This window comes from Pseudochrobactrum kiredjianiae, assembly GCF_030362795.1.
Lineage (GTDB): Bacteria > Pseudomonadota > Alphaproteobacteria > Rhizobiales > Rhizobiaceae > Pseudochrobactrum > Pseudochrobactrum kiredjianiae.
This window is the reverse complement of record NZ_JAUCBM010000007.1, coordinates 115,146-156,107: the sequence shown is the minus strand read 5'-3', so window position 1 is coordinate 156,107 and position 40,962 is coordinate 115,146. Positions and strand designations below refer to the sequence as shown.

Here is a 40,962-nt window from a genome sequence, read left to right as displayed (position 1 = left end):
GGCAGCACATCATCGCTGGCACTGGTGATCTCAGGCTTGAACTTCGCATCCGGAGGTGTGATGTCAACCTCGATAGTCCAAGGCATGGAAGCAGAGCTTTCATTGCCTGCCGCATCGGTTGCCGTCACGGTGAAGGCGTGAACACCTTCCGCCAGATCTGTGGTTGGTGTGAAGCTCCATGTACCATTGGCATTGGCATTGGTCTGACCAATCAAGACGCCATTATCATAGATCTTAACAACGGAACCGGCTTCTGCGCCATTACCCGACAGAGTTGGTTTGGTATCATCGGTGGTTTTGCCAGAAGCAATCGCACCGGTGACTGTGCCCACATCATCGAGAACCTGCGTGATCGCAGGCGTATTTGGTGCCAGCGTATCAACAGTGATCTTGAACTCGGCAGATTTAACAGAAGTATTACCGGCGGCATCAACACCGGTCACGGTGAAGGTATGCAGGCCGTTGCCCAGTGCATTGACCGGTGTGTATTCCCAGTTACCGTCTGTATCGGCTTTGACTTCGCCAAGCAGGGTTGCACCATCATAGATACGGACTGTGCCATTGGCTTCGGCACCGGAACCCTTCAGGGTTGGTGTGGTGTCATTGGTAAAGCCGTTCTTGGCAATGTCACCGGTAATTGGTTCCTGATCATCTGTAATGCTGTCGATCTTCGGTGCATCCGGTGCAACCGTATCCACAGTGATAGTGAAGGCGTCAGAGGCCGCACTCACATTACCGGCCGTATCTTCTACTGTGGCGGTAAAGCTGTATGAACCGTCCGCCAGAGCGGTCGGGCTCTTCCAGTTCCACTGGCCACCGGCATCGGCAGTGATGGTCGCAACCAGTGTACCATCCTGATAGATGTGAACCTTGGAGTTTGCTTCTGCACCGGCACCCGACAGGCGAGGGCGGTTATCGTTGATGAAGGAGCCATCGGTGAACTCACCGGTGATCGGACCAACAGCATCATAACCAGACGTAAAGCGTGGCGCATCAGGCGCTGTCGTGTCGACGGTAATCGCGAAAGCTTTGGAGGATGTGCTGATATTACCGGCAGCGTCAGTTGCAGTCACTGTAAAGCTGTGCGCGCCATCTTCCAGATCGGTATCCGGTGTAAAGCTCCACACGCCGTTGACATCAGCAGTTACAGTGCCAATTTCTTCGCCCTGATCGTAGATGGTTACCTTGGATCCGGCCTCAGCCTTGCCGCTCAGAACAGGGCGGGCATCATCGGTAATACCATTGGCTTTTACCAGACCGGTAATAGAGCCGACATCGTCCATAACAGAGGAAATTTCAGGGCGATCAGGGGCAATTGTATCAACTGTCAGTGTGAATACATCAGATGCTGCACTTTCGTTACCGGCAGCATCGGTTGCTTTGACTGTAAACTTATGTTCGCCCTGTGCAAGGTTAGTTTTAGGTTCAAAGCTCCATGTGCCATTGTCTTCCGCAACGACAGTGCCGATTTTACGACCATTATCATAAATGGTGACAGTCGTACCTGCTTCTGCTTCACCAGTCAGGGTCGGGCGACGTTCACCGGTGATGATATCAAGTGACAGCTCTTGTCCTGCGGTATCCAAAACCTCGCTAATGGTTGGTTTTTCGGGCGCTGTAACATCGACGTGGATCGTCCAGCTTGCTGACGGAACGCCTTCATTGCCGGCTTTATCTGTTGAGGTAACGGTAAAGACATGCTCGCCCTCAACCAAATCCGCAGTTGGGGTGAAACTCCATGTGCCGTTCGCATTGGCTGTGGTTTCGCCAATTAGAACGCCCTTGTCATAGACTTTAACAACAGAACCTGCCTCTGCACCGGAGCCGGAAATGACGGGCCTGGTATCATCTGTGGTTTTGCCGCTGGCTACGTTACCCTGAATTGTCCCGACATCATCCGTGACTTGTGTAATCGACGGTGCATTCGGGGCGATGGTATCAATCGTGACATTATAGGCATCTGAACGAGGGGAGACATTGCCTGCTTTATCCACGGCTACAACCGTGAATGCGTGCAGGCCGTTGCCTAATGCATCTGCCGGTGTGAAGCTCCAAATGCCCGAGGCATCTGCGGTCACTTCACCCAGCAGATTTGTGCCGTCATAGATACGCACAGTTCCGTTGGCTTCAGCACCGCTGCCGCTCAAAGTTGGAGTGGTGTCATTGGTATAGCCGCCTTTGACAACGGCACCTTCAACGGGGGCTACATTGTCTGTAATTTCGTCAATGACGGGCGTGGCTGGCGGAACGGTGTCAATAGTCACGCTAAAGGTGCTTGAGGTCGCACTCACATTTCCGGCTGTATCGGTAACAGTGGCGGTAAATTCATAAGTTGCGTCGCTCAGAGCCGTGGCGCTCTTCCAGCTCCACTGACCGGTTACATCGGCGCGCACTGTGCCAACTAAAGTCCCGTCCTGATAAATTTTAACCAGTGCATTCGCTTCAGCGCCGGAACCGGACAATTTTGGACGGTTATCATTGATGATTGCACCGCTCGCGAACTCACCAACAACCGGACCAACGGCATCGTAGCCGATAGTAAATTGCGGTGCTTCCGGTGCGATTGTGTCGACTGTGATTGTGAAGGCTTTGGAGGATGTGCTTACATTGCCTGCAATATCGGCTGCAGTAACAGTAAAGCAGTGTATGCCTTCTGACAGATTATTGTCAGGCTTATATGTCCAAAGACCATTGGCGTCGGCAGTTATAGTACCGATTTCTTCGCCCTGATCGTAGATTGTAATCTTTGATCCGGCTTCTGCCTTGCCGCTCAATGTCGGACGGGCATCATCGGTCATGGCATTGGCTGCCAGATTGCCAGTAATGTCGCCGACGGCATCCGTAATGGATGAAATTTCAGGGCGGTTAGGAGCAATGCTGTCTACTGTGATCGTGAAAGGATCTGTGCCCGCAGTCTCATTACCCGCGGCATCTGTCGCTTTGATTGTGAATTTATGCTCACCCTGTGCAAGATTGCTCGCGAGTTCGAAACTCCATGTGCCGTCAGCAGCCGCTGTGACAGTGCCGATCAGGCGGCCGTTGTCATAGATGGTAACGGTTGCCCCTTTTTCAGCTTCCCCTGTCAGGGTCGGACGGCGTTCACTGGTTACAACATCAAGTGCCAGTTCTTCACCTGCAGTATCGACAAGTTTAGCGATGGTTGGTACATCTGGTGCTGTGACGTCGACATTGATTGTCCAGCTTGCAGAAGAAATGCCTTCGTTGCCCGCTTTGTCTGTAGCGGTTACCGTGAAGATATGTTCACCTTCAGTCAGATCGGCCGTTGGTGTGAAACTCCATGTCCCATTGGCGTTCGCTGTGGTTTCACCTAGCAGAATGCCTTTGTCGTAAATTTTAACGACGGAACCTGCTTCGGCGCCGGAACCGGAAAGCACAGGCTTGGTTTCATCCGTGGTTTTGCCATTGGTGATGTTGCCGGTGAATTGACCGGTCTTATCAAGAATTTCTGTGATGGACGGTGCTGTCGGAGGTGTCGTGTCGACTTCGAACTGGAATGTCGCGGATTTCTCGCTTTTATTACCTGCTGTATCTTGCGCCTGCATTGTAATGCGATGGACGCCCTGCTGCAGGCCGATTTCCGGTGTAAAGCTCCATGTGCCGTCGGCTGCTACAACGGTCGAGCCGATTTCAGAGCCATTGTCAAAGAAGCGGATTGTTGTACCGGCTTCTGCGTTTTCACCTTTAAATTCCGGACGGGTATCGTCTGTTACACCGGAGGCGGCGATAGCACCTTTAATGGAGCCTACGTCATCCAGCACTTCCTTCAATACAGGCACCGGTGGCGCAACGGTATCTACTTTAAAGACCCGTGCTTCCGTTGCCGGACTTGTATTGCCTGCCTTATCGGTCGCAGTGAAGGTGATTTTATGTTCACCTTCAGCAAGGGCTGTTTCCGGACGGAAAGTCCAGTTGCCAGCGGAATCTGTGATGGCTGTGCCGAGCTTGGTTGTGCCGTCATAAATTGTAACAACCGAAGCGGGCTCAGCTTTACCGCTCATCACCGGACGGGCGTCGTCGGTCAGATCATTCGCTTTAATCTTGCCGGTTACTGCACCGACTTCATCCATAATGCTGATAGCTTCAGGGCTCTTCGGCGCTACATCATCGAGATAATCTTTAACTGCGGGAACACTGGTCTTGCCATTACTATCAGTAACGACAGCATTGACCTGGCCGGAGTTTTGAGAGGTTGCTGATGTGGCAGTATATTTGCCATCCGCACCTGTCGTGACGATTTTGCTGGTGCCATCAGGGAATGTAACCGTGACACGCGAACCCGCAGGTGCTGCGCCAGTGGCGGTAACAGTTCCGTCCGGATTGGATTTTGTATCAAGGCTAGGAGCTGCCGGAGGAGGGGCTTCTTTACCGCCGCCGCCATTGCCACCGCCGCCACCGGAAGCGGCGGCTGCGATGCCGCCGGCTGCAAGAGCTGCGAGCAGAAGCGGGTTGACTTCACTGTTTGAACCACCGCCCGGAACAAATTCAACTTCGTTGCCTGTTGCTGCATCATCAACAGGAATCGTGGCTTTAACAGCTTTTACCGGCCATTCCTGCCCATCGTGCCGATAGACCAGTTCAAGCTTTTGCGTGTTGTCCGCAGTGAAGAAACCACTGATACGAATGGTTTTGCCATTATTCTGGTGGATAACCAGATCATTTCCTGCGCGGACATATTTAATAACGCTGGCAGGATCGATAGAAACATAGGCAGTATTACCGTGCTTCGTTACGAGATTCTGAGAATTCTTTGCGGATGATGCTTTAATTTGCTTGGCCATAAACGGGCACTCCGGTTCCTAATCCATCCAAGAGTTGATGGATAATCTTGCCCGTTAATATATGGCGATAAATCTACTTCACTGTTTTAGATATGTATGATCCTTTGTATTAGAGGGTATATATTACAGTTAATGCTCATATTATTGAAAAAGAACTGTTAAGAATAATTAATAAAGTATTAATGTAAAAGGTTACTTGGTGATTTGGCCGTTAACTGATTCTATTTACTATGTATTTTTACGTGGGCTTACCGGAGCCGATATAGCTTCTTTTATAAGTATCCTGAGGTCGATATAATTTTCCTCTAAAGAGCGTTGCTTTTTTGATGAGTGGAGATAAAGCCGGAGGGATGAGCTTGATGTTCTGTATGTCGGACGTTAGGTGAGGCGAATGTCGCGCATTATTAGGTTGAATATCAATAATTTCTCGAGGGCTATTCAAAATCCGCAAAGCGCTGATGGCCTTGGAGTGATTTATTTCTCCGCGACATGGTGCCAGCCGTGCAAAAATATGATGCCGGTGTTTCAGCAGCTTGTCCAAGAAATGCATCAAACTGATATTTTATTTGGTGAAGTCGATGTCGCTGAAGCCCCGACAATTGTGCAAAGTTACGGCCTCCGATCAGTTCCTTCTATCGCAGTGTTTAAATACGGACAGCTGATAAAGATTATTGCTGGAGAAATGTCGCTCAATAAATTGAGAGCTCAGCTACAGCGAAATTTTCCGCTTTAAAATTTACGAGTAATTTCGATGATTTATATCGTATTGAAATGGCTGAAATGTAGAGTTTTAAAAAGAAGAAATGGTTCTGGCGGAGAGAGCGGGATTCGAACCCGCGATACGGTTCCCCGTATACACACTTTCCAGGCGTGCGCCTTCAACCACTCGGCCACCTCTCCACTCAAGACTGATATTTGTAAATGATATCAATCAAAACACCGTGTCTGCAAACAGTGGTTAGCTGTTAAACGTCTGTTTCGGCGCGGAATATAGCTATAATGAGCGCATGATCAATAGTTATTTCTCATTTCTGTGAATTCTGTTGATTTTCTTGGTCTTTTTTAACGTTATTTAATGTGAAAAAGGATAGAAAATTCTATTTATCTATTTGATTTTTAATCATTTTATTATCCTGTGGATGGTGATGAGCGCCAGGTCGAAATGAGTTTATAAAACCGTCTTCAGAAGCATTTTGGGACAAGTTTTAGCGGGCGCATTATGGTTTGTCGCGAATCTTGAGTGGAATCTTACAGTGCAAAACTCTGATTTTGCCTTTGGATTCTGTGCTAAGAGCAATGCATGGTCGTGATTCAAAAAGAGCAGTGCTGCCATGGATTTGATCGTAGTATGAGTATATTCTTACAAAAGCGGCATATTCGGGTGTGGCGTTTCCCATAAACGGAACATGAGTGACGATGCGTGTGTCTTTGAATTTTCTGGCCATCTGGTCACTTGGTATCGCTCTTTTATTCGGCGTATTCGATATTGCGCGCTCTGTTGCCCAAAGCCGACCGCTATTCATGCCTTTCCTGCAAAATTTACAGGATTATCTGCCTGAATATCTGGCGGCTTTTTCAGCCTTTATAAAACGCAATTTGAGTGTTTCTGTCTGGGAGCATTGGTTTGTGCCTGTGCTGAATATGCCCGGATGGTTATTGTTTTTGGTTTTGAGTATATTATTTTTTATAATGGGTAATATCGGCCGCAAATCTTACGCCAAGTAAGGTTTTTCAGATGGCCGGTGTCCAGAGAAATACCGGATTGGAATGATGATGTTCAGACAATATCCCGAACATAAGCTACGTTTGCCAACGAGTGAAGAAGCGCTTGCCGGCCGTGAACAACCGATTGCGACTTCCGAGGCGCATTTTGTTTCCGGTCATGCGCTGCACGGACCATGGCCGCAGAATTTGCAGAAAGTCCTGTTTGGCATGGGGTGTTTCTGGGGGGTAGAGCGGCTGTTCTGGCAAGTGCCGGGTGTTTATGTCACTGCTGCCGGTTATAGCGGCGGTTTGACGCCAAACCCGACCTATGAGGAAACCTGCACAGGTCTGACAGGGCATAATGAAGTGGTGCTGGTGGTTTATGATCCCGCGGAAGTATCACTGGAGCGCTTGTTACAGATTTTCTGGGAGGAGCATGACCCGACACAAGGTATGCGTCAGGGTAATGATATAGGAACGACCTATCGCTCGGGAATCTATGTCTATTCTGATGAGGACATGAAGACTGCTGAGGCCAGTAAGCAGGTCTATCAGCAGGCTTTAACTTGGCGGGGGCTCGGTGCAATTACGACCGAGATTTTACCGGCCGGTGAGCTCTTCTATGCCGAAGGCTACCATCAGCAATATCTTGCTAAGAACCCGCAGGGTTATTGCGGTTTACGTGGTACGGGTGTGTCCTGCGTAATTTAAACATGCGCAGGCTACATTTTCTCGTCGAAATTTGTGTAAGCGCATAAATTTAAGATGAAAAAAAATCCGGCACATGCCAGATTGCTCTGGATTAAAATTTGAACGGGCGGTCAAAGCGGAAGATTTTTTCGCATAGCCGGCGGGTATTGTTACGCGCAGATTTACTGCGCTTTCGGAGGGTGAGTGGTAATGAAGCGTATCGTTATGGGCCTGTTGGCCGCAACTTTAAGTGTTTCAGCGGCCTATGCAGCAGAGCTGAAGCCTGCCGTTGTCTATGACTTCGGTGGTAAATTCGATAAGTCTTTCAATGAAGCCGCCTATAATGGCGCAGCGAAATATAAAGCTGATCACGGCACCAATTATCGTGAATTTGAAATTCAGAATGATGCACAGCGCGAACAGGCTCTGCGTAAATTTGCGCAGGACGGCAATTCGCCGGTTGTGATTGCCGGTTTCTCGGCAGTGTCCGCGATTGAGAAAGTCTCGAAAGAGTTTCCGGATACAAAATTCGTCATCATCGACGCGATTGTTGAAGGTCCGAATGTGCGTTCCGTTGTCTTTAAAGAAGAAGAAGGCGGTTATCTCGTTGGTTTGCTGGCAGCTATGGCGTCAAAAACAGGCACCGTCAGCTTTGTCGGTGGTATGGATGTGCCGCTGATCCGTCGTTTCTATTGCGGTTATGCAATCGGTGCGATTGAAGGCAAAAAAGGCACGAAAGTTCTGAACAACTGGACTGGCGATACACCAGCTGCATGGAACGATCCGGCTAAAGGCAGTGAAATTGCCAAGGCGCAGATGGATCAGGGTTCTGACGTAATCTATCATGCTGCCGGTGGTACTGGTATTGGTGTGCTGCAGGCAGCCGCTGATGCAGGCAAGCTCGGTATCGGCGTTGACTCCAACCAGAATGGTCTGCATCCGGGCCATGTTCTGACTTCGATGGTCAAAGGCGTAGATACTGCTGTTTACAAAGCCTTCGCGGATGTTGCTGCTGATAAGTTTACAGCCGGTATTGTTCAGATGGGTCTGAAAGATGATGGCGTGAGCTATGCGATGGACGAAAACAACGCCAAGCTGATTACACCTGAAATGAAAGCTGCAGTTGAGGCTGCAAAGGCTGATATTATTTCCGGTAAAATCAAAGTTCACGATTATACCACAGACAATAAATGCCCTTACTAATAGTGAAGGCTGAATAATGAAAAAGGGCAGTGGTGACACTGCCCTTTTCTTATGAAGTTATATGAAGTGTTTTCTGAATTTACCAGTGCGGCGGCTTGGTCACTGCAACTTCCGGCGCGGTCTGTTCTTCCAATTCCAGAAAACGATCAGTCAGAGAGCTGAGCTTTTTATTTAATGCGGTAATCAGTTTCCATTGCTCGGCAATCTCACCGGAAAGTTCTTCAATGGTCTTTTCCTGTTCAGCATGACGAATTTCCAACTCAGTGAGGCGGTCAGACAGATTTTCTGACATAGGTGGTTTCCTGCTGTTCAGAGGGGAGTGAATATTGGAGCATCATACCTGAAACTTGAATCAGTTTAAGGGTAAATTATGCCTCATTTTAAAGTGATAGCGCGATCTTTGTGCGCTCGATGGAGCGTCTAGCGCTCTCATATAATATAGGAAAATGATATTTCACGCTATTATGTGGGATGAAATGCGGCTTAATGGTGGTTTACACACAGCTTTGTGCAATAGCATATATTGATAACTGGGCAGCGGAATCAGTTAAAGAAATTTTTTAAATCAAATGTTTCCGTTTGATATTTTGTAATGATGCATTTGATATAAGCGCTTCGGCAACCTGCCGTAGCTGATTAACGGATGGGATGATGGCGCAGCCTGCACTTGAATTGACCGGAATTGATAAGCGTTTCGGCGCTGTGCACGCCAATCGTGCGATTGATCTGCGGATCGAAAAAGGAACCATCCACGGGATTATCGGTGAAAATGGTGCCGGTAAATCGACATTGATGTCGATTATCTACGGATTTTATCAGCCGGATAAAGGGACTATCAAGGTCAATGACCGGATCGTGCAGATCAGCAATCCGGATACAGCTATTGCTGCCGGCATCGGCATGGTGCACCAGCATTTTATGCTGGTGGATAATTTTACTGTGCTGGAAAATGTCATGCTTGGTGCGGAAGGTGCGCCTTTACTGTCGGCCGGTATTACCAAGGCGCGCGAGCAGCTGAAAGCGCTGGAAAAAGAATATGCGCTGGATGTTGATCCGGATGCTGTTGTTGGCGATTTGGCTGTCGGCATTCAGCAGCGCGTGGAAATTCTGAAAGCGCTGTATCGCGGCGCAGAAATTCTGATCCTTGATGAGCCGACCGGTGTGCTGACGCCATCGGAAGCGGATCATCTGTTCCGCATTTTGCGGCAGCTGAAAGATCAGGGCAAAACCGTTGTACTGATTACGCATAAGCTGCGCGAGATTATGGCGGTGACGGATAATGTCTCGGTTATGCGCCAAGGCACAATGGTTGCCACCCGCAAAACCGCTGATGCAACTGTTGAAGAGCTGGCCGAACTGATGGTTGGCCGGCGCGTTTTGCTGCGCGTGAACAAACAAGCAGCTAATCCGGGCGCGCCGCTGTTGCAGGTTAAAAATCTGGTGGTACGCAACGCGCAGAAAACCACAGTGGTGGACACCGTATCCTTTGATGTGCGTGCCGGTGAGATTGTTGGTATCGCCGGTGTGGCAGGCAATGGCCAGTCAGAGTTGATCGAAGTGATTTCCGGTATCCGCAAGGCGGAGAGCGGTGTGGTGATGCTCAATAATTTACCGGTCAATGTTACCGGTAATGCGCATCCGGCAGAGTTGCGGCGTCGTGGCCTCGCGCATGTGCCGGAAGACCGTCACCATATGGGGCTGGTGCTGGCCTATGAAGAATATGAAAACTCTATTCTCGGCTATCATGATGATCCGCGCTATCTCAAAGGCCCGTTTCTGAATATTGAAGCGATTATGCAGGATGCTAAGGGTAAGATTGCCCAATATGATATCCGCCCTGCCGATCCGCGTTTGAAAACTGCGAATTTCTCCGGCGGCAACCAGCAGAAAATTGTGCTGGCGCGTGAGATGGAGCGCAATCCTGACGTGCTGATTGTGGCACAGCCAACGCGCGGCGTGGATGTTGGCGCGATTGAATTTATTCACAAACGTATTATTGAAATGCGCGATGCCGGTAAGGCCGTGCTGCTGATTTCTGTTGAGCTGGATGAAATCCGCTCGCTGTCCGACCGTATTCTGGTGATGTTTGCCGGACGTGTGGTCGGCGAATGTAATCCTGAGGCCGGAGAAGGCGAAATCGGTCTGCTGATGGCCGGTGTTCAAGTCGGTGTTCAAGCCAGTATTCAGGATGATAAACAGACAAACAAAAAGACAAGCGAAAAGGGCCTGCATTCATGATTAGCTCAACTCCGGCATTGCTCATCATAGATATGCAAAAGGCTATTGATGATCCGAAATGGGGTCGTCGCGGACAGCCGCAAACCGAAGCCAATCTGCAGCGCTTGCTGGAGGCATGGCGCGAGCGCCGTTTGCCTGTGGTGCATATCCGCCATGATTCAATCGATCCGCAATCGCCTTATCGCGCGGGAACGGATGGCAATGAATTCAAAGCAGAAGTTGAGCCGCAGGTCGGCGAGCCTGTGGTTGATAAACGCACCAATAATGCTTTTATCGGCACAGATTTGATGGATGTGCTGGATGAATTGCAAATCCGCTCACTGGTCGTCGGTGGCGTGTTGCTGGAAAATTCCGTTGATGCCACCGTTCGCATGGCGGCCAATCTCGGATTTGAAGTGATTGTCGCGGAAGATGCGGTGGCCAGTACAGACCGCACCGATTTGCAAGGTCGTCTGTGGAGCGCCGAAGACGTGCATGCATTGTCGCTGGCGGTTTTGCAGGGTGAATATGCGCAAGTTAAAAACACCGAGACTGTGATCGGATTGCTGCCATGAGCCAGCCTTTTGCAAAATTACCGCGCTGGGTGGATTATGGCCTGATCCCGACGCTTAATCTGGTTGTCGCCTTTCTGGTCGCCGGTCTTGTAGTGTTGCTGGTCGGTGAAAATCCGCTGGATGCAGCTTTACTGATGGTGAAAGGGGCTTTCGGTTCCGGTGAAGGGATCGGCTATACCCTATTTTATGCCACGAATTTTATCTTTGCCGGTCTGGCTGTGGCTGTGGCATTCCATTGCGGGTTGTTTAATATTGGTGGCGAGGGGCAGGCCTATATCGGCGGTCTTGGTGTGGCGCTGATCTGTCTGTGGCTTGATGCTTCTATGCCGTGGTGGATTACTATGGTTGCGGCGTTGCTGGGCGGTGCGCTGTTTGGTGCGCTCTGGGCGCTGATACCGGCATGGTTGCTGGCCAAACGCGGCTCGCATATCGTGATTACCACGATTATGTTCAATTTCATTGCCGCCAGTCTGATGGTCTATCTGATTATCAATTTCATCAAGCCACTCGGCGTGATGGCACCAGAAAGCCGCGGTTTTGCGGAAGGAGGACAATTGCCTAAGCTGGATTGGTTGATGAACCTGTTTGGCATGGAGCTTCGTTCTGCACCGCTGAATATCAGCTTTTTGCTGGCTTTGCTGGCCTGTTATCTGGTGTGGCTGCTGATTTGGCGCACGAAAATCGGTTATGAAATCCGCACGATGGGACATAGCCCGCGTGCTGCTGAATATGCGGGGATTAATCCGTCACGCACCATTATCATTACCATGCTGATCTCCGGCGCTCTCGCCGGTATGATGGCGCTCAATCCGGTGATGGGCGCGCAATATCGTCTGCAGCTCGATCTGGTTGCCGGTGCCGGTTTTGTCGGTATCGCCGTGGCACTGATGGGGCGCTCGCATCCGGTCGGGATTATTCCGGCGGCAATTCTGTTCGGTATGCTTTATCAGGGTGGTGCGGAAATCGCTTTTGATATGCCGAATATCTCCCGCGATATGATCGTGATTATTCAGGGTCTGGTGATCCTGTTTGCCGGTGCGATGGAGCATATGTTCCGTCCCGCGTTCCAGCGCTTGTTTATGCGTCTGGCTTCCCGTTCGAGTGCCACAGCCGTGAAAGCAGGGGAGTAAGCCTTATGGAAACCTATGTAACGCTTATTCAGCTGCTCGATTCAACACTGCGTCTGTCTGCGCCGTTGCTGTTTGCCTGCTTAGCAGGGCTTTATTCGGAGCGCGCAGGGATCGTTGATATCGGTCTTGAGGGCAAAATGCTGGCCGGTGCCTTTGCTGCCGGTACAGTTGCAGCCATCAGCGGTTCCGCTATGGCCGGTCTTGGTGCCGCGTTGCTGGTAGCAATGCTTCTATCGCTGGTGCATGGTTTTGCCTCGATCACTCATCGCGGTAATCAGATTGTTTCCGGTCTGGCGATCAACTTCATTGCTGCCGGTACAACGATTATTCTGGGACAGGCGTGGTTCGGACAGGGTGGCCGTACGCCGTCTTTGCCAAACAGCGCACGCTTTACAGCGATTGATTTGCCGGGGGCAGAAGCGGTTAAGGATGTGCCATTTGTCGGTTACCTTTATTCTGAGCTGATTTCCGGCCATTCCATTCTGGTTTATCTGGCTTTTCTGATGGTGCCGCTGACATGGTGGGTACTCTATCGCACCCGTTTTGGCTTGCGTCTGCGTGCAGTTGGTGAAAATCCGGCGGCCGTTGATACGGCCGGTATTTCAGTTACATGGCTGCGTTACCGCGCGGTGATTATTTGCGGCCTGTTGTGTGGTATGGCCGGTGCTTATCTGGCGACAGCGCAAGGCGCTGGTTTCGTGAAAGATATGACTGCCGGTAAAGGTTATATCGCACTGGCGGCACTGATTTTTGCGAAATGGCGTCCGGTACAGGCAATGTTCGCTTGTCTGCTGTTCGGCTTTCTCGATGCTTCGGCAATTCGTTTACAGGGGCAGTCTCTGCCGCTGATCGGCGATGTACCGGTGCAGTTCATGCAGGCATTACCATATATTCTGACAGTCATTCTGCTGGCCGGTTTCATCGGCAAGGCAATCCCGCCCAAAGCGGGTGGTATTCCTTACGTGAAAGAGCGTTGAGATTTAAAATTGAGGAGGGGCTGATATGGCTCAGGATTTATTTGATGCGGCTTTCGCTGCAATGCAGAAATGCCATGCCCCTTACTCGAAATTTCCCGTTGGTGCAGCTTTGCGCACCAAAGACGGACGGATTTATTCCGGTTGTAATATCGAGGTGATCTCGTTTCCCGAGGGCTGGTGCGCTGAAACCACTATGTTGTCGCATTATGTGATGGATGGCGGCGGTGAGATTGCCGAAATTTTGGTGATGGCTGAAAAGTTGGAAAAATGTTCGCCATGCGGCGGTTGCCGTCAGCGTCTGGCAGAATTTGCCGGTGCCGATGTGCCGCTGCATTTGTGCGACAGTTCCGGTGTCGTGCAAACTGTGACCATGCGCGAATTGCTGCCATTTAGTTTTCAGACTGATGTGATCGGTTAAAGTCATGACTGAAGCTGCTCTGATTTTACGCGCCCGTCTCAATGAAGCCTTTGCCGGTGAGACACTGAAAACAGCTATTGTGCTGGGTTCCGGTCTTGGCGGTTTAGTCGGTGAACTCGATGATCCGGTGCATATCCGCTATTCTGATATGCCGGATTTTCCGAAAAGCGGTGTCAGCGGTCATGCGGGGGAAGTGGTTGTCGGACGCCTCTCCGGCAAACTTATTATGGTGCTGGCAGGCCGTGCGCATTATTACGAGCAGGGTGATGCGAGGGCTATGCGTCCGGTGCTGGAGACCTTGAAAGCGCTTGGGATTGAAATGCTGATCCTGACCAACGCTGCCGGTTCTGTTGTGCAGGAGATGGCACCAGGCAGTGTGATGCTGATTGACGATCACATTAATTATTCCGGTATGAATCCGCTGATCGGCGAGCATACGGAAGCACGGTTTACCGGTATGACCGCAGCCTATGACGGAGAGCTGAAACAGGCCTTCCGCGATGCGGCACAAAAGGCTGGTGAGACGCTGCATGAGGGCGTCTATATGTGGTTCTCCGGCCCGTCTTTTGAGACACCGGCAGAAATCCGCATGGCGCGCATTCTCGGCGCCGATGCTGTGGGCATGTCGACGGTGCCGGAAGTGATCTTATCGCGCTTTCTGGGCTTAAGCGTTGCAGCATGCTCGGTCATCACCAATTATGGTGCGGGTATGAGCGGAGATGAACTCTCTCACGATGAGACAAAGACCATGGCACCGTTGGGCGGGCAGAAGCTGCAAAAAATCATCAAAATACTGGTCGGTGATATCGGCTAAATGCGCCTAAAATAAACAGACAGAGTATTCTGGGAGGGATGCCATGCTGCCGCAGGAGATTATTCGGGCAAAACGTGACCATCAGGTTTTAAGCACTGAGGCGATCACGGCATTTGTGCGCGGTATAACTGATGGCAGCGTGAGTGAAGGGCAGATTGCTGCCTTTGGTATGGCGGTTTACTTTAACGGGATGAACCGTGATGAGGCTGTGGCACTGACAACAGCGATGCAATATTCCGGTGATGTGCTGGAATGGCGTGATCTTGACGGGCCTGTGGTTGATAAACATTCTACCGGTGGTGTGGGCGATAATGTCTCCCTGATGCTGGCGCCCATTGTTGCTGCCTGCGGTGCCTATGTGCCAATGATCTCCGGTCGCGGTCTTGGTCATACCGGCGGTACGCTGGACAAGATGGATGCGATCCCTGGTTATCAGAGCTACCCTGATAAGGCTTTGTTTGACAAAGTGGTGCGCGATTGCGGTTGTGCCATTATTGGTCCGACCGGCGATCTCGCTCCGGCGGATAAGCGCTTCTATGCGGTGCGAGATGTAACAGCGACAGTGGAATCCATTCCGCTGATTACCGCTTCCATTCTCTCGAAAAAGCTGGCTTCAGGTATTGGTGGGTTGGTGCTGGATGTTAAAACCGGCAGCGGCGCTTTTATGACCTCATTTGAGGACTCGCAAGCCTTGGCGCAAAGTCTGGTGCAGGTCGCGAATGGTGCAGGCCTGCCGACGAGTGCGCTGATTACCGATATGAACGAACCGCTGGCTGACTGTGCTGGCAATGCTGTGGAAGTTCGTAATGCTGTCGATTTTCTGACCGGCGCAAAACAACAGCCACGCTTGGCCGAAGTAGTGCTGAATTTTGCTGCACATATGCTGGTGACAGCAGGATTAGCTGAAACTGTTGCCAATGGTCTGGCACAGGCTGGAGCGGCGTTGAAGAATGGCCGTGCCGCAGAAAAATTCGGCCGTATGGTTGCTGGTCTTGGCGGGCCTGCGGATTTTGTTGAAAAAGCTGCCCAGTATCTGCCAGTGGCCAAAGTCCAAATACCAGTGCGCGCTACAGTTGACGGGTTTATCAGTGCGATTGATACCCGTGCTGTTGGTATGAGTGTGGTGGCACTGGGAGGCGGGCGTATGCGCCCGCAGGATCAGATTGATCCGGCGGTTGGTGTGACTGATATTCTGCCACTAGGCAGTGGGGTGAAAGCCGGCGATGTGCTGGCTGTTATCCATGCGCAGACGCAGGACAAGGCTGATACGGCCGCGCAAATGGTGCAACAGGCAATGGGGATCTGTGAGGCCAAGCCACATGCTTATCCGGTGATCTATGAGACGGTCACTTTGTGATTTATAAAATTATAGTGATCACTATATAATTCTATTGAAAAGCAGATTTTCAGATTTATCTATCAGGTCTCGTTATTAATCATGAGGCTGAGATGTCTGATTTTAAAAACAAAAATATACTGGTGATTGGCGGTAGCCGTGGCATTGGCGCAGCAATTGTCAAGCGCTTTGCAAGTGAAGGTGCTGCCGTGAAATTCACCTATACGGCCTCAGTTGATGCCGCTAAGGCGCTGGCAGATAAAACCGGTGCTGAGGCTATTCATTCGGATGCTAAGGACTTGAAGGCTCTGGTGCAAACTGTGCGTGATGCGGGGCCCGTTGATGTGCTGGTGGTTAATGCCGGTGTTGTTATGTTTGGTGATCCGCTGGAGCTGGATGCAGCCGAGGTTGAACGGATGATCGACCTGAATATCAAGGCACCTTATTTTGCTGCGGTGGAAGCTGCACGCACCATGCCTGACGGCGGTCGTATTCTGGTCATTGGTTCTGTGAATGCAGATCGCGTTCCTTTTACGGGGCTCGCTGCCTATGGCATGACCAAATCAGCTTTGCAGGGTATGGCGCGCGGTTTGGCACGTGACTTCGGGCATCGTTCAATCACAGTGAATATTATTCAGCCGGGCCCGACGGATACGGACATGAATCCGGCCGATGGTCCGATGACAGAGCTGATGCATAGCGTGATGGCATTGAAACAGCATGGCACAGCCGATGAAGTTGCCGGTCTTGCTGCCTATCTGGCAAGCAAGGAAGCCCGAGGCATAACCGGCGCGATGCATACGATTGACGGTGGTTTCGGCGCATAAAACTGCCGGTTCACTTTAAAAATCAAGGCCCCGGAAATTGCTTTCCGGGGCCTTGATTTTAGGGCGTGACGATGAAATCGCCTCAATTATTTGCAACCGTACATACGGTCACTTTATTGATTATTTGGTGCCGTACATACGGTCACCGGCATCACCGAGACCCGGAACAATATAACCGTCTTCATTCAGCTTCTCGTCAATCGCTGCCGTGTACATCGGTACATCCGGATGTACTTCAGCAAAATGCTTGATGCCTTCCGGTGCTGCCAGCAGGCAGAGGAAGCGGATATTACTGGCGCCGCGTTTTTTCAGCATGGTGATTGCTTCAACAGCGGAATTGCCGGTCGCCAGCATCGGATCAACAACGATGATCAGACGATTGACAATATCTTCCGGTGCTTTGAAATAATATTCTACCGGCTGCATGGTCTTGTGGTCGCGATAGAGACCGATATGGGCAACGCGTGCCGCCGGTACCAGATCCAGCATACCTTCCAACAGACCGTTACCCGCACGCAGGATGGATGCGAAAACCAGTTTCTTACCGTCCAGAATCGGCGATTCCATTGGTTGCATCGGAGTCTCGATCATGGTGGTTGTCAGATCGAGATCGCGGGTTACTTCATAGCAGAGCAGAAGGGAAATCTCTTTCAGTAACCGCCGGAAGCTGGCGGTTGAGGTTTCTTTCATGCGCATGATGGTGAGCTTGTGCTGGACAAGCGGATGATCAACGACCGTGATGCTCATAATATCCCGCTGCTTTCAAAATTTATTTTTCACATTATTAGCCGAAGCCGATGAATTTTCCAGACCGCAATAAGCCAAAATACCGATAGGGAAAAGCAGTGAGGTATAATTTTGCCCTGTTTTATACAATTCTCTGTCCCGAAAGCCCGTCTTTGGCGGTGAATGCGCTCAGATACACGAAACTGTGATGGCATAAGTACTCGCAGAGAATCATTTAGAGTTCAGTTTTGCGACGCAAATTTTGTTAAGTCGTCTCAAACTTTGCCGTATTTGCTTGTAACATTACGCTCAGGCTTTATATGCTATAAACAACGTGTTTCATCAGGCGATGGGGTTGGAATTTAGCGTTTCAACCCTTTATGCAATGCCTCAATCCTGACAGGTAAGTCGGGCGGGCAGGACAGGATAAATTATGAGCCAGCAACGTGAAAACTCTACTGCGGATCAGGGCGCAGATCAGAACCGTGTCGGTGCCCATGGTGGTATGGAAAACTCGTTCGGCTTTCAAAAAGTTGATGAAGAGAACAAGCAGGGGCTGGTGAATGAGGTTTTTCATAGTGTTGCCAAACGCTATGATGTGATGAATGACCTTATGTCTGCCGGTCTGCACCGCGCATGGAAAGACGCGATGGTTGCCTGGCTGGCGCCGCCGAAAATCCCTTCACATATTCAGAACTGGCGTTCGCTGGATGTGGCCGGTGGTACCGGCGATATTGCTTTCCGTATTGTTGAGGCTTCAGATCGTCAGGCGCATACAACTCTGCTTGATATTAACGGCTCCATGCTGGCCGTCGGGCAGGAACGTGCGGCCAAAAAAGGTCTGCTGAGTAATGTGGATTTTGTTGAGGCCAATGCTGAGAAGCTGCCTTTCGACGATAATTCCTTTGATGCCTATACGATTGCTTTTGGTATTCGCAATGTACCGCATATTGATTGGGCGCTGGAAGAGGCCTTCCGCGTGTTGAAGCCGGGCGGCCGTTTCCTCTGTCTCGAATTTTCCGAAGTGGAAATGCCGCTGCTGGACAAGATTTATGATCAGTGGTCATTCCATGCCATTCCGGCTATCGGCAAGATGATTACCGGTGATGCGGAGTCCTATAAATATCTGGTTGAATCCATTCGCAAATTCCCGAAACAACAGGATTTTGCCAATATGATCACTGCGGCAGGTTTCTCGCGTGTGACATGGCGCAATTTCACCGGTGGTATCGCCAGCCTGCATTCGGGTTGGAAAATTTAACCGGTGGGTTGAAGCATCTGATAATTGTTTTCAGCGCCTCTGAATTTTGAAGAATGTTTCATTGCTTCAGAATGCGCTTTGTAAAGTGAGTGAGTTATGAGCCGCATTGCTGCCAGTTTTCGTCTGATCCATGCCGGTTGGGTCATGACCCGCGAAGGTGTGATCAGCGCATTGCCGGCAGAAGGTTTGAGTGGTCTGCCTGCTTTTGCGCACCGTATGGCAGGTGTGTTGGCACGCAAACGTTCACGCGATACGGCGCGGTCAGAGCGTATGTCGCGGGCGATGAACCGCTTAGGCCCGTCTTATGTCAAGCTGGGTCAGTTTCTGGCTACACGGCCTGATTTCGTTGGTAAGGAAGTTGCCGATGATCTGCAGCTGTTGCAGGATCGGATGGATTTCTTCCCGGAAGATGCTGCACGGCGCACGGTTGAAGGTTCGCTTGGCCGCACAATTGATAATCTCTATACGCAGTTTGATGCACCGATAGCCGCGGCATCGATGGCGCAGGTGCATCCGGCACTGGTGGATGGTAAGCGCAAAGTCGCAGTCAAAGTTATCCGTCCGGGTGTGCGTCAGCGATTTGCCCAAGACCTTGAAGGTTTCTTCATGGTGGCAAAATTGCAGGAACGCTTTGTGCCGGTAACGCGCCGTTTGCGTCCTGTGATGGTGGCAGAGACGCTGGCGCAAACGACACGTATTGAGATGGATTTGCGGCTGGAAGCGGCGGCTCTGTCTGAAATTGCGGAGAATATCAAGGAAGACGAAGGTTTTCGTGTGCCTGCCGTGGATTGGGAGCGCACCGGTCGTGATGTGCTGACCATGGAATGGATTGACGGCATTAAAATGTCGGATGTCGAGGGGTTGCGCGCTGCCGGTTTTGATCTGCAGAAACTGGCGCGTACTTTGATCCAGTCTTTTCTGCGTCATACGTTGCGCGATGGTTTTTTCCATGCGGATATGCATCCGGGCAATCTATTTGTTGATCCGAAAGGTACAATTGTTGCGGTGGATTTCGGTATTACCGGTCGCCTCAACAAGCAACAGCGCCGTTTTCTGGCAGAAATTCTCTATGGCTTTATCACGCGTGATTATCGTCGTGTGGCCGAAGTGCATTTTGAGGCGGGTTATGTGCCCCATCATCATGATGTGGCGAGCTTTGCGCAGGCAATCCGTGCGATTGGTGAGCCAATTCATGGGCAACCGGCAGAAACCATCTCGATGGCGAAACTGCTGACCTTGTTGTTTGAAGTAACCGAATTGTTCGACATGGAAACCCGTGCTGAGCTGATTATGCTGCAAAAGACCATGGTTGTCGTGGAAGGTGTGTCGCGTACGCTCGATCCGCATTTCAATATGTGGAAATCGGCGGAACCGGTTGTAGGTGACTGGATTCGTAAAAATCTGGGCCCTGTCGGTATGATAGGGGACGTCAAAGAAAGTGGCATGGCGCTATTGCATTTCATGCGTCAGACGCCGGAGCTGACTAAGCGTCTGGAGCGGCTTTCCTGCGAGATGGATAATATGGCTGCCAATGGTTTGCGTTTTGACGATGCAACTGCCGCTGCAATCGGTAAGGCAGAGGCGCGTCATACGCGTACAGGCCGTGTGGCGCTGATTGTGATCGCCGCCTGTATGGTGATCCTGACAGCAAAATTGCTCTTTTGATTGCATTGATTGCATAAATGATTGCAAATTTGAGTTTAAAAGCGGTATTCTGAAAAGAATATCGCTTTTTTGTTGGAGATTTAATGATGGCCAGCATAACAATCCGTAATCTTGATGAAGATGTAAAAGAAGCACTACGCCGTCAGGCAGCAGCCAATGGCCGCTCGATGGAAGAGGAGGTGCGGGTATTGCTGTCGGATGAAACACAAGTATCTGCGCCTTTACCGCCTGCTTCTGCCCCTGTCGCGCAAAGCCTTAAAGACAAACGCATTTTGCTGATTATTGGTGGCGGCATCGCTGCCTATAAAGTGCTGGATTTGATCCGTCGTTTGAAAGAACGTGGTGCTCAGGTGCGGCCGGTGATGACAGAGGCAGCACAGGCTTTTATCACGCCTTTATCAGTGGGCGCTTTGGCCGCCGATCATGTCTATACGGATTTGTTTTCCCGTGAGGACGAACAGGATGTTGGTCATATCAGGCTGGCGCGCGATGCGGATTTAATCGTGGTGGCGCCTGCCACTGCTGATCGTATGGCGCAGATTGTTGCAGGCTTAGGTGGTGATCTGGCGGCGGCGATTTTGCTGGCACGGAAAATTCCGTTGTTGTTGTCACCAGCGATGAATCCGGCGATGTGGAATAATCCGGCAACACAACGCAATGTTAAAATTCTGCATCAGGATGGTGTGCATTTTGTTGGCCCTGAGCGCGGGGAAATGGCTGAGAAAGGCGAGGCAGGCACAGGGCGAATGAGCGAGCCTTTGCAGATCGTGGCTAAGATCGAGCAATTGCTGCTGGCGCCCAGGAGCCTGCCATTAGCAGGTAAGAAGATCATTATTACTTCGGGCCCGACCCATGAGCCGATTGATCCGGTGCGTTATATTGCCAACCGCTCATCCGGTAAGCAGGGGCATGCCATTGCGGCCGCTTTGGCGCGACTTGGTGCGGATGTACGATTGGTGGCGGGGCCGGTGACAATTGCTGATCCGCAGGGCGTTACAACCATTCATATAGAAACTGCGCGGCAGATGCGTGATGCCGTTGAGGCGCAATTGCCTGCGGATGCTGCTGTCATGGTTGCGGCCGTTGCCGACTGGCGTACCGCCAATGCGGCGGATCAGAAGATCAAAAAGCAGGCAGGTGAAGCTGCGCCATCTTTGCAGATGGTAGAAAATCCTGACATTCTGGCGACGATTGGCCACCATGCGCAGCGCCCGCGTCTTGTGGTTGGCTTTGCAGCCGAGACACAGAATGTGGTCGAGAATGCCCGCAAGAAGCTGGATAAAAAAGGCGCGAACTGGATTGTCGCTAACAATGTGAGCTTTTCAGAAGATGGAGGCAGTGTGATGGGCGGTGACCATAATCAGGTGCTTGTGGTTAGCCGTGACGGTGTGGATGAGTGGCCGCTGCTGGGCAAAGATGAGGTCGCACAGCGTTTGGCTGAGAAGATCGCAGGCGCTTTAAGCTGACAAAATTTCACGAAATATCAGCTGCCTAAAAATAAGGCGCACTATGGTGTACTGCTTTATTTTTAGGCGTCTCGTTTTTTGTGCCCCGTATTAGCGCATGTGTCTGCGATAGATAACGCAGTCTACTCGCTCAAAAACATTTTTAATTTTGAAAATATTTTCGCATAAAATCAGCATCTTATAAATGCAGGCTTTGACCGGTTGCCTGATCTTTCTATTTTTGGCATGAAAATTGCTCTGTTTTCCTTGAGCCAAAGGAGTTCCGCCTTATGCGGATTGTCCGGCAGACAGGGGAGATTTTGATGCTTAATTTCAGAAAACCCGGATTATCAAGAAGCGATAGAATAAAAACGATAGCCTGCGCTACGGCTCTCTCGCTTGCTTCAACGGGTGTGCAGGCATTCGCGCAGGATGCTGTTGCGGTGGCTGATACCGGTGATACGGCATGGATGCTGACATCGACAGTCCTCGTTTTAATGATGACCATTCCGGGGGTGGCGCTGTTTTATGGCGGTATGGTGCGTGGTAAAAATGTGCTGGCAACCACCATGCAGAGTTTTGCCATTGCTTGTCTTGCATCGGTATTGTGGATGGTTGCAGGCTATTCGCTGGCCTTCAGTGATGGCGGTTCTGCCAATGCTTTTATCGGCGGATTGTCGAAAGCGTTTTTTGCCGGTGTAACGCCTGCCTCACTCACCGGCACAATTCCTGAATATGTGTTTATTACGTTTCAAATGACTTTTGCGATTATTACGCCAGCACTGATTGCCGGTGCTTTCGCCGAGCGGATGAAATTCTCTGCGCTGCTGGTTTTCACGGTGCTGTGGCTGTTCATCGTCTATGTGCCGGTGGCGCATTGGGTATGGGGCGGTGGCTTCCTTGGTGGTGACGGTGTGCTGGACTTTGCTGGCGGTACGGTGGTGCATATCAATTCCGGTATTGCCGGTTTGGTGATGGCGCTGATGCTGGGTAAGCGCGATGGCTACGGGCAGGTTAATATGGCGCCGCATAATCTGGTCTATTCGCTGATTGGTGCATCGCTGCTTTGGGTTGGCTGGTTTGGCTTCAATGCCGGTTCTGCCGGTGGTGCCAATGGTATTGCTGCCGTGGCTATGGTGAATACACAGGTGGCCGCTGCGGCTGCGGCACTCAGCTGGATGGTGGTGGAATGGCTGATCAATAAACGCCCGAGTGTGCTGGGAATTATTTCCGGCGCTGTGGCCGGGCTTGTAGGGATTACGCCTGCTGCGGGTTTCGTTAATCCGGCGGGGGCGCTGATGATTGGTGTGGCATCCGGTGCGGGCTGTTATTTCGCCGCCGTGAAACTCAAGCATTGGCTGGGCTATGACGATAGTCTGGATGCTTTTGGTGTGCATGGCGTCGGCGGTATTATCGGCGCATTGCTGACCGGCTTGTTTGCGGATGCTGCAATCAATCCGCTGTCTGAAGGCGCGAGCGTTCTCAAGCAGCTTTATGGCGTGGTGGTGACCATGCTCTATACAGCGCTGATGACAGCGCTGATTGTCACGGTTATTCGGGTCTTTATGGGGCTGCGTGTGTCCAAGGCTACGGAGATTGAAGGCCTTGATATTAATCTGCACGGTGAAACAGTGCATTCATAATTAAAAGCTCAGCCGTCGAGGGGCTGCCGCGTAACCGGCTCTGTCAGACCATCCGCAGAAGATGACAGCAGAAACCGGTTGCGCGGAACTTTGGTTTTTACTTTCCGGTATCACGTACCTGATAGTCTTTAATTGCAGCGAATTTGATCGCTTTCCAGCGCTCTGCTTCATAATTCAGCGAGAAAGCATTCGGCGTCAGGTAGACCGGATCATTATCCAGATCGTGAGCAATATCGGCGCGATGGGTTGTAATGAAGCGGTTCAGCTCTGCCGGATCATCTGAAGAAATCCAGCGGCACAGACTAAAGCGCGACATTTCAAAGCCAACCGGTAGCGAATATTCGATCTTGAGACGCTCGGTCAGAACGTCGATCTGCAGCGCACCGACCACACCGACAATCGCCGGAGAACCATCATCCGGCAGGAACAACTGCACCACGCCTTCTTCAGCCATTTGTTGCAGAGCTTCACGTAGTTTCTTGGCCTTCATCGCATCATCAAGACGCACACGGCGCAGAATTTCCGGCGCAAAGTTTGGCACACCACGGAACAGCAGGTCTTCGCCCTCTGTCAGCGTGTCACCAATACGCAAAGTGCCGTGGTTCGGAATGCCGACGACATCGCCTGCAAAAGCCTCATCGGCAATCTGGCGTGAGCGGGCGAAGAAGAACTGCGGTGCAGAAAGACTCATTGGTTTGCCGGTACGCACCAGCTTGGCTTTCATGCCGCGGGACAGTTTGCCGGAGCAGACGCGCAGGAAGGCAATACGGTCGCGATGGTTCGGGTCCATATTGGCCTGAATTTTAAACACGAAGCCGGTCATTTTTTCTTCATCAGCTTCGACGCGGCGGGTATCGGCATCCTGTGCGCGCGGGCTCGGGCCAAAATCGCAGAAAGCGTCAATCAGATCGCGCACACCAAATTTCTTCAATGCGGAGCCGAAATAAACCGGCGTCATATGACCTTCGCGGAAAGATTGCAGATCAAACTCACGGCAGACGCCGCGTGCCATTTCCACACCTTCAATGAAGTTTTCACGCTCGTTTTCCGGCAGCAGACCGGCAGCGAGTGCATCTTCAGGGCCGCTGACCGATGTCGGCTGCTCTTCCGTATCCTGACGGCGGATGGTGTTATTGTGCAGATCATAAGTACCGGCAAAGCTTTTACCGGAGCCGATCGGCCATGTGATCGGAGCGGTATCCAGCGCCAGTTTTTCTTCGATTTCGTCGAGAATCTCAAACGGATCGCGGGCTTCACGATCCATCTTATTGATGAAAGTGACAATCGGAATGTCACGCATACGGCAGACTTCAAACAGCTTTAGCGTGCGTGGCTCAATACCTTTAGCGGCATCGATCACCATGACGGCACTATCAACGGCTGTAAGTGTGCGATAGGTATCATCCGCAAAGTCTTCGTGACCCGGTGTATCAAGCAGGTTGAAGATGCAGTCTTTATATTCAAAGGTCATCACCGAGGTGACAACGGAAATACCGCGGTCGCGTTCAATATTCATCCAGTCGGAACGGGTCTGAATACGGTCTTTTTTGGCCTTAACTTCACCGGCAAGCTGAATTGCGCCGCCGAATAACAGCAGTTTTTCAGTCAGTGTCGTTTTACCGGCGTCCGGATGCGCAATAATCGCGAATGTGCGACGATGCGAGGCGGGGGTCGTTTTTTCAGGCATAAAGAGCTCGGATAATATTGATTGAATAGGTGCGACATGCTTTAGCAGCCTCAGGCTGTTTCGTCGACCTGAAATACAAAAGGGCGTTTTCTGCCGTTGAAAGCAGAAAACGCCCTTAATAAATCACGGATGGTGTTAGCCGCGCATGGTTTTGAGACCAAAGCCCAGTGCAATCATTGCCCAGCCTTGGAACACGAGATCAATGGCAAGGAACATGCCGAGGATCCACAGGCTGTTTACCGGCCAGCCGATAGCAATCACAATGCCGGCGAGTGCAGTGATGAGACCACCGGCCAATACCCAGCCCCAGCCTTTAACACTGCGGCTCTGGAAGGCGACCCACATGCGGAATACGCCGGAACCGAGCAGGGCGGCAGCGATGAAAATTGTGAAAATGCTGGAAGCAAGCAATGGATTGAGGAAGGTCAAAACACCGGCAGCTGCATAAAGCGCACCGCTAATCATCCAGAAGAAGAAGCTTTTCCATGTCTGTACACTGAAAGCATGTATGATCTGAACAATACCGGCAATCAGGATGGTAATGCCGACATAATAAACGGATGCAACTGTTGCAAAAAGCAGATTACCGAAAGCAATGCCGCCGAGCATCAGCATGAGAATACCCAGAACAATGAACCAGCCCCATTTATTGGTCAGGGAGCTGATGGCTTGTGCAGGGGTTTTAATACCTGATGATAAAGACATGTTTGTTATCCTGTTGGTGAAGTAATATGCTTCTATTAAAAGGTTATCATATTAAATTTATTGCAAAAATCAAATGATTATAATGTGATATTGGCTTTCTATATTCAAAAATGGCTGTTTTAAATCTGACTGCGATATGCCAATAATGGCTTTGGATGCTCTGTTTCCGTCTTGTGCAGTGCTTTTTTACTGCGGGCTATATAAGGCGTGCTATGAAGATGAAATTCTTTTGCCAAAGCCGCATGATTGCTGATAATTTGCACGCATGTTTGACACGCTGATTTCATACTGGCCGGTATACTGGCCGCATATTGTGCTGGGTTTGTCGCTGGTTATCGGCGCGATTGCGGCTATTCACGCAACAATGACCAAAGAAGAGGTGCGTTCTGCCCTCGGCTGGGTCGGCGTTATCATGCTGTCCCCGTTTATCGGGGCGCTGGTCTATGCTATTGCGGGGGTTAACCGCATGCGGCGCTCATCGCTGACCGTGCAGCGTGATGGTATGACAGACATCGAGCTCTATCATTTGTCGCATTATGACGCCACGCCGGATCAGGTAGAGGATGTCAGCGGTCGTAATTTTATCGCGATGAAGCGGTTGGGCGATGTTGTCAGTCGTTGTAATTTGACCTCCGGCAATAATATCGAGGTTTTACAAAGCGGTGATATTGCCTATGCAGCTATGCTGGAGGCGATTGCTCAGGCCAAACGCAGTATTTTGCTGGAAACTTATATTTTTGATAATGATGAGATAGGCAAGAAATTTGCCGATGCGCTTGGCAAGGCAGTCATCCGTGGAGTGGAAGTGCGGGTGCTGGTCGATGCCGTTGGTGCGCGTTATTCAACGCCGAGCATTGTCGGGTTGTTGCGCTCTAAAACCGTGCGTGCAGAAGTCTTCAACGGCCAGCTGATTATGGGCTTGCGCCTGCCTTATGCGAATTTGCGTACCCACCGCAAAATCCTGATTATTGACGGTGCAATTGCCTTTACTGGCGGGATGAATATCCGTGAAGGTTTTACAAAGGAATTTGCACAGGATCATGCGGCGCAGGATACGCATTTTCGTCTCACAGGGCCGGTTGTTACCGATATTTTCAACACTGCATCCGAAGACTGGCGCTTTACCACAGATGAGCATTTGAGTGGTTCTGCATGGGCGGTGACACCGCCTGCCTTGCATCCGGGTGAGGGGCTGCTGGTGCGTGCTGTGCCATCGGGGCCGGATAAGAGTCTTGAAACCAATCATAAGATTATGATGGGTGCTTTTTCAGTGGCGGAAAAGCATATCCGCATCATGACGCCTTATCTGCTGCCGGATCGTGAGCTGGTCAGTGCGCTGGTGACGGCGGCACGTCGTGGTGTGATTGTCGATATTGTGGTGCCTGCACAGAATAATCTGGTGCTGGTCGATATGGCAATGACTGCACAGTTTGACCAGTTGCTGAAAGACGGCTGTCGTATCTGGCGGGCAAAGGGCGCTTTCAATCATTCAAAACTGATGAGTGTGGATGATGTCTGGGCTTATGTCGGTTCCAGTAATCTTGATCCGCGATCTTTACGGTTGAATTTCGAAATTGATCTCGAAGTCTATGATGCCAAAACGGCTGCGGGACTTTCCAAGCGCATCGATCAATATGTGGCGACCGGCACGAGTGTCAAACTTGCCGAGTTGAAGAAGCGGCCATTTTCCCGTCGTTTGCTGGAGCGTATTGTCTGGCTGGGCTCGCCTTATCTGTAAGCGGAGAGCGGCGCGTCCTGTTCGTCCTCACGGCTTTCCAGCGCTTTGAGGTCAAGATGCGCTTTAATCGGCAGGTGATCTGAGGCGAGGCGTGCCAGTGGTGTGTTATGAACCTCTACGGATGTCACAAGCTGCTGCGGGCGGCTGAGAATACGGTCGAGCGCCAGGACAGGAAAGCGGGACGGGAAGCTCGGTACTGCGCCTGCTGTCAGATTGAACACCGGTTGCAGATTGGCCAGAGAAGAGCCTTTGCCGACACGCCACTCATTGAGGTCGCCAATTAAAATGGTCGGGCGCTCATTATCCTCACGGATCATCGAGAGCAGGGTATTTGCCTGTCGTGAGCGGGAATGCTTCAGCAAGCCGAAATGCGCAGCGATAATACGCAGAGGGCCAGCTTCCAGATCAATATCGGCAACGACTGCACCACGTGGCTCGACGCCTGGTAATTTCAGCTGATGAATATCGCGCACCAGCCCCTGCCGGAACAACAGAAGATTGCCATGCCAGCCATGACCGTCGGGAGACATGGTCTGGATCGGCATAGGAACAAGGCCGCTGTCGCGCTCAAGATTTTGCAGGTTCAGCAGACCTTTGCGTTCACCAAAGCGCTTGTCGGCTTCCTGAATGGCAATAATATCGGCATTGAGCTCGGAAATGACCTGCGCTGTCCGCTCCGGATCGAATTTTTTATCGATGCCAATACATTTATGCACATTGTAGGATGCGATGATTGTATCGCCACTGGGATTATTATCTCCCAGAGGACGGTAGCCGCGCCGGTTGCGTATCGCTTTCAGAACAGTCTGGGGTAGTTTCCTGTCATGCAATGTTTTACGCAAGCGCAGTTTCCTTGTTGCAGAAGTCTGTATGCGGGTCTGAAACCTGACCGGTTGCTAAAAAATACCGGCCGTAATTTTATATATAGGGTTTTGAGTGCGGCTGAGCAATATCAAGGCTGATATTCGTGATTTTCAGAGCATAGACTTGTCGAAACGGACGGCGCAATTGCGCCCGCGTGCTTTGGCCATATACAGCGCTTTATCGGCATGACGCGACAATTGTTCGCCGGTGCTTCCGTCTTGCGGCGTTAGCAATGTACCGATGCTGACGGCGGAGAAAATATCTTGCCCGCTGATTTTAAAAGGCAGGCGAAAGGCTTCAATCATGCGGTCGGCAATGAGTTGTAAATCCCTGTCATTTTGGACAGAAGGCAGAATAATGCAGAATTCATCGCCGCCGATCCGCACGGGAATATCATCAGCGCTGATGACAGAGCGTATTCTGTCGGCGGCTTGTTTCAGCAGGCGGTCGCCTGCCGGATGCCCGTAAGTATCATTGATGGTTTTGAAATTATCCATATCAAGCATAAGAATACCGGCAGATTGCTTGCTCTCGGTATGCTGGCGCAAAAACGGTGCGACATGCTCTTTTAGGGCGCGACGGTTGTAAAGCTGCGTCAATGGATCTGTAAGCGCATTTTTCCGTAACGTGACTTTATCACTCTGGAGCAGCGTGTTTTTACGTTGCAAACTGAGAAGCGCGCTGGCGAGTTGGGCAAAACTGCGCATTTCTGCGCACTGATGATTGTCGAAATCGCGTGGCTTGGTATCGATGACGCAGAGCGCGCCCAGTGTTAGTCCTTGGTCAATCTCCAGCGGGAAGCCGGCATAGAAGCGGAAACCTGGTTCACCGGTCACATAGGATTGCTGACGGAAGGCCGGATGAAGGCGCATATCGGGTACGATCAGTGGCTGACCGGAAAAGACGACATGGGTACAGCCGGACTTTTCTCGCGGGCAATCTTCTGCTTTGAGGCCGGATGTAGCAGCAATGCGTTGCCAGTCTTCATCGATGATTGTGACGGAACACGATGCTGCCTGAAAAATGTCCTGAACCAGTGTTGTCAGTATATTCAGCTCATCCGAGATGGTCAGTTCTGATGGCAGGAGGCTGCGAACAGAGACGAGGCGTTCAGTTTCATTAGCAGGAACGGCAAACGGATGAGGTGTATTCTGAATATTCAAGATATGTTCCAGATTTCTGCCGAAAGAGAAAGGTGGCGTGCCGGAATACGCAGGAGCAGATTATTTGCGCGCAGCGTTTTCCATCAGGGGGTCAGATTGTCCTCTAATATTAGGCTGTTCTTGCTTAAAAGAAAATCCAATAATCAGGGGCACGCTGACATATTCTTGAGAATGAGAATATGTGTTTGGATTTATTCTTCGGTCAGCATCAGGCCGTCGAACACATCAAGCAACGCATCTGAAATGGCGGAGCCGAGTTCGGAAGCTGTCTTAGCCAGTTCTTCATCATTCATGTCACGGGCAGCCATGGCCAGTGCCGCACCTTGTTGCGTAACAATTTCCTGTGCGCGCTGAATAGCCCAGAGTGCAAATTCACTGCGATTATCAATGGCGACGGTATCCATGAGTATGTCCTGAAAACGGGAAAGGGGAAGATATAATGATAGGGGCAAACTGAAGATACAAAAAAACCCGCTTAAGCGGGTGTTTTTTGTTAAAGACCTTGGTAGTAATCTTTATTTGGTGCCCAGAAGAGGACTCGAACCTCCACGCCCTTGCGAGCGCCAGCACCTGAAGCTGGTGCGTCTACCAATTCCGCCATCTGGGCGTTGAGTGACCGTTTAAAGGGCAGAGTGATTCATGTCAACGGCATTTCATCGAAAATTGCAGAAAATTTGTATTTTTTTGAAGTTTTTTTGTTTTTTCGTCTCAGGATGGAAAATAAAATTATTTCAACAGCTTACGCGTGTGTTGTTTTGCCCATTAAGCAAAGAAAAAAGCCGGAAACAGCGATGTATCCGGCTTTGATCTATTGCAGTTGAGTGCTTAAAATTATGCAGTCAGAACTTTTTTTGATGCAATGGTGCTGTCGGCGTTCAGTTCATAGACAATCGGCACGCCGGTATTCAGTTCCTGAGCAATAATTTCATCGCTGGTCAGGCCTTCAAGAGCCATAATCAATGCACGCAGGGAGTTGCCGTGTGCGGCAACCAGAACTTTTTCACCGCGCAGTACATGCGGTTGAATCGTGTGCAGATAATATGGCCATACGCGTGCGCCGGTATCGCGCAGGCTTTCGCCGCCCGGAGGTGGCACGTCATAAGAACGACGCCAGACGTGAACCTGTTCTTCACCCCATTTGGCGCGGGCATCATCTTTGTTGAGGCCGGAGAGATCGCCATAGTCGCGCTCATTCAGCGCGACATTGCGGATGGTCTGCAGGTCCGGCTGGTCGAGCTGATCGAGAATGTGCTGGCAGGTAATCTGCGCACGTGAAAGGTTCGATGTATAGGCGATGTCGAATTTGAGACCGGCGTCTTTCAGGCGCTGACCGGCCGCTTTGGCTTCCGCATGACCTTGTTCGGTGAGCGACGGATCGCGCCAGCCGGTAAACAGGTTTTTGAGGTTCCATTCGCTTTGACCATGACGGACAAGAACAAGGGTACGGGACATGAGATTATCTCCGGTTAGAACGCATCGTGAAGGACTATGAAACAGATGTGTAAGATGCGTGTTTCAGTTCAAAAACAAAATCTATGAGAGGGTTTAAAGGCCGAGTACATCGCGCATTGAATAAAGGCCAGGCTTTTTGCCGCGTCCCCACAGGCTAGCTGCAACGGCTCCTTCTGCAAAAACAGAACGTTCCTGCGCCTGATGGGTGAGGGTGATGCGCTCGGACGCGCCCGCAAACATCACTGAGTGTTCGCCGATGACGGAACCGCCGCGCAAAGTTGCAAAACCGATTGTGCCGTCTTCGCGTGCGCCGGTATGGCCATCGCGCACACGAACACTGTGATCGCTGAGGTTGATATCACGCCCTTGCGCTGCGGCTTCACCAAGCAAGAGTGCTGTGCCGGAAGGCGCATCCACTTTATGCTTGTGGTGCATTTCAAGGATTTCGATGTCGAAAGCTGAAGACGGCAGTGCGCGCGCCGCCTGTTCCACCAAAGCGGAGAGCAGATTAACGCCCAGACTCATATTGCCGGACTTGATAATTGTTGCATGACGCGCAGCGGCGCGGATTTTTTCCTCATCGTCTTCAGAGCACCCGGTGGTGCCGATGACATGGACAATACGCGCCTGCGCAGCCAAGGCTGCATAGACCAGTGTTGTTGCGGGTGTTGTGAAATCCAGCACACCTTCGGCTTCCGCAAAAATCGGCAACGGATCAGCTGAAATCAGGATGCCGTTTTTGCCTGCGCCTGCCATTTCACCTGCATCCTGCCCGATCAGCGCAGAGCCTTCACGAACGATCGCGCCGGATAGCACTGTTGCCGGATTGTCTGTGATCGCACGAATGAGTGCTTTACCCATGCGGCCTGAGGCGCCGGTTACAACAAGACGCATCGGAGCCGGGGAGCTCTGGGAGGTTGAAACAGATGCAGTCATCACTTATCCGATCAGAGGTTCATTTTGAGGGGCGGATTGCAGCTTGTAAAAACGTGCATAGACACCGTTCTCGATGGTGACGAGATCCGTATGACGGCCTTCTTCCACAATATTACCGGCTTCCATGACAATGATTTTATCTGCATTGACCACAGTGGAAAGACGATGAGCAATCACGATCGTTGTGTGATCCTTCATGATAGTTTCCAGCGCCTGCTGCACACGTTTCTCAGAATCATTGTCGAGCGCTGATGTTGCCTCATCCAGAAGCAGGATCGGTGCTTTGCGCACAATAGCGCGCGCAATAGACAGACGCTGACGCTGACCGCCTGAAAGCGTGACACCGTTTTCGCCTACCGGACTGTCATAACCGAGTGGCTGACGAATGATAAATTCATGCGCATTGGCCAGTTTTGCAGCCTCAACAATATCATCCTGCGAAGCATCCGGACGGCCATAGCGTATATTATCGGCAATCGTCCCTTCAAACAAATAAGGCTGCTGCGAAACATAGGCGATCGAGCGACGCAGCGAATTGACCGTCACGCCGGCAATATCCTGTTCGTCGATAAGAATGCGTCCGCTATCAACATCATAGAAGCGCTGCAGCAGGGTAATCAGAGTGGATTTGCCAGCGCCTGATGCCCCGACAATCGCGGTCGTTTCACCGGCTTTAGCAATAAAGCTGATCCCCTTGAGAACCTGCTGATATTCAGGGTTGTCTTTCGGATGATAGGCAAAATGCACATCAGCAAATTGTACTGTGCCTGCTTTAACCTGCAAGTCACAGGCATCAGGGCGGTCTGATTGCGCTGGCTTCAGATCGAGGATTTCATAAATCATCCGCGCATTGACCAGTGCACGTTCCAGACTGACCTGCAAACGTGCAAGACGACGTGCAGGATCATAGGCCAGCATCATTGATGTGATGAAAGCAAACATGGTGCCCGGCGGTTGCTGTTCAGCAATGGCGCGATAACCGGCATAGGCAATCACAGAGGCAATTGCGATACCGGCGAGGATTTCTGAGATCGGCGTAACACGCTCTGAAACGCTGGCGATTTTGTTGGAGCGGGCTTCTGCCTGCTCGATCAGTCCGTTGATTTTACCGCGCAGCTGATCTTCCATCGTGAAGGCTTTGACGATGGCAATACCTTGTGTCGTCTCCTGCATCGCGCCAAGCAAATGCGAGTTCAGATGCACGACCTCGCGGGTTACAGTGCGGATGCGGCGCGATACATAGGTTACGGTCAAAACCAGCGGAGGCGCAATCAATAGTGAGTAGAGCGACAGATAAGGCTCCTGATAAATCATAATACCAAGCAAGCCGATCAGCATCACTGCATCGCGGGCGACGGATGTTATAGTCATATTCATCAGGTCACGCATACCGCCGATATTCTGGTTGATTTGCGCGGCGAGATGACCGGAACGATGATCATTATAGAAATTCAGCCCCAGTTTCATCAGATGCGCGAAGACGCGCTTCTGATAAATGGCTGCCAGATTATTTCCGATTTTGGCGAGCTGTACCGCCTGAATATAGCTGCCGAGCCCGCGCATAATAAAAGCGAGCAGGATAGAACCGGCAATATAGATAATAAGGTCTGCGCGTTGCTTGTAAAAAATATCATTGATGACATCGCGCATAATATAACCGACAAAAACGGTTGCGCCTGAAATCATCAGAGAGCCAGCAATGGCTTTAGCATAAGAGATTTTGTGATCGGAAAAATTTTCAGAAAGCACACGACGGATCATCTGTGTGGTTTCTGCCGGATCGATCTTTTTCTTCTTTTTAAATAAACTCACGGTCAGGGATAATCCTGCTGCTGGTTATCGGAATTGACCATCAGGACTTGTTGTTCCTGTCAGTCATGCTTTTCTATAAAGCTGTAGAAAGCATTTGACCATGCCTTGTGTGAAAGCATGGTCAATTCAATTTAAGACTTTTCGTATAAGATAAACAGATCAGCGCCAGCGGCGGCCGTCCGTATGAATATCAAAACGGGACGGTGTACGGGCATAGGCTGAGAGACCGGCAATAGCGGCGCGCGGATGCGTAATCACATAGACAGGTATGGATTTAAGTATAAGCTGATGCGGCGCTTTATCTTCAAATGCTGCGCGGAAACTACCGGTACGAAGGGCGGAAAGAATACGCTGTGGGATGCCACCGGACAGATAAACACCGCCCTGTGCCATGAAGATCAAAGCGAGATCACCGGCCAGACGACCAAGATAAATCACGAAAAGCTCTAATGTCTCAGTAGCTTGCGGATTGCTCTTATCCAAAGCGGCATCCGTAATTTCGGCTGGCGTAATCAGGGTAGCGCTGATGCCGTCTGCCTGACAGATCGCCTGATAAATATGCTGCAAGCCACGGCCGCACAGAAGCTGTTCAGCAGAAACACGGCCGTCAATTTTTTCAATGAACGGGAAAATTTGCAGATCGCGCTCTGAGCGCGGGCCGAAATCCACATGGCCGCCTTCACCCGGAACCGGCACCCATGTCTGGCGCGAGCGGATCAGACCTGCAACGCCAAGGCCGGTGCCCGGTCCCAAAACGACACGCTTACCATTCGGATGGCTGGTTTCGCCGCCGATATTTTCCAGATGCTGCTCATCAAGCGACACAACGGCGAGAGCCTGCGCTTCAAAATCATTGAGGACGGTAATGTCCTGCAGATTGAACCGTTCCATCATCTGGCGGGGTTTAACCACCCAATGACAATTGGTCAGCGGAATTTCATCACCTTCTACCGGACCGGCAATGGCGATAACGGCTGATCGTGGTTGGATAGAGGTGTGATCCAGTACAACGGACTGAATGGCATCTTCCAGAGTTTCAAAATCTTTCGTCAGCAGAACCGGAAATTCTTTTGGCTCTGCATAGGAATCCACCAGAATGGCGAAGCGGGCATTGGTGCCGCCGATATCACCGATAAGGACAGGAAAAACAAAATTCGGATCGATATTTGGCATTGTTAATACTGCTTCTCACTCTGGTTATTTTCTGATGCAGTTCCGTGTGAAACCACACTAAATCGTTTTAATTGTATATCGGATGGACTGGCGGAAGAAAAGCGCATAGTTCCGCCAATCAAAGCACTATGGTTTTTCAGCAGGCAGCGGGACAGATGCAGGTGGTGTCGGTGGAGCAAAAGCCGGTGCCAGATCTGGTTGGAGTGCGGAAGCTTTTCCGCCATTCGCCAGACCGTAGGTCACTTCTTTCACAGAGGACGGAGCAGGTGCATTGAGCAAAGTTGCACAGGCCTGCGGCAGTTGTGAAACCATCATGACTTTCGGTGGCTTTGGTTTTTCACCAGGCTTGGCAGGTTTTGCCGGTTTCCACGGCTCATCGGTAAACCACCAGTCCAGTGGCTTGCCGCAACCATCATCTTTGCCGGTCGGTTCCTGTGGTTTGCAGTCCGGTGATCCGGCCTGACAACGCAGGCGAACATGGAAATGATAGTGATGACCCCAATAAGGGCGCACTTTTGCCAGCCAGCGACGATCACCGGTTACGGTTTCGCACAGTTGTTTCTTAATCCCCGGATGGACAAAAAGCCTCTCCACTTCCGGATAGCTTGCGGCATGTTTGAGCAGCGCGGTACGTGACGGTGTCCATTTATTCTGGTCAACATAAAGCGAATTTGGTTTGAGCATCGTAATCGCGCTCACATCCTCACGCTCCTGATTGGTGTAGCGGCGGTTTGGCATTGGCGATAACCAAATATCGGCATCAAGTCCAACCTGATGCGACGCATGACCGGTCAGCATCGGGCCGCCACGCGGCTGTGAAATATCGCCGACCAGCAGGCCGTTCCAGCCGGTCTTGGCGGCATCACGGGACAATTTATCCAGCAGAGCAATCAGGTTCGGGTGTCCCCAATTGCGGTTGCGGGACAGGCGCATCACCTGCCAGTTCGGACCGTCAACAGGCAATGCGACCGCACCGCTGATGCAGCCTTTGGAATAGAAGCCATAAGATTCCGGCGCTGTAACGGAGGGTAGTTTGACCGAGCCGAAAGCCTGTTTTGCAGGCTGATCAGCTTGTGCCGAAAATAATGCGCTGGCTGAAAGAGTTGCTGCCAGAGTGAGTCTCAACAGCATCGCTGAGAAGGAGCGGGGACGGAATGACATGAGAACAGGTTTCCGGTTATTCAATTCATATAAGCATAGCATCAACTGCGTTGCTCTAGAGCGTGTTGCGTTTAATCGTACCCACTGCGCTCGCTCTAGATTCTTTTAATTATCGCATGTTCGCGAACGCTAAATGAATACATTTAGCTGCGACATGCTTTAGAGCATTTTACAGTCAAGTTGGATCAACTTGGACAGTCCGTAAGAATGCGACAAACTAAAGAAACTAGAGCGAGCGCCATGATCTAATCTGAACGTAAACCGCTCTAGCTGGCAAGCGTAAAAATATCACAGGTGGTCAGTGTTCAGACACCTTCACCGTTTTGATGTAGTTTTTGCAAGCCTGTGCGATAGTTCGGATAGCGCAGAGTATAGTCTGTTGCTTTCAGCGCTGCGTTGGAAGCGCGTTTGCACTCCTGATAGAAGGAGCGTGCCATCGGGGTCAATTCTGCTGTTTCATAATTAATCGCTGGCGGTGGCGTAACTCCCAGCAAGTCCGCGGCATAGGAAATAATTTCATGTGCCGCTGCCGGTTCATCATCGGCAAGATTATAGATGCCGCCAAGAGTGTTAATGCTGAGATGTGCCAATGCACCGCCAATATCTTCAACATGGATGCGGTTGAAAACATGGTCTTTTTTGATCAGACGATGGGCGCGACCTTGTTTGATGCTGGCCAGAGCGTTGCGTGCCTGCCCCTGAAACGACGGGCCGTAAATACCGGCAATACGCAAAATCGCGCAGGCAATGTCTGTATTCTCAACCTGTGTCAGCCATTCTTTTTCAGCGGTTACGCGGGCAGCAGAGCGCGCGGAAAGCGGTTTTAGTTCTGAATTTTCATCGACCCATGCGCCCTGATAATCGCCGTAAACACCGATGGTTGAAAGATAGCTGATAAAGCGTGCTTGTGGCGCGTAATGCAGTAAGCCTTCCGGCATCAGGCGCAAAATCGGGTCTGTATCCTCAGCGCTGCCTGTCAGCGGCGCAACCGAGGAGACGATATGCGTTGCCTGATTTAACTCATCGAGCAATTGTGCATTCAAGCCCTGTTCTGCATCAAAAAAGACCGGATTGATACCAGCTTCGCGCAGCGCTTCTGCTTGCTCCGGGCGGCGGATAGTGCCGGTGACCGAGCGGATATTGGCTGCCGGATTTTGTCGCAGTGCCTCCACAAAATAATGCGCGGAATAGCCGGTACCAAACAGAAAAATATGCATTATTGGTCTTTCTCGTTCTGCGTTGAAGCATGCAGCCATTCTTCAATCACTTCCGCCTCTTGTTCAAGGGGAAGATACTGGTTTTTATGGCGTGAAAATTCCGGTTCCGATGCAAGGCGCGATAATGCCCAGACGGCAGCACCGCGGGTGACGGGCACCGGATCATCCAGCAATTGCTCAATGATCGGGAGATAGGCGGGATTATCTGAATTACCGGCTGCAATCAGAACATTGCGGATAAACCGGTCGCGACCGATACGCTTGACCGGTGAGCCGCTGAAGAGTGTGCGGAACGCCGGATCATCCAGCTGCAAAAGCTGTTCCAGCGGTGGTTCTTTCAACTCTTCACGCGCCTGTAATTTAGCCTCGCGGGACACTTGGGCAAATTTGTTCCACGGGCAGGCGGACAGGCAATCATCACACCCATAGATGCGGTTGCCCATCATGGCGCGGAATTCGTGCGGGATTGGCCCTTTATTCTCAATCGTGAGATAAGAAATGCAGCGCCGTGCATCAATCTGATAGGGCGCAGGAAAAGCGTTGGTCGGGCAGGCGTCGAGGCAGGCACGGCATTTGCCGCAGCTGTCTTTGCCAGTATGATCCGGTTCCAGATCAGCGGTCGTGAAAATCGAACCGAGAAACAGCCATGAGCCATAGTCACGACTGACCATATTGGTGTGTTTGCCCTGCCAGCCCATACCGGCAGACACGGCCAGCGGCTTTTCCATCACCGGCGCCGTATCTACAAAGACTTTCACCTCATGGCCGGTACGCGCAGCAAAGCGGCTGGCCATATGTTTGAGTTTGCCTTTGATAATATCGTGATAGTCGCGGTTCTGTGCATAGACCGAAATTGCGCCGCAGTCTTTTTTGTCTTGTAAGGCACGCGGATCATGGTCGGGGCCGTAATTCATCGCCAGCATGACGATGGAACGCACCTCATGCCACAACTCAGCTGGGTTTGAACGACGATCAGCCGTCTCCTCCAGCCATTCCATTGAGCCATGGTGGCCGCGATCCAGAAAATAGCGCAACCGCTGTGGTGCCTCAGGGATAGCATCCGGTGTGGTAATGGCCACAACATCAAAGCCGACCGCTGCCGCTTCTTCCATTAAAAAGCGTTTCAGACGGACAGCAGACGGCTCATCACTCTTGGGCAGCGGTTTCTTTGGTGTGTGATCAGAAATCGAGGTCGCCATAATGAGATGCCGGAAAAATGCCGCGTACGCGATCAGCGAGCAGCGGACGGAAAGAAGGACGGGATTTCATGCGTGCATACCATTCACGGGTAGCACGGTGCTCTGCCCATTCAATTTCACCTAAGTAATCCAGAACAGAGATGCCAGCGGCGGCTGCCATATCGGCATAGCTCGGCGTATCACCGGCCAGCCAGTTGCGTGTGGCGGCAAGCCAGTCAGTATAACGCAAATGCTGGCGGATATTAGCACGGGCTGCGCGAATTGCGGTGGAATCCGGTGCTGAGGAGCCCATTTCCTGCGACATCTGCAATTTGAATACGCGCTCGCGGGCAAGGTGGCGGGTGACTTCATTTTCAAATTTGATCAGAAACCAGTCAACGAGACGGCGCACTTCGGCGCGCTCCATCGGAGTTTCTGGCAGCAGGCGGCGGTTGCGTTTTAATGCGCCGCGTGTCTCGTCCATATATTCTGCAATCACAGTAGCACCGACAACCGGCCAGTCATTTTCAGCCAGCAAGACCGGCAGAGTGCCCGCCGGATTGAGCGCCAGAAACTCTTTTCTGCGTGACCACGGACGTTCCTCAATCATTTCCGCTTCCACGCCATATTCATTGAGAATAAGGCGGATATAACGGGAGGTTGTGGACATCGGATGGTGAAACAGCGTGAGCATGTGGGTCGATAGTACTTTCAGATGTGGCTGTTACCGGTCACGTCATGAGCAGAACCGGTAAGCAGCCTGAATGGTCTGTCAGCTTGCAGCTGATCTGTGAAGAAGGCAGACCTCAATGAAGGTCAATTCACAGGGTTTTAGCCTGAGCCGCAAGCGATTGGTAGATGGAGCCGCAGGCGAAAGAAAAATACAGTTGCGAAGCATTTCACGTAATTATAGGTGCTTCCTATAAATAATTAGTTAGGACGGGTGCGTTACATAGAAATGAAATGCATTTTGAGTACAAACATTTGAACAGGCTAAATTTAAGGCAGGGCAAATGTTTTTATTCACTTTCAGCTTGCTGACAGGTTCTCTGTATAAAACAGCTACTTAAAGCCTGTCAGATCCGGCAGCAATATTGAGATAACGCAGACAAAGGTATTCGGCATTATGGACGCATGGGCAATATTCGAGGCTGCGATTCTCGGTCTTCTGGAAGGTCTGACAGAGTTCCTGCCGGTCTCGTCTACGGGCCATCTTTTGCTGGCGGGGCATTTTTTAGGCTTTGAATCCACCGGACGCACTTTTGAAGTGCTGATTCAGCTGGGCGCTATTCTCGCAATTTTAAGTGTTTATTTCGGGCGTTTGTGGAAATTGATCACTGATTTGCCGCGTGATGCAGGCGCAAGGCGTTTTGTGGGGGGCATTCTGCTGGCATTTTTGCCTGCGGCAGTGATCGGTGCTTTTGCACATAGCTATATCAAACAGGTTTTGTTTGAGACGCCGATGCTGGTGTGTATCATGCTGATTGCCGGCGGGTTTATTTTGCTGTGGGTTGATCGTCTGCCGCTGCGCCCGCGCTATAATGATGTGACGCAATATCCGCTGAAAATGTGTTTCGCGATTGGTGCTGTGCAGTGTCTGGCCATGATTCCGGGTGTATCGCGTTCCGGTTCCACCATTGTCGGCGCTTTGCTGATGGGTTCGGATAAACGCTCTGCGGCAGAGTTTTCATTCTTTCTGGCAATGCCGACAATGGCCGGTGCTTTTGCCTATGATCTTTATAAAAACCACGCATTGCTCTCAACCAATGACATGGCGCAGATCGGTATCGGCTTTGCCGCGGCCTTTATTTCCGGTGTGATTGTTGTGCGTTATCTGCTGGATTATGTGTCCCGTCACGGTTTTGCGGTATTCGCCTGGTGGCGCCTGATTGTAGGTTCTGCCGGACTGGCTGCATTACTGGTTTGGGGCTGAGGTTTCAAAACAATATAAGCGTGATACAGAAAAGGCCCCGTAATGGGGCCTTTGTTTTATTCGGGTAATAAGGTCTGGATTAGCGTGCCAGACTTGCTTTGTCATACTGACCCAGCGCACGGTAGCGCCAGAGATAAGACGGCAGGATCGCATCCACAGCCTGAGGTTTGATGCCCAGACCTTCCAATGTCAGATCAGCATCGGCGGCTTCTTGTGAAACCACATTATTGCTTTTCAGCAGTTTAACATGGTCGCTGGTCAGCGGTGGATTTGGCAGCAGGCCGAGAATTTTGCCCTGCAGGCTCGCAACCCACCAAGGCAGATTGATAAACATGCGTTTGCGACCAATCACTTCTAGCGACAGTTCCATGCAACGACGCAGTGTCAGCACTTCTGCACCGCCCAGCTCGTAGGTCTTGCCGGACTGCAATTTACCTTCCACTGCACGGGCAATAACTTCAGCCACATCGCCGACATAAACCGGCTGGAACTGTGTTTTGCCGCCGCCGATCA

Annotated in this window: 35 protein-coding genes and 2 tRNA genes (1 of these 37 cut by a window edge); 18 read left to right on the top strand and 19 right to left on the bottom strand. The window is 51.1% G+C overall.

What is annotated here, in order from left to right; genetic code table 11:
- Positions 1 to 4,799 (bottom strand): Ig-like domain-containing protein (locus QUF18_RS14505; RefSeq protein WP_289387945.1); only part of this gene is annotated, 4,799 nt, incomplete at its 3' end.
- 391 nt (positions 4,800 to 5,190) lie between these two features.
- Here QUF18_RS14505 and QUF18_RS14500 point away from each other — a divergent pair.
- A complete protein-coding gene (locus QUF18_RS14500; protein ID WP_289387943.1) occupies positions 5,191 to 5,532 on the top strand; it encodes a thioredoxin family protein in 342 nt (113 codons plus the stop codon).
- Positions 5,533 to 5,609: 77 nt separating this feature from the next.
- Here QUF18_RS14500 and QUF18_RS14495 read toward each other — a convergent pair.
- A tRNA-Ser gene (locus tag QUF18_RS14495) sits at positions 5,610 to 5,699 on the bottom strand.
- 516 nt (positions 5,700 to 6,215) lie between these two features.
- Between QUF18_RS14495 and QUF18_RS14490 the strand changes: the two genes are divergently transcribed.
- The 3 genes from QUF18_RS14490 to QUF18_RS14480 all read left to right on the top strand — a co-directional run bounded on the left by QUF18_RS14490 (position 6,216) and on the right by QUF18_RS14480 (position 8,396).
- Positions 6,216 to 6,524 carry a hypothetical protein gene (locus QUF18_RS14490; RefSeq protein ID WP_289387940.1) on the top strand — a complete coding sequence of 103 codons (309 nt, stop codon included), beginning with the start codon at positions 6,216 to 6,218 and terminating at the stop codon, positions 6,522 to 6,524.
- Between the two features lie 45 nt (positions 6,525 to 6,569).
- On the top strand, positions 6,570 to 7,214 hold the full coding sequence (msrA, locus tag QUF18_RS14485; protein ID WP_374807176.1) for a peptide-methionine (S)-S-oxide reductase MsrA: 645 nt from the start codon (positions 6,570 to 6,572) through the stop codon (positions 7,212 to 7,214).
- Between the two features lie 189 nt (positions 7,215 to 7,403).
- Positions 7,404 to 8,396 carry a BMP family lipoprotein gene (locus tag QUF18_RS14480; protein ID WP_289387939.1) on the top strand — a complete coding sequence of 331 codons (993 nt, stop codon included), beginning with the start codon at positions 7,404 to 7,406 and terminating at the stop codon, positions 8,394 to 8,396.
- Between the two features lie 79 nt (positions 8,397 to 8,475).
- Here QUF18_RS14480 and QUF18_RS14475 read toward each other — a convergent pair whose 3' ends face one another.
- Positions 8,476 to 8,688 (bottom strand): SlyX family protein, encoded by a 213-nt coding sequence (locus QUF18_RS14475; protein ID WP_289387938.1) that lies wholly within the window; start codon positions 8,686 to 8,688, stop codon positions 8,476 to 8,478.
- A gap of 359 nt (positions 8,689 to 9,047) precedes the next feature.
- On the opposite strand from QUF18_RS14475, the gene QUF18_RS14470 reads away from it, so the two are divergent.
- From QUF18_RS14470 to bdcA, 8 genes are all read left to right on the top strand, one after another.
- Positions 9,048 to 10,634 (top strand): ABC transporter ATP-binding protein, encoded by a 1,587-nt coding sequence (locus QUF18_RS14470; RefSeq protein ID WP_289387958.1) that lies wholly within the window; start codon positions 9,048 to 9,050, stop codon positions 10,632 to 10,634.
- On the top strand, positions 10,631 to 11,188 hold the full coding sequence (locus QUF18_RS14465) for a cysteine hydrolase family protein (protein ID WP_289387936.1): 558 nt from the start codon (positions 10,631 to 10,633) through the stop codon (positions 11,186 to 11,188). The genes QUF18_RS14470 and QUF18_RS14465 overlap by 4 nt, the downstream gene beginning before the upstream one ends.
- Entirely contained in the window at positions 11,185 to 12,318 is a 1,134-nt protein-coding gene (locus tag QUF18_RS14460) for an ABC transporter permease (protein ID WP_289387935.1), read from the top strand. The genes QUF18_RS14465 and QUF18_RS14460 overlap by 4 nt, the downstream gene beginning before the upstream one ends.
- 5 nt (positions 12,319 to 12,323) lie before the next feature.
- Entirely contained in the window at positions 12,324 to 13,295 is a 972-nt protein-coding gene (locus QUF18_RS14455; protein ID WP_289387934.1) for an ABC transporter permease, read from the top strand.
- 25 nt (positions 13,296 to 13,320) lie between these two features.
- On the top strand, positions 13,321 to 13,713 hold the full coding sequence (locus QUF18_RS14450; RefSeq protein ID WP_113945176.1) for a cytidine deaminase: 393 nt from the start codon (positions 13,321 to 13,323) through the stop codon (positions 13,711 to 13,713).
- A gap of 4 nt (positions 13,714 to 13,717) precedes the next feature.
- A complete protein-coding gene (locus QUF18_RS14445) occupies positions 13,718 to 14,527 on the top strand; it encodes a purine-nucleoside phosphorylase (protein ID WP_289387933.1) in 810 nt (269 codons plus the stop codon).
- Between the two features lie 43 nt (positions 14,528 to 14,570).
- Positions 14,571 to 15,884, top strand: a complete 1,314-nt coding sequence (gene deoA, locus QUF18_RS14440; RefSeq protein ID WP_289387932.1) for a thymidine phosphorylase — start codon at positions 14,571 to 14,573, stop codon at positions 15,882 to 15,884.
- A gap of 92 nt (positions 15,885 to 15,976) precedes the next feature.
- Positions 15,977 to 16,690 (top strand): SDR family oxidoreductase, encoded by a 714-nt coding sequence (gene bdcA, locus QUF18_RS14435; protein ID WP_289387930.1) that lies wholly within the window; start codon positions 15,977 to 15,979, stop codon positions 16,688 to 16,690.
- 120 nt (positions 16,691 to 16,810) lie between these two features.
- On the opposite strand, the gene upp is transcribed toward bdcA, so the two are convergent.
- Positions 16,811 to 17,437, bottom strand: a complete 627-nt coding sequence (upp, locus tag QUF18_RS14430; RefSeq protein WP_289387929.1) for a uracil phosphoribosyltransferase — start codon at positions 17,435 to 17,437, stop codon at positions 16,811 to 16,813.
- Between the two features lie 412 nt (positions 17,438 to 17,849).
- Here upp and ubiE point away from each other — a divergent pair, with 412 nt between their 5' ends.
- From ubiE to QUF18_RS14410, 4 genes are all read left to right on the top strand, one after another.
- Positions 17,850 to 18,677: a bifunctional demethylmenaquinone methyltransferase/2-methoxy-6-polyprenyl-1,4-benzoquinol methylase UbiE gene (gene ubiE, locus QUF18_RS14425; RefSeq protein WP_289387928.1), complete on the top strand. Its 828-nt coding sequence runs from the start codon at positions 17,850 to 17,852 to the stop codon at positions 18,675 to 18,677.
- A 96-nt stretch (positions 18,678 to 18,773) separates the two neighbouring features.
- A complete protein-coding gene (gene ubiB / locus QUF18_RS14420; protein WP_289387927.1) occupies positions 18,774 to 20,342 on the top strand; it encodes a 2-polyprenylphenol 6-hydroxylase in 1,569 nt (522 codons plus the stop codon).
- 86 nt (positions 20,343 to 20,428) lie between these two features.
- Positions 20,429 to 21,808, top strand: coding sequence for a bifunctional phosphopantothenoylcysteine decarboxylase/phosphopantothenate--cysteine ligase CoaBC (gene coaBC, locus QUF18_RS14415; RefSeq protein ID WP_289387957.1), 1,380 nt, complete (start codon positions 20,429 to 20,431; stop codon positions 21,806 to 21,808).
- 449 nt (positions 21,809 to 22,257) lie between these two features.
- Positions 22,258 to 23,430: an ammonium transporter gene (locus QUF18_RS14410; RefSeq protein WP_289387956.1), complete on the top strand. Its 1,173-nt coding sequence runs from the start codon at positions 22,258 to 22,260 to the stop codon at positions 23,428 to 23,430.
- A 97-nt stretch (positions 23,431 to 23,527) separates the two neighbouring features.
- On the opposite strand, the gene QUF18_RS14405 is transcribed toward QUF18_RS14410, so the two are convergent.
- Together QUF18_RS14405 and QUF18_RS14400 are read right to left on the bottom strand one after the other, a co-directional pair.
- A complete protein-coding gene (locus tag QUF18_RS14405; protein ID WP_289387926.1) occupies positions 23,528 to 25,117 on the bottom strand; it encodes a peptide chain release factor 3 in 1,590 nt (529 codons plus the stop codon).
- A 135-nt stretch (positions 25,118 to 25,252) separates the two neighbouring features.
- On the bottom strand, positions 25,253 to 25,822 hold the full coding sequence (locus QUF18_RS14400; RefSeq protein WP_289387925.1) for an HdeD family acid-resistance protein: 570 nt from the start codon (positions 25,820 to 25,822) through the stop codon (positions 25,253 to 25,255).
- A 265-nt stretch (positions 25,823 to 26,087) separates the two neighbouring features.
- Between QUF18_RS14400 and cls the strand changes: the two genes are divergently transcribed.
- Positions 26,088 to 27,560: a cardiolipin synthase gene (gene cls / locus QUF18_RS14395; protein WP_289387924.1), complete on the top strand. Its 1,473-nt coding sequence runs from the start codon at positions 26,088 to 26,090 to the stop codon at positions 27,558 to 27,560.
- On the opposite strand, the gene QUF18_RS14390 is transcribed toward cls, so the two are convergent.
- The 12 genes from QUF18_RS14390 to QUF18_RS14335 all read right to left on the bottom strand — a co-directional run bounded on the left by QUF18_RS14390 (position 27,551) and on the right by QUF18_RS14335 (position 39,210).
- Positions 27,551 to 28,402, bottom strand: coding sequence for an endonuclease/exonuclease/phosphatase family protein (locus QUF18_RS14390; RefSeq protein ID WP_289387923.1), 852 nt, complete (start codon positions 28,400 to 28,402; stop codon positions 27,551 to 27,553). The two genes, cls and QUF18_RS14390, sit on opposite strands and share 10 nt — an antisense overlap.
- Positions 28,403 to 28,534: 132 nt before the next feature.
- A complete protein-coding gene (locus QUF18_RS14385; RefSeq protein ID WP_289387922.1) occupies positions 28,535 to 29,587 on the bottom strand; it encodes a sensor domain-containing diguanylate cyclase in 1,053 nt (350 codons plus the stop codon).
- Positions 29,588 to 29,778: 191 nt separating this feature from the next.
- Positions 29,779 to 29,991, bottom strand: a complete 213-nt coding sequence (locus QUF18_RS14380; RefSeq protein ID WP_289387921.1) for a hypothetical protein — start codon at positions 29,989 to 29,991, stop codon at positions 29,779 to 29,781.
- A 116-nt stretch (positions 29,992 to 30,107) separates the two neighbouring features.
- Positions 30,108 to 30,194: transfer RNA gene (locus QUF18_RS14375), tRNA-Leu, on the bottom strand.
- 224 nt (positions 30,195 to 30,418) lie between these two features.
- Positions 30,419 to 31,039 (bottom strand): 2,3-bisphosphoglycerate-dependent phosphoglycerate mutase, encoded by a 621-nt coding sequence (locus tag QUF18_RS14370; protein ID WP_289387920.1) that lies wholly within the window; start codon positions 31,037 to 31,039, stop codon positions 30,419 to 30,421.
- Between the two features lie 93 nt (positions 31,040 to 31,132).
- A complete protein-coding gene (dapB, locus tag QUF18_RS14365) occupies positions 31,133 to 31,933 on the bottom strand; it encodes a 4-hydroxy-tetrahydrodipicolinate reductase (RefSeq protein WP_289387955.1) in 801 nt (266 codons plus the stop codon).
- Positions 31,934 to 31,978: 45 nt separating this feature from the next.
- On the bottom strand, positions 31,979 to 33,787 hold the full coding sequence (locus QUF18_RS14360) for an ABC transporter ATP-binding protein (protein WP_289387919.1): 1,809 nt from the start codon (positions 33,785 to 33,787) through the stop codon (positions 31,979 to 31,981).
- A 159-nt stretch (positions 33,788 to 33,946) separates the two neighbouring features.
- Positions 33,947 to 34,960, bottom strand: coding sequence for a glucokinase (locus QUF18_RS14355; protein WP_289387918.1), 1,014 nt, complete (start codon positions 34,958 to 34,960; stop codon positions 33,947 to 33,949).
- Between the two features lie 126 nt (positions 34,961 to 35,086).
- Complete coding sequence (mepA, locus tag QUF18_RS14350) at positions 35,087 to 36,091, bottom strand: penicillin-insensitive murein endopeptidase (RefSeq protein ID WP_374807177.1); 1,005 nt, start codon at positions 36,089 to 36,091, stop codon at positions 35,087 to 35,089.
- Positions 36,092 to 36,426: 335 nt separating this feature from the next.
- A complete protein-coding gene (locus QUF18_RS14345; RefSeq protein WP_289387916.1) occupies positions 36,427 to 37,338 on the bottom strand; it encodes an NAD-dependent epimerase/dehydratase family protein in 912 nt (303 codons plus the stop codon).
- Positions 37,338 to 38,537 carry a tRNA epoxyqueuosine(34) reductase QueG gene (queG, locus tag QUF18_RS14340; RefSeq protein WP_289387915.1) on the bottom strand — a complete coding sequence of 400 codons (1,200 nt, stop codon included), beginning with the start codon at positions 38,535 to 38,537 and terminating at the stop codon, positions 37,338 to 37,340. Before queG ends, QUF18_RS14345 begins: the two co-directional genes overlap by 1 nt.
- Entirely contained in the window at positions 38,518 to 39,210 is a 693-nt protein-coding gene (locus tag QUF18_RS14335; RefSeq protein ID WP_289387914.1) for a glutathione S-transferase family protein, read from the bottom strand. Before QUF18_RS14335 ends, queG begins: the two co-directional genes overlap by 20 nt.
- Positions 39,211 to 39,642: 432 nt before the next feature.
- Here QUF18_RS14335 and QUF18_RS14330 point away from each other — a divergent pair, with 432 nt between their 5' ends.
- Entirely contained in the window at positions 39,643 to 40,449 is an 807-nt protein-coding gene (locus QUF18_RS14330) for an undecaprenyl-diphosphate phosphatase (RefSeq protein ID WP_289387912.1), read from the top strand.
- A gap of 79 nt (positions 40,450 to 40,528) precedes the next feature.
- Here the strand turns inward: QUF18_RS14330 and QUF18_RS14325 are convergent, their stop codons facing one another.
- Positions 40,529 to 40,962, bottom strand: partial view of a complex I NDUFA9 subunit family protein gene (locus QUF18_RS14325; RefSeq protein ID WP_289387911.1) — the end only. Its footprint extends 556 nt past the window's final position; 434 of the gene's 990 nt are visible here — the last part of the coding sequence; its start codon lies beyond the right edge, outside the window; its stop codon occupies positions 40,529 to 40,531.

Coding starts and splice junctions, on each gene's coding strand:
- ubiE (WP_289387928.1), top strand. CDS start 17,850: ATGAGCCAGCAACGTGAAAACTCTACTGCGGATCAGGGCGCAGATCAG.
- QUF18_RS14480 (WP_289387939.1), top strand. CDS start 7,404: ATGAAGCGTATCGTTATGGGCCTGTTGGCCGCAACTTTAAGTGTTTCA.
- QUF18_RS14330 (WP_289387912.1), top strand. CDS start 39,643: ATGGACGCATGGGCAATATTCGAGGCTGCGATTCTCGGTCTTCTGGAA.
- coaBC (WP_289387957.1), top strand. CDS start 20,429: ATGGCCAGCATAACAATCCGTAATCTTGATGAAGATGTAAAAGAAGCA.
- QUF18_RS14460 (WP_289387935.1), top strand. CDS start 11,185: ATGAGCCAGCCTTTTGCAAAATTACCGCGCTGGGTGGATTATGGCCTG.
- QUF18_RS14335 (WP_289387914.1), bottom strand. CDS start 39,210: ATGCTCACGCTGTTTCACCATCCGATGTCCACAACCTCCCGTTATATC.
- QUF18_RS14400 (WP_289387925.1), bottom strand. CDS start 25,822: ATGTCTTTATCATCAGGTATTAAAACCCCTGCACAAGCCATCAGCTCC.
- QUF18_RS14470 (WP_289387958.1), top strand. CDS start 9,048: ATGGCGCAGCCTGCACTTGAATTGACCGGAATTGATAAGCGTTTCGGC.
- queG (WP_289387915.1), bottom strand. CDS start 38,537: ATGGCGACCTCGATTTCTGATCACACACCAAAGAAACCGCTGCCCAAG.
- cls (WP_289387924.1), top strand. CDS start 26,088: ATGTTTGACACGCTGATTTCATACTGGCCGGTATACTGGCCGCATATT.
- msrA (WP_374807176.1), top strand. CDS start 6,570: ATGATGTTCAGACAATATCCCGAACATAAGCTACGTTTGCCAACGAGT.
- QUF18_RS14355 (WP_289387918.1), bottom strand. CDS start 34,960: ATGCCAAATATCGATCCGAATTTTGTTTTTCCTGTCCTTATCGGTGAT.
- QUF18_RS14450 (WP_113945176.1), top strand. CDS start 13,321: ATGGCTCAGGATTTATTTGATGCGGCTTTCGCTGCAATGCAGAAATGC.
- ubiB (WP_289387927.1), top strand. CDS start 18,774: ATGAGCCGCATTGCTGCCAGTTTTCGTCTGATCCATGCCGGTTGGGTC.
- deoA (WP_289387932.1), top strand. CDS start 14,571: ATGCTGCCGCAGGAGATTATTCGGGCAAAACGTGACCATCAGGTTTTA.
- QUF18_RS14500 (WP_289387943.1), top strand. CDS start 5,191: ATGTCGCGCATTATTAGGTTGAATATCAATAATTTCTCGAGGGCTATT.
- QUF18_RS14370 (WP_289387920.1), bottom strand. CDS start 31,039: ATGTCCCGTACCCTTGTTCTTGTCCGTCATGGTCAAAGCGAATGGAAC.
- dapB (WP_289387955.1), bottom strand. CDS start 31,933: ATGCGTCTTGTTGTAACCGGCGCCTCAGGCCGCATGGGTAAAGCACTC.
- upp (WP_289387929.1), bottom strand. CDS start 17,437: ATGAGCATCACGGTCGTTGATCATCCGCTTGTCCAGCACAAGCTCACC.
- QUF18_RS14490 (WP_289387940.1), top strand. CDS start 6,216: ATGCGTGTGTCTTTGAATTTTCTGGCCATCTGGTCACTTGGTATCGCT.
- QUF18_RS14345 (WP_289387916.1), bottom strand. CDS start 37,338: ATGCATATTTTTCTGTTTGGTACCGGCTATTCCGCGCATTATTTTGTG.
- QUF18_RS14410 (WP_289387956.1), top strand. CDS start 22,258: ATGCTGACATCGACAGTCCTCGTTTTAATGATGACCATTCCGGGGGTG.
- QUF18_RS14465 (WP_289387936.1), top strand. CDS start 10,631: ATGATTAGCTCAACTCCGGCATTGCTCATCATAGATATGCAAAAGGCT.
- QUF18_RS14380 (WP_289387921.1), bottom strand. CDS start 29,991: ATGGATACCGTCGCCATTGATAATCGCAGTGAATTTGCACTCTGGGCT.
- mepA (WP_374807177.1), bottom strand. CDS start 36,091: ATGCTGTTGAGACTCACTCTGGCAGCAACTCTTTCAGCCAGCGCATTA.
- bdcA (WP_289387930.1), top strand. CDS start 15,977: ATGTCTGATTTTAAAAACAAAAATATACTGGTGATTGGCGGTAGCCGT.
- QUF18_RS14475 (WP_289387938.1), bottom strand. CDS start 8,688: ATGTCAGAAAATCTGTCTGACCGCCTCACTGAGTTGGAAATTCGTCAT.
- QUF18_RS14445 (WP_289387933.1), top strand. CDS start 13,718: ATGACTGAAGCTGCTCTGATTTTACGCGCCCGTCTCAATGAAGCCTTT.
- QUF18_RS14455 (WP_289387934.1), top strand. CDS start 12,324: ATGGAAACCTATGTAACGCTTATTCAGCTGCTCGATTCAACACTGCGT.
- QUF18_RS14405 (WP_289387926.1), bottom strand. CDS start 25,117: ATGCCTGAAAAAACGACCCCCGCCTCGCATCGTCGCACATTCGCGATT.